We start from the raw sequence: 56,707 nt of genomic DNA, 5'->3' as shown, positions 1-56,707 counted from the left end.
CCACCTGCTTGTGGGCGGCGAAGTGGATCACCGAGTCCGCGCCGGAGCTGGTGAGGTGGAAGGCGATCTTGTCGACCGCGTCCGGGGCGGTGATGTCCTGGTGGACGAGGTCCGCGCCGGCGACGCGCTCGGCGACGCCGGTGGAGAGATCGTCGACGACCACCACCTCTTCGCCCTTCTCCAGCAGGAGCCGCACCACGTGCGACCCGATGTATCCGGCACCACCGCTCACGAGAGTCGTCATGGCCCAGAGCCTACTCGGTGCCGCCGCCGATGCGGTCAGCTCAGCTCCAGGACGAGGACAGCGGCTTGCCCTCGGCGTAGCCGCTCGCGCTCTGCAGGCCGATCACGGCGCGCTCGCGGAACTCCTCGAGGCTGCGGGCGCCCGCGTAGGTCGCCGAGGAGCGCACACCGGCGGTGATCTCGTCCAGGACGTCCTCGACGCTCCCGCCGGTCTCCGGGAGGTACATCCGGGAGGTGGAGATGCCCTCCTCGAACAGGGCCTTGCGGGCGCGGGTGAAGGCGTCCTCGGCCGCGGTGCGGGAGGAGACGGCACGCTTGGAGGCCATCCCGAAGCTCTCCTTGTACCGCCGCCCGTGCTCGTCCACGTGCAGGTCGCCGGGCGATTCGAAGGTGCCCGCGAACCAGGACCCGATCATCACGTTGGAGGCGCCGGCGGCGAGCGCGAGCGCCACGTCCCGCGGGTGGCGCACCCCGCCGTCGGCCCAGATCCGGCCCCCGAGCTCGCGGGCGGCCTGCGCGCACTCCAGCACGGCGGAGAACTGGGGCCGCCCCACCCCCGTCATCATCCGCGTCGTGCACATGGCGCCGGGGCCGACGCCGACCTTGACGATGTCGGCGCCGGCCTCGAGCAGCTCGCGGGTGCCCTCGGCGGTGACGACGTTGCCGGCCACCAGGCGCACGGCCGTGCCCTCCCGGGGCCCGATCACGCCGCGGGCGGCGCGCAGGGCCTCGAGCATGCGGTCCTGGTGCCCGTGCGCGGTGTCCAGCACGATCACGTCGGCCCCGGCGGCCACGAGCGCGCGGGTGCGGTCGGAGGCCTCGGCGTTGATGCCGACGGCCACGGCGATCCGGAGGCGGCCCTCGGCATCGAGCGCGGGCCGGTAGATGGTCGAGCGGAGCACGCCGCGGGAGGTGAGGACGCCGCGCAGGGTCCCGTCCCCCTCGAGCACGAGGGCGGCGTCATCGTGGGTGGCGGCGATGCGCGCGTGCAGCTGCGCCGGGTCGGAGCCCGCCTCCTCGGGGCTCAGCCGCAGCACATCGGTGCTCACGACCTCGCCCACGGGGGTGAAGGCGTCGCGACCGTCGAGCTGCTGCGGGGACACGGTCCCGAGCACCGCGCCGTCCTCGTCGGTGACCACGACGATTCCGTGCGGCCGCTTGGGCAGCAGGGCCCGCGCCTGGCCGATGGTCCCGCGCGCGGTGAGCGTCAGCGGGTGGTCCAGCAGGACGTCCCGGCTCTTGACGGTGCGGACGATCTCGTCCACGCGCTCGGGGTCGAGGTCCTGCGGGAGCACGGCGAGCCCTCCGCGGCGCGCCATCACCTCGGCCATGCGCCGGCCGGAGACGGCCGTCATGTTCGCCGCCACCAGCGGGATGGTGGTGCCGGTCCCGTCGTCGGAGGCGAGGTCCACGTCGAAGCGCGAGGCCACCGCCGATCGCGACGGCAGGAAGAAGCAGTCGTCATAGGTGAGGTCCGTGGTGGGCGTGTGGATCAGGCGCATGCTCCCTACGATACGGAGCCCGCACCGCAGCACGGGGCGTCGGCGGTCGCGGTTCACCGAGGGCGCAGGTCCTGCGGAGGTGCGGGGGCTAGAGTGGCCCGGTCCTCGTGTCCGCCTCGCGCGGCCCGGCGGACGGCAGGCCGCCGCGGGGCCCCTCGCGGCAGCGGCCTGCCGGCCACCGGGTACGGGATCGTCGGGGGATCTGCACGAACCGCACACAGGACGATGAGCTTCCTTTTGCCGGCCACTTCCTAGGATGTCCCCATGACGGAGCACAACTCCGGTCGCGGGCGCCGACGCGCGTCCGGCGCCCGGCAACGCAGGGCGCCGCGTCCCGCACCGGCGACACCGCCGGTCCCCCCGGACCAGACGCGCGCCGCGCGCGACGCCGCGTTCGGCACCGCCCGCCGCACGTGGATGGACCAGAAGCCGGACGCCTCGCCGTCCGAGCCTCCTCGGCCCCCCGCCGACGAGGGCCGCGCGCCGGCCCCTGCCCCGGGATCCTCTGCCCCGCAGTCGTCCGCCCCGGGATCCTCCGTCCCGGGGTCGCCGGCCGCGCCGGCGGGCCCGGAGACCGTGCCGCTGCCCCCGGTGCCCGACGAGCAGCCCGCATCCCGCGCGGATGCCGCCGGAGCCTCGTCGCGCCGCGCCTCCCAGACCGCCCCGCAGATCGTCCCCGGGCGCCCCTCCGAGGCCGCCGCCTCTCCGGCCTCCCCCTCGGCGGCTAAGCCGTCCCCCGTCGTGCCCACCGCCGGCGCCGCCGCCATGAGCACGCGCCGCGCCTTCCCCGCCGCCGCGGGCAGCGGCGCCGCGGCCCGGTCGGGTCAGGACGACGACGCTCCCACCCGCCCGACCCCGGTCGTCCCCGAGGCATCCGCGACCGCCGGGCGGCCCGAGGCCTCGGACGCGGCCGCGGACACCGCCCCGCGGCCCCGCGGTCGACGGGCCCGCGAGCTCTCGCCGGAGGAGCGCGACGCATGGGCCGTGCCTCCGCCGGACCTCGCCGCCTCCGCGAGCACGCCGGAAGCTGCCGCGCCGGCCCCCGCATCGCCCGAGCCCTCGGAGTCCGTGCCCTCCTCGCCCGTGCATGAGGGGTCCGTGCCCGCGGCCTCCGTGCCCGCGGCCTCCGCGCCCCGGGCCGCGACCGGCGAAGCCGACGACGCGCAGCCCCCGGCGCAGGGCGGGCCCGCGGTCGCCGCGGCGGCCGCTGCGGCGCCGGCACCGACGTCGGCCGCTGCGGCATCGGCCTCCGGGGCGCCGGCGACCGGTGCTGCGGCATCGGCCTCCGAGGAGCCGTCGGGCGGCCGGCTGCGCGTGCCCGCCCTGTGGACCCTGCTCTCGGCCGTCGTGCCGGGCGCCGGCCTGATCCCGACGCGGCTGCGACGGGTCGGCATCCTGCTCACGGCCGTGTTCGTCGTCGCCGCGGTCGCGCTCGGCGCCTGGCTGCTGCTGGCCGATCCCACCCGTGCCCTGCTCTCGCTCGCCACGGACCGCACCTTCGTGGTGGCGCTGATGGTGGTCTCGGGCCTGGTCGGGGTGGTCTGGGTTCTCCAGATCATCGCCACCAACCTCGCGCACACGACGCGTCAGGGGCTCACCGGCGCCAAGCGCGGCATCTCCCTCGTGCTGGCCCTGGTGATGGTCATCGCGGTCGCCCTCCCCTTCGGCCGCGGGGTCCAGTCCCTGTGGGCCGCGCAGGGCCTGCTGGGCAACCAGACCGTCTTCGGCGGGGCGACGGAGGACTCCCTGGACCAGCCCGATCCCTGGGCCGGCCGGGGCCGCGTGAACATCATGCTGCTGGGCCAGGACGCCGGCGCGGACCGCACCGGCACGCGTCCGGACACGATCATGGTCGCCTCGATCGACACGGCCACCGGCCGCACGGCCCTGTTCTCGATCCCTCGCAACCTGCAGTACGTGGAGTTCCCGGAGGGATCCGCCGCGGCGGAGGAGTTCCCCGACGGCTTCGACTACTTCGGGCGCAACGAGAACCTCATCAACGCCGTGTGGACCTGGGCGGAGGACCGCCCGGACCTCTACCCCGGGGACCCGTCCCCCGGCCTGACCGCCACCACGCAGGCCGTCTCGGAGACCCTGGGCCTGGACATCGACTACTACGCGATGGTCAACCTGCAGGGCTTCGAGGACCTCGTCGACGCGATCGGCGGTGTCAAGATGGAGGTCGAGCGCCGCATCCCCATCGGCGGCGGCACCAACCAGTCCACCGGACGCAAGTACCCCATCAGCGGCTACATCGAGCCGGGCTGGCAGGAGCTGGACGGCTACACGGCGCTGTGGTACGCCCGCTCCCGCGAGGGCTCGGACGACTTCAACCGCATGTGCCGCCAGCAGCGGATCGTCCGCGTGGTGACCGAGGAGGCCGATCCCGCGACCCTGGCCCTGTCGGTGCCGGGGCTGGTCACCGCCACCGAGCGGAACATCGAGACGAACATCCCCTCGACGCAGCTGAGCGCCTTCGTCGACCTGGGCATGCGGATCAAGAAGGCCGGGTTCACCTCGTACCCCATCACCACCGAGGTCACGAACCCCGGACGGCCGGACTACGACTACATCGAGCAGTGGGTGCAGGCGTCGATCGAGGACTCCATGTCGCAGGTCGCTCCGGAGTCGGTGCGCGGCGAGGACCCCTCCGCCGAGCCGACCGCCCCGGCGGAGCCCTCGGCCCCGGCCGGCTCCTCCACGGCGACCGCGACCCCGACCGAGGAGCCCAGCGCCGAGGAGACCACCGAGGAGCAGACCACCACGCCGGAGGACGCGGAGACCTCGCAGGAGGCCACCGAGGAGCCGGTCATCGTGGCCGATCCCCTGAAGTCCTGCATGCCCGGCCAGGCGGAGGGCACGGGCTGAGCGACGGCTCCCGGCCCTCCGCCGGGGTCACACCAGCTGCAGCAGGGCGTTCTCGATCAGCTCCGGCATCGCGGGATGGATCCAGTACTGGGTGGCGGCGATGTCGCGGGGGCGCTGCCCCGTGCTCATCGCCTGCGTGATCAGCTGGATGAGGCTCGTCGCCTCGGGGCCGATGATGTGCGCGCCCAGGAACAGCTCGCTGTCCGCGTCCACGATGATCTTCGCGAAGCCCGTGGTGTCCTCCATCGCCCAGCCGTAGGCGATCGAGGCGTACTCCTGCACGGCCACGCGCACCGTGCGGCCGGAGGCGCGGGCCTCCTTCTCGGTCATGCCGACGGCTGCGACCTGCGGGCTGGAGAACACGCCGTAGGCGACGGGCATCTCGTCCGAGCGGCGCAGCGCCTCGGGATGGCGCAGGTTGTGGCGCACGATGCGCAGCTCGTGGTTGGCCACATGCTTGAGCTGGTGGGGGCTGGAGACGTCCCCGAGCGCCCAGGCGCCGGGCAGCACCTCGCCGCCGGCGAGCACCCGCTGGTACGCATCGACCTCGATGCGGCCGTCCCCGCTCACGTCGATGCCGGCGGCCGCCGCGTCCACCAGGTCGGCGTTGGGGGTGCGGCCCGTGGCGACGAGCAGCTCCTCGGCGCGGATCGTCGCGGCGGCGCCGCCGCGCTCCCCGTGCAGGCGCACGCCGTCGTCGTCGCGCTCGACGCGGGTGGCATGGAACCCGGTGACCACGTGCATCCTCGCGGAGAGCACCTCGGTCAGGCGGGCGGAGACGTCGTCGTCGGCCCGGCGCAGCAGCCGGTCGCCGCGGGCGATGATCGTGACCTCGACGCCGAAGGAGGCGAGCACGTGCGCGAGCTCGGCGGCGATGACGCCGGAGCCGAGGATCGCGATCGAGGCCGGCAGCTCGTCGATCCGCATGATGGTGTCCGAGGTCAGCGGCCGGGCCTCGGCCAGCCCGGCGATCGGCGGCATGGCGGGACGGGACCCGGCGCCGATCACCACGGTGCCGGCGCTGATCTCCTCGGTGCCGCCGTCGGCGAGCTCGACCCGCAGGTGGTGCAGGCCCTCGGACGCCGGTCGGGTGAAGCGGGCGGTGCCGCGCAGCAGGGTGAGGTTCGCGTTGTCCTCGTGGTGGGCGCGGTAGTCCTCGCCTCCGGCGCTGATCGGGTCGATGCGCCCGAAGATGCGGTCGCGCACGTCCCGCCAGCGGACGGCGTCGAGGGTCTCGTCCACGCCGAAGCGGCTGGAGCGGGCGGGGGCGGAGGCCAGGTTCGCGGTGTGCACGAACATCTTGGTGGGGATGCACCCGAGGTTCAGGCAGGTCCCCCCGAACCGGTGCTCGGGGCCGACGCCGCGGTCGATCTGGACGATCGTGGTCTCGGAGAGGTCCGGACCGGGCAGCGAGTTCGCGGAGCCGGATCCGATCAGGGCGATGTCGTAGTGGGTCACCGCCCCAGGCTAGTCGGGCAGAAGTCCGCGCGGTCGGTCACATCGACGGGCATCGGCACGTCATGATGGTGACCGGGGGCCGTGCGCAGGGCCGGGCCCGACGTTTCCGTGCAGGAGGACCGATGTCCGATCCGTCGACCGATACCCGTCCGATCTCCGCCGACGCCCACGACATGATCCGTGTGGAGGGCGCGCGGGAGAACAACCTGCGGGAGGTGAGCGTCGCGATCCCCAAGCGCCGGCTCACGGTGTTCACCGGTGTGTCCGGCTCCGGGAAGAGCTCCCTCGTGTTCGGGACCATCGCGGCGGAGTCGCGACGCCTGATCGACGAGACCTACTCGACCTTCGTGCAGGGCTTCATGCCCTCGCTCCCCCGGCCCGACGTGGACCGGCTCGAGGGGATCACGACCGCGATCCTCGTGGACCAGGAGCGGCTGGGCGCGAACGTGCGCTCGACCGTCGGCACGGTGACCGATGCCAACGCGATGCTGCGCCACCTTTTCAGCCGGATCGGCGACCCCTACGTCGGCCCGCCGACGGCCTTCGCCTTCAACGTGCCCACCTCGATCGCGTCCGGTGTCATGAGCACCCGGCGGGCCGGCGGCGAGGTCGAGAAGAAGAAGGTCCGGGAGCAGGTCTACCTCGGCGGGATGTGCCCGGAGTGCGAAGGGCGCGGCACCGTCTCCGACCTGGACCTGTCCGTGATCGTGGACGAGTCGAAGTCCCTGAACGAGGGCGCGATCCTTGTGCCCGGCTACAAGGCCGACGGCTGGATGGTCCGCGGCTTCTCCGAGTCCGGCATGCTCGACGGCGACAAGCCGATCCGCGACTACACCGAGACCGAGCGCCACGACTTCCTGCACCGCGAGAAGGGGAAGATCAAGGCGCTGGGGATGAACATGACCTACCAGGGCCTGATCCCCAAGCTGCGCGAGTCGATGTTCTCCAAGGACCCCGCCTCCCTGCAGCCGCACGTGCGCCGCTTCGTGGAGTCCGCCGCCGTGTTCACGGCCTGCCCGGCCTGCGAGGGGACCCGCCTCACGGAGGCGGCGCGGTCCTCCCTCATCCGCGGCGCGAGCATCGCGGACGTGTGCCGCATGCAGATCACCGACGCCGCCGAGTGGGCCCGCGGCATCGAGGACCCCTCCGTCGCCCCGCTGGTGCGCAGTCTGCTGCACCTGTTCGACAAGTTCGTGGAAATCGGCCTGGGCTACCTCTCCCTGGAGCGCCCCTCGGGGACCCTCTCGGGAGGCGAGTCGCAGCGCGCGAAGATGATCCGCCACCTGGGCTCCGCCCTGACCGACGTCACCTATGTGTTCGACGAGCCGACCATCGGCCTGCACCCCCACGACATCCAGCGCATGAACCGCCTGCTGCTGGAGCTACGGGACAAGGGCAACACCGTGCTGGTGGTCGAGCACAAGCCGGAGACCATCGCGATCGCCGACCACGTCGTCGACCTGGGCCCGCGGGCCGGTTCCGAGGGCGGCACCGTCTGCTACGAGGGCAGCTTCGACGGGCTGCGCTCGAGCGACACCCTCACCGGGCGCCACCTCGAGGACCGGGTCCGGCCCAAGGACGAGGTCCGCACCGCCCGCGGAGCCCTCGAGATCCGCGGGGCCCACCAGAACAACCTCCAGGACGTGGACGTCGATGTGCCCACGGGCGTGCTGACCGTCGTCACGGGCGTCGCCGGCTCCGGAAAGAGCTCCCTGATCCACGGGCATCTCGCGGGCCGCGAGGACGTGGTCGTCGTCGACCAGAGCGCGATCACCGGGTCCCGCCGCTCCAATCCCGCGACCTACACCGGGATCCTCGAGCCGATCCGCAAGGCCTTCGCCAAGAAGAACGACGTCGCCCCGGGGCTGTTCAGCGCCAACTCCACGGGCGCCTGCCCCACCTGCAAGGGCAACGGCCGCATCTTCACCGAGCTCGGCTTCATGGAGACGGTCGAGACCCCCTGCGAAGACTGCGGCGGGCTGCGGTTCATGGCCGAGGTCCTCGAGTACCGCCTGGGCGGCCTGAACATCGCCGAGGTGCTGGACCTGTCGGTCAGCACGGCCACGGAGGTCTTCGGCTCCGGGGAGGCGAGGATCCCGGCCGTGAAGAAGGTCCTCGGCCATCTCGAGGACGTGGGCCTGGGATACCTGCGCCTGGGCCAGCCGCTGAACACCCTCTCCGGCGGCGAGCGCCAGCGGCTCAAGCTCGCCATCCGGATGGGCGAGAAGGGCGCGGTGCTGGTCCTGGACGAGCCCACCACCGGCCTGCACCTGGCCGATGTCCGCCAGCTCCTGGGCCTGTTGGACCGCCTGGTCGACGGGGGCCGGACGGTGATCGTCATCGAGCACCACCAGGCGGTGATGGCCCACGCCGACTGGATCATCGACCTGGGGCCGGGCGCCGGTCAGGACGGCGGCCGCGTGATCTTCGAGGGCACGCCGGCGCAGATCATCGCCCAGCGCGCGGGGCTGACCGGGGAGCACCTCGCCCGGTACGTCGGGGACTGAGCCCTCACTGCAGGCCGCGGCGCAGCAGCGCCTCCAGCGCCGCGACGGCGTCCGGATCGCCGGTCACGTCGACCGACTCCGCGCCGCCGGCCAGCGCCTCGAGGGCGAGGCCGCGCCCCCAGGTCCACAGGTACAGCGCCACGGGGCTCCCGGTCGCCTCGGCGCGGGGCAGCTCGCGCAGCGCGGTGCCGGGGGCGAGGTCCTGGTCGGGGGCTCGGCGGGCGACGACGATGTCCTCCTCGTCCTCCCCGGTCGCCGCGGCGCGGCTGAGCTCGACGAAGGTCTCGGGGCCGCCCTGCGGTCGCAGCACCAGCAGGGCGACGGGGACGACGGTGCGCTGCATGGACGTCCACTGGTGGTCCGCCTCCCACATCACGTCCGCGCAGTGGGCGATCCCGTCCACGGCGATCTCCTCGCCGGGCTCCGTCACCGCCTGCCCGCAGGTCAGCTCGGCATCGACGCGGTGCATCGTCGCCTCGTGGAGCTGCATGCGCCGGGTGAAGCCGAGCGTCTGGTCCGAGGACAGCCAGCTCCACGCCGGCTCCTCGTCCGCGCGCGTCCCGAGCTGGGCGAGCAGGGCCGCGGTCGCCTCGGCGCGGGCGGCGGCCAGGGCCTCGGGGTCCTTCGGCGGCGGCTCGAGCGAGCTCTCGAGCGCTTCGATCTGAGCATCGGTGGAGGCGCGGGATGCGAGCACCTCCGCCCAGAAGCCGTGGACCTGCGTCACGTGGGCCAGCAGCTCCGCCGCGTCCCAGCCGGGGCAGGTCGGGACGGCGGCGGCGGGGTCGGCACGGACGAGGAGGTCGGCGAGGCGCTGCGACTCCTGGCCGATGAGCGTGGTGGCATCCATCCCCCGAGGATTCCACCGCGTGATCCAGCACACAAGGGAATACGCGCCGACGGGATCGAACCGCCCCCTGCGCCACCGATCGACCGCGACCACGGAGGCGGCCCCCCGGGTGCGCCCGCCCGGCCAGCCGTGCGCGACGGCCTCGCGCCCCCAGGTGCCGGGCGGAGGAAACGAGAGCGACGCCTAGCGGTCTCGCGCATTCCGATTCGGGACCATCGGCCACACCACGAGCACAGCGCAGGCCAGCGGTCCAGCAAGGAGAGTCGCCAGGAACCAGCGCCAGCCCGAACGTCCGCGCGACTGAGCCAGGCCACCCGAGAGAATCGCGATACTGACCCAGACCAGCAGGAACAACCCCACAAAGCCGTCGCCGTTCATTCTTCTCCTTCGACATGACAGCTGGGAGACAGAGAACGCGCCGGTGGATGTCGTGAGCACAGCCTCGGCGTGAGTACTGCCACCGGATATTTCCGCTCCGAGCACCGTGGACGCCTCATCCGCCTGCAGTGTAGCGATCCTGCCTTTCGGCGCGGTCGAGTGTTCGTGCTCGTCGAGGGAGCGGTCATCGCGAGCAGCGGCGCCGGTACGCTGAGGGCAGCGCCCCCTTGGGCGCGGCGGCCGGGACGACCCGGCCGGGCACGGCATGCAGGGACGACCCTGCGGAACAGGACCCCACGGTCATGCCCGCTCCCGCCGCCGCGCTGCGCCCCCTCCTCACCCCGGCCGTCCTCCTCCGCCTCGTGCTGGGCTGGGGAGCCGTCGCCGCCCTGTCCTCCCCCGCCCTCGCCGCTCTGTCCTCCCTGCCCGCCTCGGCCCTCGCCGCTCTGCTCGCCGGGATCATCGCCGTGATCGTGCTGTGCGCCTTCGGCGTCGTCCAGCAGGCGGAGCACCTGGCCCACCGGCTCGGCGACCCCTACGGCTCCCTCGTGCTGACGCTGTCCATCGTGCTCATCGAGGTGGTGCTCATCGTCGCGGTGATGCTGGGACCGGGCGAGCACGCCACCATCGCCCGGGACTCCGTCACGGCCGTGGCGATGATCATCATGAACCTGGTGATCGGCCTCTGCCTGGTGGCGGGCGGCATCCGCCACGGCGCTCTGGCGCATCGCCGCGCCGGGACCTCCGCCTATCTCGCGATGATCCTCGTGCTGGGCGCCCTGGGGCTCGCCGCCCCCACGGTCCTGGGCACCGCCGGGTCCCTCGGAACCGGCCAGGGGATCGCCGTCCTCGTCCTCACCGCCGGGGCCTACGCCGTCTTCCTGGCCCGGCAGATGGGCCCGCAGGCCGGAGACTTCCGGGAGGCGACCGGGTCCGGTTCCGCCGCCTCCGCCCCGGGGCCCGACCCCGGGGCCGGGAGCGGCGTCGGCGCGGTGCTGCGCGAGCATCGCGGCGAGGTCCTGGGCCGCCTGGCCCTGCTGGTGGCCGCCGTGCTGCCCATCGTCCTGCTCTCCCATGACATGGCGGCGATGCTCGAGGACGGTCTGACCCGGCTGGGGGCTCGCCCGGCGCTGGCCGGGCTGGTCATCGCGATGATCGTGTTCCTGCCCGAGTCGATCACCGCCGTCCGGGCGGCGCTGGCCGGGCAGATGCAGCGGGCGGTGAACCTGTGCCACGGCGCGCTGGTCTCGACGGTCGGCCTGACCGTCCCGGCGGTCCTCGGGATCGGGATGCTCACCGGGCAGCGGGTCGTGCTCGGCGAGAGCGCGGCGAACCTGATGCTGCTGGGCATCACGCTCATGCTGAGCGCGATCACCTTCTCCTCGCGGACGGTCGGCGCGATCCACGGCACGGCCCACCTGGCCGTGTTCGCCCTGTACGTGCTGGCGCTGACCACGGGCTGACCCGCGACGGTCCGCCGGAGCACCGCCGCGCCGGTCCGCGCGCCCCGGGAGGGGAGCACGGACCGGCGCGGCGGCGGAAGGGTCGGGCCGGGAGGGCCAGACCGGGAGGGTCGGACCGGGAGGGTCAGACCGCGAGGGTCAGGCCGGGACGCGCTCGGCGGAGTCCTCGCGGGCCTCGGCGCGCGCCGCCTCCTGCTCCTCCTGGATGGCCGAGAAGGAGGTGCGGCGCGTCGCGTCGTAGCGCGCGCGATCCAGGATCTTCTCGCGCTTCGCGACGATGACCGGCACCAGCGACTGCCCCGTGACGTTCAGAGCGGTGCGGCCCATGTCCAGGATCGGGTCGATCGCCAGCAGCAGGCCCACGCCCTCCAGCGGCAGGCCCAGGGTGGACAGGGTCAGGGTGAGCATGACGGTCGCGCCGGTCATGCCGGCGGTCGCCGCGGAGCCGAGCACCGAGACCAGCACGATCAGCAGGTAGTCGGTGATCCCCAGTTGCACGCCGTAGAAGTTCGCCACGAAGATCGCGGCGAGCGCCGGGTAGATCGCGGCGCAGCCGTCCATCTTGGTGGTCGCGCCCAGCGGCACGGCGAAGGAGGCGTAGTGGCGCGGCACGCCCATGCGCTCGGTGACGGTCTGCGTCATCGGCATGGTCCCCAGGGAGCTGCGCGAGACGAACCCCAGGGAGGTCGCCGGCCACACGCCGCGGAAGAAGGAGCCGATGCTCAGGCCGTTGGCCTTCAGCAGGACCGGGTAGACCACGAGCAGCACCAGCAGCATGCCGATGTAGACATCGGCCACGAACACGCCGAGCTGCCCGATGGCGTCCCAGCCGTAGCTGGCCACGGCGTTGCCCAGCAGGCCGACGGTGCCGATCGGCGCGAGGCGGATGACCCACCACAGCAGCTTCTGCACGATCTCCAGCGCGGAGGAGGTGAAGCGCAGGAACGGCTCGGCCTTCTCGCCGATGGACAGCACGGCGATGCCGACGGCGATGGAGATGACGAGGATCTGCAGGGCGTTGAAGCTCAGGGAGACGGAGCCGTCATCGCCCGCGCTCCCGGTGATCCCGAGGAAGTTCGCGGGCACGAGGCCGGTGAGGAAGTCGAGCCAGCCGCCCTGGGTCGAGGATGCCTGGGCCGCGGAGGCGTCCACGCCGGTGCGGTGCCCGGGCCCGGTCACGGCGCCCAGGCCGATGCCGATGACCACCGCGATCAGGGAGGTGATCGCGAACCACAGCAGCGTCTTCCAGGCCAGGCGCGCCGCATTGGTGACCTGGCGCAGGTTGGCGATGGAGGTGACGATCGCGAGGAAGATCAGCGGCGGCACGAGCGCCTTCAGCAGCGTCACGAAGGTTCCGCCGATGGTCTGCAGCGTGGTGGTCAGCCAGTTGGGGCCGTCGCCGCCGTCCTCGCCGGCGCCCGGGACGGGGCCGATGCTCGCGGCGACGAGGCCCAGGGCCACGCCGAGCGCGAGCCCGATGAGGACCTGCCATCCGAAGGGGATGCGCGCGAGGGCGCGCAGGGGGTTGCGGGAGGGCGCCGGAGCGGCCGGCGCGGACGAGGAGGTGTTCACGGGCCGCGACGCTACTCCGGGGTCACGATCTCTTTCAACAGTTTGGCCTGTGGGTCACATAAGCCCAGCTTCGCGCGCCGCGCGGATGGCCAGCGCGGGGACCCCGCAGAGCCCGGGGCCATGCCCCGCGCCGCTCGGGCAAATCCTGAGGACGTGATCCTTCCGATGGCCCGCGGGAGCTCCTGCGGCCCACGCGGCCGCGTCGGTGCCGATAGGCTGAGGCGCGCTCCGGCGCGAGGACTCCGGTCCGGGCGAGACCAAGGGATTCGATCGGCGCGCGCAGCGGCCGATCGGGCGTGCTCAGGTCTCGCACCCGGGCCGAGGACGTCCGCGGAAGCGGACGGACATCTCTGGACCACGGCGGGCCGAGGCGATCGGCCCGCCGTGTCCGCGTCCGGCGCGCGCGCTCCCCGCCGGGCCGCTCCCGGGCCGCGCCGCTCACGGGTAGGCGACGAAGTCCAGCTCCTCGAAGCGGGCGACCTCGCTCTGCCACCGCTCGGCGACGAATCCCCGATGGTCCGGGTGCGCGTCGTACGCCGCGTAGGCCTCCTCATCGGCGAAGCTCATCGCGAACTGGAACCGGACGTCGCTCTTGGGGCTGACCTGGCGCGAGACGGTGAAGTCCGTGACGCCCGGGATCGCGCGCAGCAGCTCCGGCCCGCGGGTGAGGAAGTCCTGCTCCTCCGGGGATCCCGGGGCGTGGACGAGGGTGAAGGCGACGGTGTGACGGATCATGCCCGCACCGTATCGGGGTGCGCCGGAGCGGACGGGATCGGACCGGCCGCCGGACCGGCGGGGCCCGCGCACTATCCTGGCCATCCCGACCCGGAGGTCCCGATGAGCAGCCTGCACGCCCTTCTGTCCCGCCACGTCGCACAGGGCACCATGCCCGGGGTCGTCGCGTCCTACGGCACGGACCTCGACCCCCTCGTCCTCGGCGCCACGGGCCCCGACGGCCCCGCCCTCACCGCGGACGCGATCTTCCGGATCCAGTCGATGACCAAGGCGATCACCGCCGTCGCGACCCTGCGGCTGGTCCAGGAGGGCGTGCTCGACCTCGACGAGCCGGTCGCCTCCTGGCTGCCGCAGCTGGCCGCGCCGCGGGTGCTCCGTGCGCCCGACGCCCCGCTCGAGGACACCGAGCCGCTGCGTCGCCCGATCACCGTCCGGCACCTGCTGACCTGCACCTCCGGCGTGGGGATGATGACCACCGACTCCCCGCTGAAGCGCGCGATGATCTCCGCGCAGGTCGAGGCCGGCGCCGAGCCGGTGGCCCTCGACGCCGGCGCATGGCTGGACGCCCTGGCCTCCCTGCCGCTCGCCTTCCAGCCCGGGGAGGGCTGGCGCTACCACCACTCCTTCGGCCTGCTCGGGATCCTGCTGGGACGCGCGGGCGGAGGGAGCACCGCCCAGGTCCTGCGGCGGACGGTCCTCTCCCCCGCCGGCATGGTCGACACCGGCTTCAGCGTCCCGCCCGAGCAGGTGCATCGGCTGCTGCCGGCGTGGCGCCGCACCCCCGCGGGCTTCGAGCAGACGGAGCCGGCGGCGGCCGGGTTCTCCGCGGCACCGGCCCCCTTCGACGTGAGCCACAGCGAGCTCGTCTCGACCCTCGCGGACGTCCACGCCTTCCTGCGCGCCCTGCTCGACGGCCGCCTGATCGACCCCGATCTCCTCGCGGAGATGCGCCGCGACCAGATCGATGCGGGCATCAAGCGCGAGGACAGCTTCTTCCCCGGCTTCTGGGAGTCCGGCGGATGGGGCTTCGGGGTCGGCGTCACCACGGCCGGCCCCCACCGCGGGCGCTTCGGCTGGTCCGGCGGCCTGGGCACGGACTTCTTCGTCGACCCCGACGGCACCTGCTGCCTCCTCATGATGCAGGTCGAGATGGACGAGCCGGTCTTCGGCCTGCTCGGAGAGCTGCAGGAGGTCGACGCCCCCTGAGCTCTCCCATCCGCCGGGTCTAGCATCGCCGCGTGGACATCTCCGCCGCCCGCGAGGGCATCTCCCGCCTGGACGCCCTGGGGCCGCGGCTGACCGGGAGCCCGGCCCACGAGGCGCTGATCGACGACATCGTCGCGCGGCTGCGGGAGCTGGACCTGCCCGTGCACACGGACGAGCACCGCTTCACCCGCTGGGACCCGCCGAGCGCCTCCGACATCGTCCTCGAGATCGAGGCCGAGGCCGGTGCCGATGCCGGCGCCCCCGCCCGGACCGGTCCCGCACCCGCCCGACGGATCCCCGTCTCCGCGCCCCTGCACTACTCCGGCACCACGCCGGAAGGCGGCGTCCGCGGGCCGCTGCGCCATCTGGGAGGCCTGCTGCCGCGCTGGTCACGGGCCCGAGACGGGATAGCGGTGCTCGAGGTCGACAACCGTTCCTGGCCGATGGGCGAGGTCGTCCACGTCTGGGAGGGCTCCGAGCCGTGGCCCCGCGCCGAGCATCCGCTGCTGCCGGCGACCCTGCATGCCCTCGGCCTGGGCGCGGCCCGCCGCGCCGGGGTGCGCGCCGTGGTCCTCGCCTGGCGCGGCATCCGCGCCTCCGGCGCTCGGGACCAGGTCCTCCCGTTCACCCTCCCGTACCAGGACCTGCCGGCGGTCTTCGTCGCCGGAGCGGCCGCCGATGCCGTCGTCTCCGCAGCGCGCGAGCGCCGCCGCGCGCATCTGTCGCTGCCCGCCGCCCTGCACCCGGACACCCCCACCCGCACCGTGTGGTCGGCGGTCGAGGGCTCCGAGCGTCCGCAGGAGACGATCCTGCTGGTCACCCACACCGACGGCCCCAACAGCGTGGAGGAGAACGGGCATCTGGCCCTGCTGGAGATCGCCGCATCCCTGCAGCGAACCCGACCCCGGCGCACCGTGGTGCTCGTCTTCACGACCGGCCACCTGCGCATCCCCGCCCTCACCGAGCACGGCCAGGCGACCACCCGGTGGCTGGCCGACCATCCCCGCTGGTGGAGGGGCGGGCACGGCAATCGCCGGGCCGTGGCCGGGCTCGCGATCGAGCATCTGGGAGCCCGATCGATGCGGGAGGACGGGGACGAGCTCTCCCCCACGGGGGCATCGGAGCCCGAGCTCCTGTATGCGACCACCCCGCAGCTGGCGGCGCTCGCCCGCAGGACCTGGCAGGGCGCGACGGACCGCCCCGTGCGCATCTCCCGCCCCGGGGCCCTGATCCACTTCGGCGAGGGCGAGCCGCTGTTCGAGGAGCGCATCCCCGCCGTCAGCCTCGTCACCGCGCCCCCGTACCTGCTCTCCGCGCGGGTCGAGGACTGCGTCGACCACGAGCTCCTGCTCCGGCAGGTCGCCAGCAGCGAGCGCCTGCTGCGGGCGCTGGATGCCCTGGACGTCGCGGAGATCGGCGAGGTCGACCGGCCCGGAGCGCCCGCGAAGGCCGTCAGCGCGCTGCGGGTGGTGGCGGGAACCCTGGGGCGCTGACCGCCCGCGGCCCCGGCGGCCGCGGACCGCCACCGACCGGCCCCGCGGGAACGTGAGCTGGAGCACGCCGCGGTGGACACACGTTGCTGCTGAGATAAGGCAACCCTAATCTGTTTTCGTGAGCACTGACACGCAGAATTCGCAGGCCCCGGCGGCCATGGCGCCCCTGAGCGTGGCGACGCGACCGGGCGCCGCTGCCGCCGGACCGGATGCTGTCGCCGGACCGGCCGCGCCGCTGCTGCGCGCGGAGTCCGTGACCCTCTCCTACGACGGCGTCCCCGCGGTGCACGAGGTGAGCACGCATCTCCACCCGGGCCGGATCACCGTGCTCATGGGCCCCAATGGCTCCGGGAAGTCCACGCTGCTGCGCGCCCTGGCCGGGCTGCACCCGACGCAGAGCGGGCACCTGGCCCTGGGCGATCGTCCGCTGGCGGCCCATCGGCCCCGGGAGCTGGCCCAGCGCCTGGCGCTGCTGGCCCAGCAGCGGCCGGTCCCCTCCGGATTCACCGTCCGCGACGTCGTCGAGTTCGGGCGGCATCCGCACCGCTCCCGCCTCACCGGCCACGACCCCGCCGGCCGCGAGGTCGTCGAGTCCGCGCTCGAGGCCACCACCCTCACGGATCTCGCCGACCGGACCGTGGAGACCCTCTCCGGCGGGCAGCTGCAGCGGGTCTGGCTGGCCTCGTGCCTGGCGCAGGACCCGGAGGTGATGCTGCTGGACGAGCCCACCAACCACCTGGACCTGCGCCATCAGGTCGAGCTGCTGCGCCTGGTGCGCCGGCTCGCCCGGGAGCGCGGCCTCGCCGTCGGCCTGGTCCTGCACGATCTGCAGCACGCCGCGGCGCTCGCCGACGAGGTGATCCTCCTGGAGGAGGGCCGCGTCGTCGCGGCGGGCCCGCCGGCCGCGGTGATGACCTCCGCGCGCCTCACCCGGACCTACCAGGTCCCGGTGCAGGCCGTGACGGACCCCCGCTCCGGCACCGTGCGCATCGAGACCCTCACGCTGCTCGACGAGGTCGAGGACCTGCCCGCCCTGTCGCTCTGACCGTCCGCCCCGGGCCGCCCGCGGCCCCGGCGATCACCGCGCGCCGCGATCCCGCGCACCGCGCATCCCACCCCCTCCCGGAGGAACACCATGACCGCTCCCCGCTTCTCCCGCCGCCTCGCCCTGTCCGGCGCGGGCCTCGGCCTCGCCGGCCTGGGCCTGGCCGCCTGCGGCACCACCGACCCGGCGACCGACGCCACCACCGGCCCCGCCTCCGGCTCGGGGGCGGACCAGGCCTCCGGCGACGCCGCCACCGTCACGGTGACCAGCGGCGACGGCATCGAGGTCGAGGTGCCGGCGAACCCCACCGGCGTCGCGGGCCTGGAGTGGAGCGTCCTGGAGGACATCATCGCCGTCGGCGGCCCGCTCACGGGCGCCACCGACATCGAGGGCTACGCCGCCTGGGGCACGAGCACGGCCCCGATCCCCGCCGGCGTCACGGAGCTCGGCACCCGCCGCGAGCCCAGCATCGAGACCATCGCGACCCTGGCCCCCGACGTCATCATCGGCACCGACAGCTCGATCCCCGAGACGGCGCTCGACCAGGTGCAGCAGATCGCGCCCGTGCTCACGATCCAGGCCCCCGTCGGCGACCGGCCGATCGAGATCATGCAGGAGAACCACCGCACCGTCGGCCTCGCCGTCGGCCGTCCCGACCAGGCCGAGGAGAACCTCCAGGCCTACGAGGCGCGCCTGGCCGAGGCGAAGGAGCAGCTCGCCGGCGTCACCGGCAGCTTCGTGTTCGTCAACGCCTCCGAGAACGCCGGCCAGATCCTCTTCCGCATGCACGGCACCCGCTCCCTCGCCGGGGCGGTGGCCGACGCCGCGGGCCTGACCAACGGCTTCACCGACCCCGGCGACGACGCCTGGGGCCTGGGCAGCTGGGACCTCGAGGCGATGGTCGCGAACCTCCCCGACGACGCCACCATCCTCAGCTGGACCGACCCGGCCGATGACCAGGTCGCCGCCTCCCTCACCGGCCAGAGCGCCTGGGAGTCGATCCCCGCCGTCGCCGAGGGCCGCCTGCACAACATCACCCAGATGTGGCCCTACGGCGGCCCCATCGCGATGATCCGCTGGCTCGACCTGCTCGTCGAGACGCTGGCATGACCCTCGCCCCGCAGCACGCCGCGACCCGGCCGGCGGGCGGGACCGGAGCCGCGACGGCGCCCGGCCCCGCCCGCCGCGCGCGGCGCTGGGGCGCCTACGGACTGCTGATGCTGGGGCTCGTCGCCGCCCTGGCCGTGCTGGGGGTGCTGAACATCGCCCAGGGCACCTCCGGCATGACCCCCGGGGAGGTGATCAGCGCCCTCCTCGGACGCGGCGACGAGCAGACGCGGGCCCTCGTGCTCACCACCCGGGTGCCGCGGCTGCTGGCCGGGGCCGCGCTCGGCGCCGCCCTGGGCCTGTCCGGCGCGGCGCTGCAGACCCTCACCCGCAATCCGCTGGCCTCCCCGGACACCCTCGCCGTCAACGCGGGCGCCTTCTTCGCGCTCACCCTCGCCGCGGTGCTCGGGATCGGCATCGGCGGGATCACCGGATCCCTGCTCGCCTTCGCCGGAGGGCTCGCCGCGGCCGGGGCCACCATGCTCCTGACCCGCGGCGGATCCGATCCGGTGCGCCTCGTGCTGGGCGGCAGCGTGCTGGCCATGGCCATCGGGTCGCTCACCTCGATGCTGATCCTGCTGAACACCGAGTCCACCGAAGGGCTGTACAGCTGGGGCTCGGGCTCCCTCGCGCAGATCAGCTCGGCCCCGCTGCTGCAGGCCTCGCCGCTGCTGGTGATCGGGGCCGCGGGCCTGTTCGCCCTGTCGCGGCGGCTGGACGTCCTGGCCCTGGGCGAGGACACCGCCCGCTCGCTCGGCGTGCCGGTGGCGCGGGTTCGCGTGCTCACCGTGTGCTGCGCGGTGGCCCTCGCGGCGGGCGCCGTGTCCGTGGTGGGGCCGCTCGGCTTCGTCGGCCTCGCCGCCCCCGCGGTGGTGCGGCTGCTGGGCGTGAAGGTCCAGGCCCTGCGCCGCAGCGCCGCCCTCATGGCCGCGGCCGCCCTGGCCGGGGCCGTCGTCTCCCTCGGCGCGGACGTCGCCCTGCGCTCGGTGCTCGGCGCGCTCGGCGCGCTCGACGTCCCCACCGGCGTCGCGACCAGCCTGCTGGGTGCCGCGGTGATGATCGTGATCGCCTTCCTCCTGGGCGACCGCCGGGGCGCGGGCCATGGCCGGGCCTCGACCCTCTCCTCCGCCGCCGGCCTGCGCGCCCGGCTCGCCTGGTGGCGCCACCCCTACACGATCGTCGCGGCGCTCGCCCTGCTGATGGGGGCGCTGGTCGCCGGGCTGCTGCTGGGGGATGCGACGGTGCTCCTGGGCGACGTGGCCAACTGGCTGCGCGGCGCCGCGAGCGTCCGTCTGGAGATCGTGCTGTCCACCCGATGGCCGCGGGTGGCGGTGGCGGCGGTCGCCGGCGCCTCCCTCGCCCTGTCCGGGGCGCTGGTCCAGGCGGTCACCCGCAACCCGCTCGCGGACCCCGGCCTGCTCGGCGTCAGCGCGGGAGCCGGCACCGGGGCGATCGTCTCCCTGCTCGTGCTGCCGGGCGTCGGGTTCTCCGGCATCATCGCCGGCGCGCTGATCGGCGGGGGGATCGCCGCGGCCCTCACCCTGGGCCTGGGGCTGACCGGCGGGCGGGACGACACCACCCGCCTGGTCCTGGTCGGGCTCGGGGTCGGCACCGCCGCCCTGGCCCTCACCACCATGATCGTGGCCGGCACCGACCCCTACAACCAGGCGAAGGCCCTGACCTGGCTGGCCGGCTCCACCTACGGCGCGACGCCGGTCCACGCCCTCGTCGGCGCGGCCGTGCTGGTGGCGGCGTTCGCGCTCGCCCAGCACCTGGCGCGCAGCCTCGACCTCGCCCAGCTCGACGAGACCACCCCGGTGGTGCTCGGGGTGCGGATGGGCGGCCTGCGCTGGACGATCCTGGGGGTCTCGGTGATCCTTGCCGCCTCCGCCACCGCGATCGTCGGGGTGATCGCCTTCGTGGGCCTCGTCGCCCCGCACGCCGCCCGGATGCTCACCGGCCCCCGGCACCGGTTCCTGCTGCTGCTCACCGTCCTGCTCGGCGCGACGCTGGTGGTGGTCGCCGATGTGCTGGGCCGCTCCCTCATCGCACCCGGGCAGCTGCCCGCCGGGACGACGACCGCCGTCCTCGGGGCGCCGTACTTCCTGTACCTGCTCGCCCGCACCGGTCGTCTCCGCCGCGGCTGACGGCACCCGCCGCCGGGCTCGCGGTCATCGACCCGGCGGAGCTGCTGAGCCGCTGAGCCGCGGATCCGCCGGTCAGCGGCGCCCGCGCCGCAGGTCCCCGGGCTCCGGGTCATGGCCCGGCTCCAGCAGCACGCCGCCGGTGCCCTCCGCCGCGAGCTCGTCCTCCGGGTTGTACAGGGCGCAGGCCTTCAGACTCAGGCACCCGCAGCCGATGCACCCGTCCAGCCGGTCCCGCAGCCGTTCGAGACGGTCGATCTGCTCATCCAGCCGCGGCCGCCACGCTCGGCTGAGCCGGTGCCAGTCCCGCTTCGTCGGGGTGCGGCCCTCGGGGAGGGAGGCGAGCGCCTCCCCGATCTCCTCGAGGCTGAGCCCGACGTTCTGGGCCGCGCGGATGAAGGCGACCCGGCGCAGGGTGGCCTGCTCGTAGCGGCGCTGGTTTCCGCTGGTGCGGTGGGAGCCGATGAGGCCGCGCTCCTCGTAGTAGCGCAGCGCCGAGGTCGCCACGCCCGCGCGCTCGGCGAGCTGGCCGATGGTCAGGTCGTGCACGGTGGTCATCGCGGGTCCTCCCCCGGGTCGTCCCGCGCCGCCCGCCCGCCGTGGTGCGGGCGTGACGTCATGCGGTCTTGACTTCATGCGAGCTTGAGGTTCCAGGGTAGAGGGCATGACATCTCCCCAGATCCTCGGCGCGCCGCCGGTCACCCGCGAGCGCATCACGGCCCTCATGTCCCGCCTCACCGGCGACGAGAAGCACACCGTCGCCGCGACCTCCACCCTCGACGTCCTCCAGGTGCTCTACGGGAGGATCCTGCGCATCTCCCCCGCCGCCGTCGAGGATCCCGACCGCGACCGCTTCTACCTCAGCAAGGGCCATGGACCGATGGCCTTCTTCGCCGTCCTCGCCGCCCACGGCTTCTTCCCCGAGGAGCTGCTGGACACCTTCACCGACTTCGACTCGCCGCTGGGCCTGCACCCCGACCGCCTGCTCGTCGCCGGTGTCGAGATCTCCAGCGGCTCCCTGGGCCACGGGCTGCCCCTCGCCGTCGGCGCGGCGCACGCCCTGCGCATCCGCCGGAGCCCCGCGCGGGTGATCGTGCTGGTGGGCGACGCGGAGCTCGACGAGGGCTCGTGCACGGAGGCGATCGAGTACGCCGGCGGCATCGGCCTGGACGCCCTCACCCTCGTGGTGGTGGACAACGCCTCGTCCTCCTACGCCGTGCGGGGGCGCATCGAGCAGCGCCTGCGCGCGCACGGATGGGACGCCCTGCGCGTCGACGGCCGCGACCACGCCCGGCTCGAGGAGGCGCTGTCGCGCCGCGTCCCCGGCAGGCCGAACGCCGTCATCGCCCAGGTCGAGGACAAGGCGGAGGCCGCCCGATGAGCACCACCGCCACCGCCCCCGCCGCCCTCTCCCCGCGGGCCCGCTTCGGCCGCACCGCCACCGACCTGCTCGCGGAGCGGGAGGACCTCGCCGTGGTGATCGCCGAGATCTCCGCCCAGCACCTCGAGGACGCCGCCCGGGCGCACCCCGAGCGGGTCATCAACGTCGGGATCCGCGAGCAGCTGCTGGTGGGCACCGGCGCCGGGCTCGCCCTGAACGGCATCCGGCCCCTCATCCACACCTTCGCCCCGTTCCTCGTCGAGCGGGCCTTCGAGCAGATCACCCTCGATCTCGCCCACCAGGGCGTCGGCGGGGTGCTGGTCGGCTCCGGCGGGTCCTTCGACATGTCCGGCGAGGGACGCACGCACCAGGGCCCGGCCGATGTCGCGCTCGCCGCGACGGTGCCCGGCATGGTGATCCACGCCCCCGCGACCTCCGACGAGGTCGAGGCGACCCTCCGCGCCGCCGCGGCCGACACCGGCCTGCACTACGTGCGCGTCTCCGACCGGGCGCAGCGCACGCAGATCCCGGCCGACGGCGCGATGCACGTCCTGCGCACGGGCAGCGCCGAGCGGGGCAGCGCCCGGCGGCCGCCGCTCACGCTGATCGCCCTGGGCACGGTGCGCGACGCGGCCCTCGAGGCAGCCCGCGCGCTGGATGCGACCCTGCTGTCCTCGACCACGGCGCTGCCGCTGGACGGCGCCGCCCTGCGCGCGCACGCCGGGGCCGAGGTCGTCGTCATCGAGCCATGGCTCGCGGGAACCTCCCTGGCCGCGGTCGCCGCCGAGCTCGACGATGCGCCGCGCCGCTTCCTGGGCATCGGCACCTCCCGCACGGAGCTGCGCCGCTACGGGACGCCCGCCCAGCACGAGGTCGCGCACGGCCTCGATGCCGCAGGGCTGGTGCGGCGCATCCGGGAATGGTCTCGCCCGACCGATTCCCCGCACCGCTGACGCGCGCGGCGAGCGCACGCTCCCCCTCCCCCTGCAGAGTTCTCCACATTCTCGGAGGAAAGGCACGAAACGCTCGACCTGCAGCCGTGCCCGCGATAGAATGGAGCACATCAGGGGAGGCGGTCACAGATTCCGTGCAGCATCGACGATGCATCGATGCCGCGCATATCTGCACGGAGTTTCTGACGTTTTCGCCTCCCTCGTTCTTCAGCATTGTTCTGGGCCGCTGCTCCCGACGCAGGGTCCGCGATCCGCAGGAGGTGACCGTGCCGTCGCCAGCAGTCCCCGACCCCGAGGGCGGCACCGCTCCTGCCCAGCAGGCACTCCCTCTGGGCGGGGCGGTCCCGGCGGATCCCGTCTCCCCGCGCGTCCTCGCGCTCCAGCAGAGGACGGCCCGGCGCGCCCAGGAGCACGCGGATCTCCAGCGGGACCTCCTGCGCTTCCACATCGCGCCTTCCGGGCGGCCCGCGCGGGAGGTCCGGGACGAACAGGCCGCCGCGGATCTCGCCTGCGCCGCGGCGCTGCGCTGCGACGTCCGCCGAGCCCGGGCGCTCATCGCGGGGGCGGTGACCGCCACGCAGCTGCCCGGGGTGTTCGCGCTGCTCGACGCGGCCGCCATCCCGGCGCCCTGGTTCGACCGGGTCCTTCGGCACGCCGCGTCGCTGGATCCGCGCCGGCTCGGCGAGCTCGACCGGGCCCTCGCCGCCCTGCCCCTGCGGGACATGTCCTACGGCGCCTTCCGGCGCCGGCTGCGGCTGCTGGTCACCCGGCTGACGGAGGAGGATCGCCCCCGGTCCTCGCGCCGCACGGGCCGCGTCGCCTGGCGCGAGCCGGATCTCGTCGACGGCACCATGACGCTCGAGGTCACCGGCCCGCTGGACCGCATGACGGAGTTCGGCGCACGGATCAACGCCGCGGCCCGGGCCGTGCAGGACCAGCAGCGCCGCGCCCTGCGCGACGGCGAGGCGCAGATCCCCTTCGACGTGGAGGACGAGGTCCAGGAGACGGGCATACCCCTCAGCCTGGGCGAGCTGCGCTACGAGATCCTCACCCGCTCCGTCCTGGACACCGGCACCGCTCCCGTCCCGGCGACGGAATGCCGGATCAACCTCACCGTCCCTGCTCTGACGCTCATGGGCCGGTCGAACGAGCCTGGCCTCCTCGACGGGGACACCCCGATCCCGGCGACCATGGCCCGGGGGCTCGCGGCACGCAGCACCGACTGGCACCGTGTGCTGGTGGACCCGGCGACCGGCGCCTACCTCCCCGGGGCATCGCAGCGCTACCGGCCCACCCCGGAGATGATCGAGCAGGTGCGGATGACCACGCCCGTCTGCGCCGCCCCGGGGTGCCTGCGTCCGTCGCGGGGACGCAGCGAGGTCGACCATATCGAAGAATTCGATCACGACGATCCCAGGCGCGGCGGGCCCACGGATCCCGAGAATCTCCATTCCCTGTGCGTCGCCCATCATCGGATCAAGACCGACGAGCACATCGATCCCGTGAGAATCTCCGAGAACACCACCCGATGGCGGCTCGGCCGTGATCTCACCGTCGACATCCTCGACAACACCGACCTCGTGACGCCGACGCTCCTTCCCGAATATCGCGACCTCATCGCGACGTTCATCCGACGCCCCGCAGCGCCCCGCCCCGCCCGGCTCGGGAACCCGGCGGAAGAGCCCGAGGGCGATCCCCCGCCCTACTGAGCCGACGCGCAGGACCGGCACCACCCCGCGCGCTGCGTCGCCGAGGCCGCGTCGCCGTGACCGAATCGTGACCCGGCGTCCCGGGCGCTGACCGCACTGTGAGAAGACCCTGCCGTGCGCCGCAGGCTCGGGGTATGCCCAGCCCGAGCACGAGCTCCCTCCCCGGGACGCCGACGCACTGCCCCTACTGCGCCCTGCAGTGCGCGCAGACCCTCACGCCGCGCGACGCGGAGGCCGGTGCCGCCTCCGCGCGAGCAGGGCAGGGCGAGCAGCCGCCGCTCGTGGTCGAGGGGCGCGACTTCCCCACCAACCGGGGAGGCCTGTGCCGCAAGGGATGGACATCGGCCGAGGTCCTCACCGCCCCGGACCGTCTGCTCATGCCGCAGCTGCGCACCCCGGACGGCGGCTTCCGCGAGGCCGGCTGGGACGAGGCGCTCGACCTCGTCGCCGCCGGGATCCGCACCGCGCAGCAGCGGGACGGCGCCGATGCCGTGGCCGTCTTCGGCGGCGGCGGCCTCACCAACGAGAAGGCGTATGCGCTGGGCAAGTTTACGCGCGTGGTCCTCGGCTCGCGCCTGATCGACTACAACGGCCGCTTCTGCATGTCCGCCGCGGCGACCGCCTCGAACCGCTCCCTGGGCCTGGACCGGGGGCTCGGATTCCCGCTGGCGGACCTCGGCGGCGCCGACGCCGTGCTGCTGCTGGGCTCGAACGTCGCCGCCACCATGCCGCCGTTCGTGCAGCATCTCGAGGGCGTGCGCTCCCGTGGCGGGCTGATGGTGCTGGATCCCCGGGAGTCCGCGACGGCGAAGCTCACCGTCGACGGCGCCGGACTCCATCTCTCCCCCGTCCCCGGGACCGACCTCGTGGTCCTGCTGGCCCTGATCCACGTCGTCCTCGCCGAGGGCCTGCTGGACGCCGACTACGTGGCCGAGCGCACCACGGGCCTGCCCGAGCTGCGCACCGCGACCGCGGCCTGGTGGCCCGAGCGGGCCGAGGCGGTCTGCGGGATCGGCGCCGAACGGATCCGCGAGACCGCCCGGCGGCTCGCGCAGGCCTCCCCCTCCCGCGGCGGCCGCGGCGCCTACATCCTCACCGGCCGCGGCGTGGAGCAGTCCACCCAGGGCACCGCCACCGTCACCGCCGCGATCGACCTGGCGCTGCTGCTGGGGCTCATCGGCCGCGAGGGCTCCGGCTACGGGCCGATCACCGGCCAGGGCAACGGCCAGGGCGGTCGCGAGCACGGCCTCAAGGCCGACCAGCTCCCCGGCTACCGGCTGATCTCCGACCCGGCCGCCCGCGCCCATGTCGCCGGCGTGTGGGGCGTGGACCCCGACTCCCTGCCGGGCCCGGGCGTTCCCGCCGTGCAGCTGCTGGACATGCTGGGCCGGCCCGGCGGCCCCTCGACCCTGCTAGTCGCCGGCGCGAACGTGGTGGTCTCCGCCCCGAACGCCGGCGCCGTCCGCGAACGCCTGGCGTCGCTGGACCTGCTGGTCGTGCTGGACACCGTGCCCTCGGAGACGGCCCTGTGCGCCGACGTGATCCTCCCCGTCGTCCAATGGGCGGAGGAGGAGGGCACCATGACCAACCTCGAGGGCCGCGTGATCCGGCGCCGGCAGGCCCGGCCCGCCCCCGGGCAGGCCCGCAGCGAGCTGTGGATCCTCCGCGAGCTCGCCGCCCGCCTCGGCGACGCCTCCGGCTTCCCCACCGATCCCGCGGCCGTCTTCGACGAGCTGGCCCGCGCCTCCGCCGGCGGCCGCGCCGACTACTCCGGCATCAGCCATGCGCGCCTGGACGCCGAGGGGTCGATCCAGTGGCCCTGCCCCGGCCCGGAGCATCCCGGCACGCCGCGGGTGTTCCTCGACGGCTTCCCTACGCCCGACGGCCGCGCCCGGCTGATCCCCGTGGAGCATCGGGCGCCCGATGACGACGTGCGCGAGCAGGCCCCGCTGCACCTGATCACCGGGCGGCTGCTGGAGCAGTACCAGTCCGGCGCCCAGACCCGCCGCGTCCCCTCGCTGCTCGCGGCCCGCCCCGGCTCCTTCGTGGAGATGCACCCGCTGCTGGCGGACCGCCTCGGCGTCGAGGACGGCGAGGTGGTGCTGCTGCGCACCCGCCGCGGAGAGACCCGCGCCCCCGCCCGGATCAGCGAGGACATCCGCCCCGACACCGTGTTCATGCCCTTCCACTACGCCGGCGAGGGCAGCGCGAACCTCCTGACCAATGACGCCACGGACCCGCTCTCCGGCATGCCCGAGTTCAAGATGACGGCGGTCGAGGTGCTGCCCGTCCGTTCCCTCGAGAGGAGCCCCGCATGAGGATCGTCGTGATCGGCCACGGCATGGTCGGTTCCCGCTTCGCCGCGGATCTGGCCCGGGAGGACCCCTCCGCCGAGATCACCGTGCTCGGCCACGAGGACCACGACCCGTACAACCGGGTGCAGCTGTCCTCGGTGGTCGCCGGCAAGGCCGATGCCTCCTCCCTCGCCCTCGAGCAGGCCGACTCCCCGCAGGTGCGGGTGCTGCGCGGCGTGCGCGCCGTGGCCATCGACCGGGAGCGGCGCGAGGTGGCCGACGCCCGCGGGGACCGGCACCCCTACGACCGGCTGGTGCTCGCCACCGGCTCGGCCGCGCGGATCCCCGACATCCCCGGCGTGCGCATCGACCCCGATCCCGCGTACGACGGGCTGATCTCCGGGGTGAGCCCGCTGAAGGACCTGGACGACGCCCGCCGCATCATCGAAGCCGCCGGGCCCGGGCGCCGCGCCGTCGTCCTCGGAGCGGGCGTGCTGGGGCTTGAGGTGGCGACCGGGCTGGCGGCCCGCGGCATGCGCGTCACCCTGGTCCATCATCGCGAACGGCTCATGGAGCGCCAGCTGGACCCCGACGCCTCCGACATCACCCGCGGCGCCCTGGAGCGGCTGGGCATCGTCGTGGCGACCGGGGTGGACGCCACGGGCATCACGGCCCGCGACAGCCGCCTGACCGGGGTGAGGCTGTCCGACGGCAGCATGCATCCGGCGGAGCTGTTGGTCCTGTGCACCGGGACGGTCCCCGCCGTCGCCCTCGCCGCCGCGGCCGGCCTGGACTGCGAGCACGGGATCGTCGTCGGCGAGGACCAGGCCACCCCGAAGGATCCCGCGATCTTCGCGATCGGCGACTGCGCCCAGCCGCCGGAGGGCGCCAGCGGCCTCGTCGCCCAGGGCTGGGACCAGGCCCGCCGGCTCGTCCAGGCCTGGTCGCTGGCGCTCGCGACCGGCGCCGCCCCCGTGCCCGCCGGGCCCCGGGGCGGGGACCTGGTGCGGGTCAAGGCGGTGGGCCTCGCGCTGGTGACGATGGGCCGCATCGACCGCGCCGGGCCCTCGGGCCATGCCCCGCGCTCGGTGCGCCTCAGCGATCCGGCCGGGGGCCGCTTCACCGAGGTCGTCGTCCAGGACGGGCGCCTGGTCGCCGCGACCGTGATCGGCGACGACGAGGCGGCCGCCTCCCTCAGCGCCGCCTTCACCCGGGCCACCCCGGTGCCGCGGGACCCGGTGCACCTGCTGGCCCGCCCCCTGGCCGTGCAGGGCGCGGCCGGGGCCGCCCGGCCCGTCACCGAGATGGACGACGAGGAGATCGTCTGCCAGTGCAACGGCGTCTCCAAGGGCACCATCTGCCAGGCCGTCCACGCCGGCAGCACGAACGCGGGCGCCGTCTCGAAGGCGACCCGCGCCGGCACCGGCTGCGGGACCTGCCGGCTCCAGATCGAGGAGCTGTGCACGGCCACGAAGGCCGCCGCGGCGGCCGGGGCGGCGCCCGACGGTCCCTCCCGCGAGGCCGCCCCCGTCCAGCCGCCGCCGGCGATGGCCGCGGCGCGGGCCGAGGCGGCCGTCCCGGAGCCCGAGCTCGTCTGATCGCCGGGGCCGACCCGCGCGGTGCGGCCTCGGCGCCGCGGATCAGCCCTTCTGGGAGCGCTCGGAGATCTGCAGGTCCAGCGGGAAGTCCACGGGGCTGCCCGGGAAGAGCAGGCGCCCCGCGGCGGCCGCCGCCTCACGGATCGCCTCCGCCGCGGCCTCGGCCTGCTCCCGCGGCGCGTGGACGATGACCTCGTCGTGCAGGAAGAACGCCAGGTGGGCGCGGCCACCCAGGGCCGGGCCGGAGCCTGCCGCGACCGGCTCCACCGCCTCCAGGCGCGCCAGGCGCAGCCGCAGGTCCGCGAGCCAGGCCAGCGCCCACTCCGCCGCGGTGCCCTGGACGACGAAGTTCCGGGTGAACCGGCCCCGGTCACGGGCCGCGCGGCGGGCGCGCTCCCCGTCGCGCGGATCGGCATCGGCCTGATGCGCCCGCTGCTGGGAGGCGATCCAGGCGGGATCCGGCTCCGGGGAGGAGCGCCCCAGCCAGGTCGAGACGCCGCCGCCCCGCTCCCCCGTCCGCGCCGCCTCGTCGACCAGCCCCATCGCGTCGGGGAAGGTCGAGCGCAGCCGCGGCACGATCCGGCCGCTGTCCCCCGTGGTCCCGCCGTAGAGGGCGCCCAGCACCCCGACCTTCGCCTCCTGCCGGGTGGCGACGACGCCGCTGGCGACGATCCCGGCGTACAGGTCGGTGCCGGCGGCCGCGGCGGCCATCGCCCTGTCCCCGGCCATCGCGGCCAGGACGCGCGGCTCCAGCTGGGCGACGTCGGCGTTGACGAGCACCCAGCCGGGATCGGCGCGCAGCGCCGGACGCAGCTGCCGCGGGATCTGGAGGGCGCCGCCGCCGTTGCTGGCCCATCGGCCCGTGACCACCCCGCCGGGGATGTAGAGCGGCCGGTACCGGCCCTCGTGGACCCATTCGTCGATCCAGGTCCAGCCGTTGGCGGTGAGCAGGCGCGAGAGCTTCTTGTAGCGCAGCAGCGGCTCGATCGCCGGATGCTCGTGCGCGGTCAGCTCCCACTGGGAGGTGGACTCCACGTCGATGCCGGCCCGGTGCAGGGCGCGCAGCAGCTTCGGGGGCGAGTCGAGGCTGACCAGGGGGTCGCCGAGGGCGGCACGCACCTCCGCGGCGGCCTCCGCCATCCGCGCCGGGGTCTGCCCCGGGGAGGGGCGCGGGCCCAGCGCCTCGCGCAGGATCCGGTCGTGCTCGTCCACGTCCCAGGGGATGCCGGCGGCATGCAGCTCGGCGGCGACCAGCGCCCCGGCCGATTCCGCGGCCGCCAGCAGCCGCAGCCGTCCCGGATCGGCGGAGCCGTCGATCGCGGAGCGCTGGCGGCCGAGCTCGGCGAGCGCCGCCTCGAGGTCATGGGGCACCGACCCCTGGGTGGCGGCGGTGCGGTCCAGGTCGAACAGGGTCGCCTCGCCCGAGCGGGCCTCGGCCGGGACCGGCGGTCCCGTCTCCCAGGCGCGCGCCGCGCGGATCGGGCCGTGATCGGCCACCAGCAGGGAGTGCTGGAGGATCGTGTGGACCAGCCGCAGGTCGTGGCAGCGGCCGGCGCGCACGCCGCGGCGCAGCACCGCGTCGTACCAGGCCGGGGTGTCGCTCCACACCCAGCGCGGCCCGCCGCGGGCCTCGCGGTCGGCGATCAGCTGCGGCAGCTGCTCGAGGTCCACGACGACGCGCGAGAGCTCCCCGCCCTGCGCATCGAGATCCACCACCGCCGTGCGGCCGTCGGCGCCGCGACCCACCACGCTCCAGGCAGGCGGCATCGCCGCTGGTCGGGGCGGGCTGGACGCGGTCATGGGTCAACGCTACTGCCCCGGGACCGGCACCTCTGCCCGGCCGCGGCGCCCCCGTGCTCTCCCGGCACGGTCCGCGGACGGCCGATGTCCTCGAAAGCGCTACGGTGGCGGGCATGGATGCGCCCCGACCCGAGCTGCTGGTGAAGATCTGCGGGCTGCGCGATGCCGCCATGGCGCGGCACGCGGTGGCCTGCGGGGCCGATGCGATCGGCGTGGTGATGGCTCCGAGGAGCCCCCGCCACGTCACCCGGGAGCAGGCGACGGAGATCGCCCGCGCGGCCCACGAGGCCTCGGCGTCCGTCGACGTGGTGCTCGTCGTCGCGACCATGCCGGCCCGCGAGGCCGCCGCGGAGGCCCGCGCCATCGGGGCCGACGTCCTCCAGCTGCACGGCTCCTACACCGCGGAGGACTTCGCCGCCGCCCGGGAGGTGCTGCCCCGGCTGTGGCGGGCGACGTCCCTGGCCCGGAACCCGGAGCTGCGCCCCGGCGAGGTCGGCGAGGAGCGCCTGCTGGTCGACGGCGCGGACCCGGGATCCGGGCGCACCTGGCAGCTCGATCCGGCCGATGCGCGGCGCCTGGGCACGGACTGGATCCTCGCTGGCGGCCTGGACCCCGACAACGTCGCCCGCGCGGTCGCGCAGGGGCAGTTCGGCGGCGTGGACGTCTCCAGCGGCGTCGAGTCCGCCCCCGGGGTGAAGGACCCCGACCGCATCGCCCGGTTCCTCGCCGCCGCCCGCTGCGCCGGGGCCTGAGCGCGGACCGCCGCAGCCGGCGAGAGACAGGTCTCCTCCCCTGCGGCGCGCGGCGTCGACCGTCCCCGCCCTGACCGAGGATGGTTCCTCCGCCGCCGAGCATGAGGAGCACGATGACCAGGGCCAGAGGACGCAGCACCCGCCGGAACGCCTCTCCCCGCCGGGCCGGCGGCATCGGCGTCGGGGCGCTCGCGCTCCTCCTGCTGGTGGCGTGGGTGATGATCGGCCCGGATCCCGAGGCGGAGCTGCCGCTGGGTCCCTCCGCCCCGACGCGGACGGAGTCGGCGGCCCCCGCCTCCCCAGGCGCGACCGATCCGTCGACCGCCGCCGGCCAGCTGGCAGCGCTCGAGGTCAAGGGCCGCGCCCCGAAGACCGGCTACGACCGGGACCTGTTCGGCTGGCGGGACGACACCGACCACAACGGCTGCGACACCCGCAACGACGTGCTGCGCCGCGACCTCACGGACGTCGAGCTCAAGCCCGGCACCGACGGCTGCGTGGTGCTCGCCGGGACGCTCGAGGACTCCGCGTACAGCGGGCAGGACGTCGCCTTCGACCGCGAGAAGGACAACTCCCTGGACATCGACCATGTCGTGGCGCTCTCCGACGCCTGGCAGAGCGGCGCCTCCGGCTGGGACGAGGACACCCTGCGCGCCTTCGCCAACGATCCCCGCAACCTGCTGGCCGTGGAGGACTCCCTGAACCGGTCCAAGGGCGACGGCGACGCCGCGACCTGGCTGCCGCCGGACTCGTCCCAGCGCTGCGACTACGTGGCCCGGCAGGTCGCGGTGAAGAGCGACTACGGCCTGTGGGTCAAGCCCGCCGAGAAGGACGCGATGCAGCGCGTCCTGGCCACCTGCGAAGGATTCCCGGCGTTCACCGACGATGCGGCCTGGCCCGCACCCCGGCCCGCGACGACCTGACCTGCGTCGGCCGCGGGGCGCCTCACAGGTCGAAGGGGTGCGGCACCCGGGTCAGCGGCGCCAGCCCCCGCCGGCCGGCCTCGGAGAGCAGACGGTCCCCCTGCCCGTCGAACGGCGCCGCCCGCCGGCGCAGACGGCGCTCGCTCCATGCCGCGGCGGCGAGCGCGGCCTCCGCGGACTCCTGGTCGAGCAGACCGGCGGCACGCGCATCGGCGAAGTCGTCGAGGTCCTCGACCCCGACCACCCCGGACCGCAGCAGGAAGGGGTCCAGCTCCCAGTCCTGGAAGCGCAGGACATCGCCCTCCCGCCGCGTCCACGAGCAGACGTCGACGGCGATGTGCAGGTCGCGCTGCGGCACGCGCCAGCTGGCGAGCCAGTGCTGCTCGAGCGGCGGGACGAGGACCAGGGAGTCGAGACCCGGGGAGTCGCCGCCCTCCACCTCCACCTGCTGATCGGTGGTGCCGTCGCTCGCGCGGAACGCGGAGCCCGCCGGGGTGAACAGCCACATCCCGTGCGCGTCCTCCGCGACGAGGTACGCCTGCCAGCAGCCGCGCGAGCCGCCGAGCTTCTCCTTGCACAGGGTCAGCACCCGGGGCGCAGGGTCATCGGCCGGCGGAATGTCGGGCATGGGGGCTCCTCGTCGTCGCGGATCATCCTCGTCGCGGCAGACGGCGGGGCCTGCCCTCGTCCATCCTGCGCGTTCCGGCTTCCCACCGCCAGGGACCGCCGCGCTAGGGTGGACGACGACAGCGCCTAGGGTTCCGGGGTCGTCCCGTCTGGTCCGAGCGGCGCCACGGCCCGTCTCCGTGGGCGGGCCGTCATCTGAACGGACAAAAGCCTGGAGGAACCCGATCGCCGCGCCCCGCGACGGTCCGGAGGTTCCTCATGTCTGCTCTCGCGTTCGTCCTCGTCCTCACCGCCGCGCTCTCGCACGCGACCTGGAACGTCCTCGCCCACGGGGCGAGCCGGTCCGGGACGCCGTTCCTGTGGTGGGGCGCCCTGGCCAGCACCGTCCTCTGGGCAGGGGCCATCCCCGCGACCGGCGGCCTGGGCACCGGGACCCTCGGAGCCTTCGCCCTGGGCGTGCTCGTCTCCGGGGCGCTGCACGTGGCGTACATGGTGGTGCTCCAGCACGGATACCGGGTCGGGAACCTCTCGACGGTGTACGCGACCGCTCGCGGCAGCGGGCCGTTCCTGTCGGTGATCGCCTCGATGATCCTGTTCGCCGAACGACCCTCCCCGATCGCTCTGCTCGGGGTCGCCGTCGTGATCGCCGGGATCGTCGGCATCGGCCTCATCGACCGGCCCGGCGGGCCGGGGGCGGGCCTGCCGGCGAGCTCGCAGCGCCGACGGGTCGACCCCGGGGTGGCGTTCGGGTTGCTCACCGGCGTCGCCATCGCGACCTACACGATCTGGGACGCGCACAGCGTGCGGGCCTTCGGCCTCTCCCCCGTCGCGTTCATGGTCGGGACGACCGCGGTGCAGGTCCCCGCCTACGCCCTGGCCCTTCGCGGCCGATGGTCCGAGACCCTCGCCCTGGGCCGCGCCCAGTGGCCGCGCATCCTCGCCTTCGGGGTGCTCTCCCCGCTGTCGTACATCCTCGTGCTGGAGGCGGTGCAGATCGCGCCGGTCGCGCTGGTCGCCCCGCTGCGCGAGGTCAGCGTGGTGCTGGTGAGCCTGTTCGGGGCGCTCGTCCTGCACGAGGGCAGACCGCGCCGGCGGATCGCCGCAGCAGCGGTGGTGCTGGTCGGCATCGTGCTGCTGGCCGCCTGAGCCGGTCGGGGCATGCGCCGGTGAGGAGCGCTCGGCGACCGAATCGTCCTCGACATCGGCCGTCCGGCCCGGGACCCTCGATCCATGTCGATCCTCGTCACCATCACCGGGCCCATCGCCGCCGGCAAGAGCACCGTCGCCGCGCACCTCGCCGCGCTGCTGTCCGCGCAGGGCAGGACCGCGGTGATCGCCGATGTCGACGACGTCGCGGAGATGGTCGCCGAGCCCGGCGCAGGCGCCACGGGCCTGTGGCCGGCCGCGCATGCTGCGCACGGGGCGATGGTCGCGCAGTGGCTGCGCTCGGAGGTCGACGTGGTGATCGCCATCGGCCCGTTCCACACGGAGCAGGAGCAGCACGCCCTGCATCGCGGCGTTCCCGCGGGGACATCGGTGCTGCGCGTGCTACTCGACGCCGACGTCGCCACCACCTGGGAGCGCGCCACGGCCGATGAGACGCGGGGGCTCTCGCGGGAGCACGGCTTCCATCACCATGCCCACGCCCTGTTCCGCGAGCGCCTCGCGGGGATCCCCGCCGACCTGGTCCTGGACTCGACGCGCATCAGCGTCGAGGAGGCCGCGCGCACGATCCGCTCCCGGATGCCCGAGGCACCCTGATCCCCTTGCTGCGGGGCCGTTGCAGGACTGTGACCAGGCGTGACCGAACGGTGACCGCCCCGAGGCTTCTTTCGGGGGACGGCACCGGAGAAAAGCCTCAAAATGTCGATACGACACGAAACAGGCCGCAGGGCGAGGGTGCCCGCGGATGACGTGCGTCCACGACATCAGGGGGAAGAACTATGGCGCGCCATCTTCGCGTGAACGGCAGGACGACGAAGGTCGGCCTCATCTCGGGGGCCGCCTGCTGCGGGTGCGGCGGGCTCGCCGTCGTGCTGCTGTCCGTCCTCGGAGTGCTCGGATCGATCGTCGCGCCGGCGCCGGTGGACCTGGACACCCCCGAGCCCTCCGCGGCGGTCGCCACGGCCGATGCCTCCACGCCCACGGAGGACGCGACGCCCGAGGTCACGCCGTCCCCGTCGCCGACGCCCGACACCTCCACCTCCCTCGGCGTCCTGACGACCCTCACCGTCCAGGCCCGCGGGGACGCGTCCGGCTACGACCGCGACCTGTTCGGCTGGCGGGAGGACACGGACCGCAACGGATGCGACACCCGCAACGACATCCTCCGGCGCGACCTGAGCGACATCGTCCTGAAGCGGGGCACCCAGGGCTGCGTCGTGCTCACCGGCACGCTGAGCCCCTCGCCCTACAGCGGCGAGGAGATCGGCTTCGACCGCGAGGCCGGGAGCACCGTGGACATCGACCATGTCGTCTCGCTCTCCGATGCCTGGCAGACGGGCGCCTCCGGCTGGGACGAGGCGACCCGCCACGCGTTCGCGAACGATCCGGTGAACCTCCTGGCCGTCGAGAGCTCGCTGAACCAGCAGAAGGGCGACGGGGACGCCGCGACCTGGCTGCCGCCGAACACGGACTTCCGCTGCGAGTACGTCTCGCGGCAGGTGGCGGTGAAGGCCGCCTACGGGCTCTGGGTCAAGCCCGCCGAGAAGGAGGCCATCGAACGCGTGCTCTCCGACTGCACCGGGCAGGCCGCCTTCGCCGCCGATGTGATGTGGCCGGTGCTCGGGGCGGGCGACGGCGCCCGCGAGGAGCCCGAGCCGACGCCGGAGCCGACGAAGCCCCCCACGACCCGCGCCCCGGCGCCCGATCCCGAGCCGACGTCGAAGCCCACGGCGACGCCGAAGCCCGAGCGGAAGCCCGACCCGGAGCCGGAGCCCACGCGCGAGCCCGAACCCGAGCCCACGACGCCCGAGGAGCGCGAGGACGACGGCGGCAGCGCCTACTACAAGAACTGCACGGCCGCGAGGGAGGCCGGCGCCGCACCCCTGTATCGCGGCGATCCGGGCTATCGCCCCGCGCTGGACCGCGACGACGACGGCGTGGCCTGCGAGAACTGATCCGAGCCCGACCGCCCGGTCACCTCCTCGGCGCCACGGACCCCTTCACAGGCGGGGGATCTCCCCCATACTGGGGACATGAGCAGCTTCAGAAGACGCGTGCTGATCACGGGAGCGACCGGCGGGGTCGGCTCCCACCTCGCCCAGGCGCTGGAGGACGAGTACGACCTCGTCCTGCACGGCCGCCACCCCGAGAACGCGCCGCCGGGGCACGAGCTGAAGATCGCCGACCTCGACGACTACGACGAGGTCGCCGCGATGATGGACGGGATCGACACCGTCGTGCACATGGCCGGCGCCGCCTCCCCGGAATCCAGCTGGGAGCTGGTGCTGGAGGCGAACATCATCGGCCTGCGCAACGTGCTCGAGGCCGCCCGGCAGGCCGGGGTGCGACGGGTCGTGCTCGCCTCCTCCAACCACGCCATGGGGATGTACGACCGGAACGAGGAGTGGCCCGTCTACCCCCACCAGATCCCGCGCGGCGACTCGCTGTACGGCGTCTCGAAGATCTTCGGCGAGGCGCTGGGCCGCTTCTACCACGACGAGCACGGGCTGGACGTGATCGCCCTGCGCATCGGCTGGGTCACCGAGGACCCGCTCGAGGCCGAGGAGGACATCCTGCGCGCCATGTGGCTGAGCCCCGCCGACTGCACCCGGGTGGTGCGCCGCGCCATCGAGGCGGAGGTGCGATTCGGGCTGTACTACGCGATCTCCGACAACCCCAACCGCCGCTGGTCGATGACCAACACGATGCTCGAGCTGGGGTATCGGCCCCAGGATTCGTGGACCGCGCTGCCCGGAGCACAGGAGCAGGTCGTCGAGGGCGGCGAGGACGTCCGGCACGACTGGCCCCGCGGGTCCTGACCGGGCGTCGACCGGGCCCGCGCCGCGTCGCAGCGGGCCCCGGCATCCCGGTCAGCGGACGATGAGGCTGATGATCGCTCCGCTGAGGATGACCGCGATCCCGGAGATCAGATGGGCGGCCCCGAGGGTGGTGCCGATGATCGCGGCGACCCGTCGACGGTTCGGCAGGAGCAGACCGATCACGCCCAGCACCGTCGCGACGACGGCGACGACCCCGGACGGCAGCGGCAGGATCCACGCGACCTGCGCGATGGACAGGTCGAGCTCCTGCAGGATCAGCGGGAGCGCCTGAGACACGCCGGTGGTGGCGATGGAGACCAGGAGCAGGACGACGCCCGTGATCAGGGAGGCCGTTCCGACGGGGTTGGCCTGCGGCGCGACGGCGGGGGTGGTCGGTTCCACGATGGTCTCCTCGGATCGAGCTCCATGGATGGTCGCCCGCGGCGGCGGGACGGGACGTGCCGACCGGGCTCTCGGCCCCGGCACGGGTCCATCATGCCTTCCCGCTCGCGATGCCGGACCGCAGAGGCGATCCCGGACGGAAAAGACGGTGACCCGGAGCATCGCCCCATGCCACACTCGCGCCATGACCGCTCCTGCACACCGTTCCGCCATCCTGGCCCTGGCCGCCCGCCACGATCTGGACCTCGACCCGGAGGATCTGCGGGTCATCGAGGCAGGCCTCGACTTCCGCGTCGCCATCGGCCGCGCCGCGGACGGGCAGTGCTGGGTGCTGCGCATGCCGCGGCGCCCCGACGTCCTGGACCGCGCCGAGGTCGAAGGGCGCCTCCTGGAGCTGGTGGCCCCGCGGCTGTCGATCGCGGTCCCGGACTGGAGGATCCGCTCGGCGGAGCTCATCGCCTACCCGCTGCTGCCGGGTGAGCCCGGATTGACGCTGGCCGAGGACGGCACCCCGCAGTGGCACGTGGACGTCTCCTCGACCACCTATTCGGCGATGCTCGGCCAGGTCATCGCCGAGCTGCACGCGATCGACATCGAGGAGGCGCGGGCCACCGGCGTCGAGGTGCGCAGCCCGCAGGAGTCCCGCCAGCAGTGGCGGGACGACATCGCACGGGTCGCGGACGCCTTCGAGGTGTCCCCGGCCCTGCTGGAGCGGTGGCGGGCCTGGGTCGACGAGGACAGCTACTGGCCCGGGCACAGCGTCCTCACCCACGGCGAGATCTACCCCGCGCACACCCTGGTCGACGGCGAGCGCCTGACCGCCGTGCTCGACTGGACGACCGCCGGCGTCGGCGACCCCGCCCGGGACCTGACGTTCCAGCAGGCCGGCACGCCGCCGCAGGCGTTCGCGACGCTGCTCGAGCATTACGAGGCCGGAGGCGGCCGCACCTGGCCCCGGCTCGCCGAGCACTGCGCGGAGATGTTCGCGGCCAGCCCCATCGCCTACGGGGTGTTCGTCCTCGAGACCGGCGACGAGACGCATCGTGCCGCAGCGGAAGCGGGGCTCAACCCTCCTGCCCCGTGACGGTTAGGCAGATGCGCCTCCCCGGTGCGCGGCACGGAGGATCGCGACGACCTCGGCATCCTCGACCTGCGTGAAATCGACATAGTGCCGGCCGACGGCCATGAAGTCCCGGGGCTCGGCGCAGCAGATCGTCGCGTCCGCCTCGTCGAAGGATGCGGCGGTGCCCGGCGGAGCGACGGGCACCGCCAGCACGATGCGCGCGGCGCCGCGCTCCCGCGCGATCCTGCAGGCGGCCCGGGCGGTGGCGCCCGTCGCGAATCCGTCGTCGACGACGATCGCCGTCCGGCCGACGAGGTCGATGCCCGCGCGCCCCTCCCGGAACCGGGCCGTCCGCCGCGAGACCTCGGCGCGTTCCCGCTCCGCGCATCGGGCCACCTCGTCCGGCGGCACCCCGGCGGAGGCGATCACGTCCTCGTTGAGGACCATCGCCCCGCCCTCCCCGACGGCCCCCATCGCGAGCTCGGGATATCCGGGAACGCCCAGCTTGCGCACGACGAGCACATCCAGCGGAGCCCCGAGGATGCGGGTGGCCTCCTCCGCCACAGGGACCCCGCCCCGCGGCAGGCCGAGCACGACGGGATGCACGTGCTCCCCCTGCGCGAGCAGCCTGCCCAGCGCCTCGCCCGCCTCGCGCCTGTCCTGGAACCTCATCGTCCACCGCCTCCCGCAGGATGTCCTCAGGCGTACTCCTACGGGCAGTGGTCGTCAACGGGCGTCGGCACTCGGGAACGAGCGATCGAACTCGACCAGTGCCGATCGTTCCCGCGCCTGGAGTCCAGCGTTGACGAAGCGGAGCGCGAGGGTGCTGAGCCTCGAGGGCATTTCAAGTGCGCAGAACCTTGCTGCGCTGCGGATCTCGTCCCGGGCCAGCACGAGATCCTCGTCGGTCTGCCTGCCAGGGCGCGTCGAGCAGACGCCAGCTAGGAGGCAGAGATATCCAGAGCACTCACAGCTGATCCCTGAACTCGGCGGAATCCAACCACCTCTGAACTTCCCACAGCGTCCCGAAAACTCGATCTGCGCCACCGGTCTGGAGTTCGAGAGCAGCATGGTTGCCGGTGGTCACCCCGATCGCAACGACGTCGGCCGTTCGTGCCGCCTCCATGTCCAAGGGGTGGTCGCCGATGTATGCAGATGCGTTCTCCTGGCGCAGCGGCGGAGCCTTCTCCGCACCCGTCACCGATCCGATTACCCGGGATACCTCCAGTCGACACGCATTCAAGCAGGCTGTGGCGATCTCTACTCGTCGCGATGTGACCACGACGGCAGCGGCACCGATCCGGTCCATGTATGCCAACAGATCCTGCGCCCCGGGCATGGGCTCCATCAGTGCCACACCCTCCGCGACCAGCACCGCACGGAACTGCTGAACTGCCTCCTCGACACGATCGCGCGGAACCCACTGCGCCAGCTCGTCCCTGAGGGGCGGGCCGAGGCGACCAAGAACGGCCTCGACGTCGATCTCCACACCCAAACGGGAATTGACGGATTCGAGGGCGAACCCCGTGGCCCGTCGCGTATCGATCAGCGTCAGATCAAGATCGATCCCGATGACACGTTCCCTGCTCACCACGCACTCTCCTCGACTGGACGCGTCTCCCTCGCAGCGGATGCGATACGAACTACAGGAGTACGGCACTGCCTCACCGATGGATGACGCAGATGATGGACGCCATCGCTGTGGAGCCGACCCGTCCGCGCGTCGGCGCATGCAGGGAGACCAGCGCATCATCGCGGCGAAGCAACGCATCGCAGGACAGCCGTCACCCCGCATCCGGCACAGCACGCGCACCCACATTGCTGGAAGCTGCCGCCGTTGCCCTGTCCAGGGCGATGCTCAGATCCACGAGCGGGTCTGCGACCAGGGTGGGCCCCGTGGGGCTCGAACCCACGACCCGCGGATTAAAAGTCCGATGCTCTACCGACTGAGCTAGAGGCCCTCGCGCCCTCTCGGGCCGGTCCATCGTAGCGGCCCGGCCCGGCGCCGGACGCATCGTCCGTGCTCGTCCGCCGATCGGTCGGGGGTTCTCAGGCCTTGCGCTTCAGCGCGAAGTGCAGCACCAGGCCGACGACCACGAGCAGCGCGCCGAAGGCGCCGCCGAACACGGCGGCGAGGATGCCGCCGACGCCCGCGAAGATCCCGCCGATGGAGACGGGCGGGCCCACCATGACGGTCGCGCCGCAGGAGATCTGGTACTCGCCGGCAGCCCCGGCGCGGAAGTTCTCGAAGGAGCTCCAGCTGGTTCCGTCGTAGGTGATGGTGCTGCTCTGGATGCCGCCGTCCTGGGGCGGTGCACCGGTGGGGTCCAGGACGGTGCACTCCGGGGTCGGCTGTCCGGCCTCGGCGTACAGCGAACGGGCCTCCCCCTCCTCGAGGGTGATCACTCCCTGTCCGCCCGAGAGGATCTCGTTCTTCGCGGTGTCGTCGGCGATCCCCCCGAAGCCGATCACGGCGAGGATGACGCCCGCGGCGATGCTCCCCAGCAGGATCACCGCCCCGATGATGAGGACGATCATCCCCGCTCTGCTGCGCCGGGCCGGCTGGGGCGCGGAGGCATGCCCGCCACCGGGCTGCGGGTACGGAAGAGCGGTCACGATGATCTCCTTCGTGCGTCTGCCACGCGGCCGATCCCATCGGCCCGCGTGCTGGTCCCGTTCGTCATCGTATCCCCGGCCGGCCCGTGGCGCAGGGAGCAGGCGCGTCCGGCCGATGTCGAGGCCGGTCCCGGGGATGTCCGCGACGGTCCGTAGACTGCCGCGCATGCCCGAACCCCTGGTCCTCGCCGCCGACGTCGAGACCGAGCTCGTCGAGCGCCGTTCCCGCTTCCTCACCCGGCTGCACCGCGTCGCGGACGTCGAGGAGGCCGAGGCCCGGATCCGCACCGCACGGGCCGAGCATCCGGGAGCCCGCCACCACTGCACCGCCCTGGTCCTGGCGGGCACGGAGGATCACGCCCCCGTCCACCGGTCCAGCGACGACGGCGAGCCCTCCGGCACCGCCGGCATGCCGATGCTGCAGTCGCTGCTGCATGCCGGCCTTGAGGACACCCTGGCGATCGTGATCCGCTACTTCGGGGGCGTGAAGCTCGGCGCCGGCGGCCTGCTGCGCGCCTACACCGCCGGCGTCGAGCAGGCGGTGGCCGCCGCCGTGCTGCATCGGCGCACGGTCATGTGGGAGATGCGCCTGGAGGCGCCCTTCTCCGAGGCCGGCATCGCCGAGAACGCGGTGCGGCACTGGGCCGAGGGGCGCGCCGCCCGCGCCCTGGCGACGGAGTACACCGCGCGCTGCGCCGTGCTGCGCGTCCTCGTGGACCCGTCCCTCGCCGAGGATCTCGCGCAGGACGTCGCCGCGTGGTCCCAGGGCCGGCTGCGACCGGAGCGCGCCGGGGCCCGCACGGTGGAGGTCGATCACCTCTCGGACCGCCGGACGATGTGACTTCCGGGACACCGCGGGAAAGTGCCCAGGTCGCAGGTGAACGGAAGGTGAACTGCCTCGTCGTGGCCTTGCGGAGGCCCGTTCCGGCGGTCACTCTGGCGATATGACAGGAGAACTCGTCATCCTGCTGCTGCTGATCGTCACGGCTGTCGCCTTCGACTTCACCAACGGCTTCCATGACACCGGCAACGCGATGGCGACGTCGATCGCCACCGGAGCGCTCAAGCCCAAGACGGCGGTCACGCTCTCGGCGATCCTCAACCTCATCGGCGGATTCCTCTCCGTCGAGGTCGCGGTCACCGTGACCACCTCCGTGCTCAGGATCCAGGACTCCGACACCGGCGCCCTGCTGGCGGGGCTGGACGCGCAGACGGCCATGTTCATCATCTTCGCGGGCCTGGTCGGCGGCATCCTCTGGAACCTCGCCACCTGGCTGTTCGGCCTCCCGTCCTCCTCCTCCCACGCCCTGTTCGGCGGCCTGCTCGGCGCGGGCCTGGCGGCGCTGGGCACCTCCGGGATCAACTGGAGCGGGCTCGCCGCGAAGGTCGTCATCCCGGGCCTCCTGTCCCCGTTCATCGCCCTGGTGATCGCCGCGATCGGCGTGTGGCTCGTCTTCCGGGTCACCCGCCGGGTGCGCGAGGCCCGCCGCGAGAAGGGCTTCCGCGCCGGTCAGATCGCCACCGCCTCCCTCGTCTCCCTCGCCCACGGCACCGGCGACGCGCAGAAGACGATGGGCGTGATCGCCCTGGGGATGATCGCCCACGGCTCCCTCACCTCGCAGGAGATCCTCGAGGACGGCCTGCCCGTGTGGATCATCGTCGTCTGCGCCGGCGCGATCGCGCTGGGCACCTACCTCGGCGGCTGGCGGATCATCCGCACCCTCGGCAAGGGCCTGGTCGAGCTCGACTCCCCGCAGGGCATGGCCGCCGAGGCCTCCTCGGCAGCGATCATCCTCACCTCCAGCCACCTGGGCATGGCGCTGTCGACCACCCACGTGGCCACCGGCTCGATCATCGGCTCGGGCGTGGGCCGTCCCGGCGCCCGGGTCCGCTGGGGCGTGGCCGGGCGCATGGTCGTCGGCTGGCTGATGACGCTCCCTGCCGCCGCGATCGTCGGCGCGGTGACGTACTTCGTGGGCAGCCTCATCGGCGGCGTCGCCGGCGCGGTCGTCATCTTCGCGATCCTCGTGGCCGCCGCGGCGCTGATCTACCGCCGCTCGCAGCGCCAGAAGGTCGACGCCGACAACGTCAACGACGAGTGGGAGGCCGGCCAGGCCGGGGCCGATGCTCCCGCCGAGACCGTCCCCGCCCCGGCCGCACAGGGAGTCTGATCCATGGACATCGACCTCTCCTCCATCTTCTCCTCGAGCCTGAACGTCCTGCTGACGGGCCTCGTCCTGGGCGCTGGGCTGCCGCTGCTGTTCTCGGTCGGGATCGTCCTGGCCGATCGCGGCGCCGGCGGCGAGCTCGCCGACGGCTCCGTCGCCGCACCGAACCCGGCCGCGAAGCACGGCGCCCGGGCGATCTTCGTGCTGGTCGCGCTGATCGTCCTGTACGGGCTGCTGTTCATCACCCGCAAGAGCATCAGCCACTACCTGGGCATCGACCTGCCCCTGGGCTGAGGTGCCTCGACCATGAGCAACCCTCTGAACCGGGTCCTGGACTGGCTGCGCGCCGGGTACCCCGACGGTGTCCCGCCGACGGACGTCTCCCCCCTCCTGGCCCTGCTGAGCCGCACCCTGCGGCCGGAGGAGCTCGACGAGATCGTCGCCGCCGTCATCCGCGAGAACCCGCAGGGGGACATCGACGCCCGCGACGTCCACGGCGCGATCGAGCACCTCACCGACACCCCCGCGACGCCGGCCTCGGTCCGCGCGGTCGCGGCGAGGCTGGCCGCCGTCGGCTGGCCGCTGAGCGAGGCGCCCGACGACGACCAGCTGCGCGAGATCCAGCGGACCCCCGCCCCCGACCTGCCTGCCTCCGAGCACCAGAACCTCGCCCAGCGGATCCTCGCCTGGCTGACCGAGGGCTATCCCGAGGGCATCCCGCCGACCGACCGCCTGCCGCTGATGGCGCTCCTGCGGCGACGGCTGACCGACGAGGAGGTCGAGCAGATCGCCCGGCGCCTGGTCGACGACGCCCGGTCCCCGGAGATCGACGCGGCCGATGCCGGCGCCCTGATCACCCGCTACACCCGGGAGCTGCCCGCCGAGTCCGATCTGACGCGCCTGGCCTCGCACCTGGCGGCGAAGGGCTGGCCGCTGCGCAGCAGCAGGCGGGACTGAGGTGAAGGTCCTCCTCGCCCCGAGCAACGTGGCCGACCAGTCCACGGCGATCGCCGCCGGGCTGACGGCCCGCGGGCACGAGGCGCAGATCTGGAACTACGGCCCCAGCCCCAACGGCTTCCGCGTGGACCGGCAGCTGGACCCCGTCACCGCCGCCGACTACTTCGCGATCCTGAACGAGACCCTCGCCGAGGGCTTCGACGTGTACCACCTCCACACGGCCCGCTCCCTGATGCCCGCCCGCGACGGCCTCCCGCAGATGTGGGACCTGCCGATGCTGCGCGCGCTGGGCAAGCGGATCGTCGTCTCCTTCCACGGCTCGGACGTGCGCAAGGCCAGCCACCACCTCGACGACGACCCGTGGAGCTTCTACCGCTTCGCCGACATCCCCTGCGACGAGGAGAAGATCGACGCGCGCCTGGCGCTGATCCGCACCTACGCGCACGCCATGACGGTCTCCTCGGTGCTGGACCAGGTCTACGTCCCCGAGGCCACCTACCTGCCCAAGAGCCTGGACCTGGACGCGTACACGCCCACGCCGCTGCCCGGGGGCGAGCGGCCCGTCATCCTCCACGCCACCCGCCGCCGCGCCACCAAGGGCACCGACATCATCGAGGCCCAGCTCGCGCAGCTGGCCGATCGCTTCGACATCGAGGTGCGGATCCTCGAGGGCGCGAGCCACGACGAGCTCCTGCGGGAGATGGCCCGCGCCGACATCGTCATCGAGAAGCTGCTGGGCGGGGACGCCGGGGTGCTGTCGCTGGAGGCGATGGCGCTGGGCCGTGTCGCCGTGGCCCGGATCCGGCCCGAGGTCCGCGAGCGCCACCCCGACATGCCCGTGGTCAGCGCCGACCCGGACACCTTCGCGGAGGTCATGGCCGGCCTGCTCGCCGATCCGGAGGAGCGGGCCCGCCGCGGCGCGGCCGGCCGCCGCTACGTCGAGGCGGAGCACTCCGCGCCGGTCACGGCGCGCCTCCTCGAGGAGATCTACACCCGCCCCGTCCCGCGCGGCACCCGCCCCCACCCCGACTGGGCCTCCGATCCCTCCCCGCGGCGCCTCGAGCAGGCCCACGCCCGCATCGCCCGGCTCGAGGAGACCGTCGCCCGGCTGCGGTAGCGCCGGCCCTAGGCGGCCGCGCCGGGCACCCCCTCACGGCAGGAGACCGTCGAGGTGGCTGTGCCCGGACAGGAGGAGGGCGATGCGGCCCGGCACCGCGGCGCGGACCTCCGGATCCGGGTGGTGGACGAGCAGCGCGAGCGCCTCGTGCATGTCATAGACGTCCAGCCGTGCGCGCAGGTGCTCGGCGGCGAACAGCTCCGGGTAGGCGCTGTGCAGCCAGGCCGGGACCTCGGCGAGGGAGCCCGCCTCCAGCACGGGCCCTCCGGGGGCGGCCGGATACTCCGCGGATCTCGCGCACCAGCGCAGGAGGGTGTCGAGCTCGACGTCCGCCGGCTGCGCCGAGGCCTCCGCGAAGTCGATGAGGCCGGTGACCCTCCCCCGGTCGACCATCACGTTGGAGCCGTGGAGATCGCCGTGGACGAGGCACGGCACGTCCTCGGCGAACAGCCCGAGCCGCTCCCGGACCCATGCGTCGGCGTCGGAGAGCAGGCGGGAGTCCTGGCCGGGACGACGCCGGGCCGTCTCGATCAGCGGGAGCAGGCCGCGGAGCACCGGCGGATGGAACGCGGGCCAGGGACCGCCGGCGAGCGCATCGGCGAGCCAGGGCGGGCGGAGTCCGGCGGGCACGGGGATGCGATGGAGCGCGCGCAGCGCGGACCCGAGGCTCTCGATCATCGCCCGGCGCTCAGCCCGGCCCGCGCCGGGCCAGGCCTCCTGCAGGGTCCGCCCGGGCAGGCGCGCGGAGACGTACCAGGGACCGTCGGGCCCGACCCCGTGCGCGAGGTGGCGCGCATGGGGAACTGCGCTGCCGCGGAGCAGTCCGGCCACCGCGGCCTCGTGCGCGTACGCGTCGCGGAAGCGGCCGTCGCCCCGCCGCACGACGTGCTCCTCGCCGACCCATGCCCGGCTGGTCCAGCCGGCCTTCGCCCGGAACCGCCCTGCCTGCGGGATCCCGGCGGCGCGCAGGATCCTCCGCAGCACCGGGTCATCGGCCGGCTGATCGACGGGAGAGGAGGGCAGGTCGCGCATGCGTCGAGCCTCGCACACCCCGGACCTGCACGGACGCCCGCGGCGGCTCGGACCCGGGTATCGTTCGAGGGGACCTCCGCCCGGCGCAGGCGCGCCTGCCGGATCCGTCTCCGCCGCGGGGCCGCCGTCCCCGCGCCGCGGAGCGCCGCCATCCTGCACCGCCGACCCCCGGGAGACCCATGTCCACGATCCGCTGGACCGAGGACGATCAGCCGCGCGCCGCGCTGTGGCACTCGGAGTCCGATGCCCCCGCCCCCACGCGCATCGCGGTCGTCGGCGACGACATCACCGCCGATGCGGCGCTGAAGCTCGCGCGGGCCGGGACCACCCTGCTGTGGCGCGGCGACTACCACAACGGCCGTCAGCTGCTCAGCGCCATGACCCGCCGCCTGGACCGGCAGCGCACGGCCCGGCGCCCGGACTCCCCCAGCTTCCTCGAGCACCGTCGCACCCGTGCCGAGCGGGCCCGCCTGCAGGGCCGGCTCGTCGTCGAGCTCGAGGCCGACCACTCCCTGGCCCTGCGCAGGGCTCCCGATGTGCGGGCCGCCTGCCGCGCGGCCTACGGCCCGCCGCAGGGGCCGATGTGCGTGGCGCTCAGCGAGCTCGCCGGGGTCCTCGGCGCCCACCAGTGGCAGATCAAGGGCGTGCCGATCGCGGCGCTCGGCTCGCGCATCCACCCCCGCTACGGCGTGTTCTCTCCCGTGCGCGGGGAGTACATCGACCTGGTGGCCGCCGCCCCGCTGCCGCGGCCGCTGCCGGCGACCGCCTTCGACCTCGGCACCGGCACGGGCGTGCTCGCGGCGATCCTGTCCCGCCGCGGGATCCCGGAGGTCCTCGGCACCGACATCAACGACCGCGCCGTGGACTGCGCCCGCGAGAACATGCGCCGCCTGGGCCTGCAGGCCGGGGTGCGGATCCTCGAGGCGGACCTCTACCCGGAGGGCCGCGCCGACCTCATCGTCTGCAACCCGCCGTGGCTGCCCGCGGCGGCGACCTCGCGGCTCGAGCTGGGCATCTACGATCCGGGCTCGGACATGCTGCACCGCTTCCTCGACGGCCTCCCGGCGCATCTCGCGCCGGGCGGCGAGGGCTGGCTGGTCATCTCCGACCTGGCCGAGCATCTGGGCCTGCGCACGCGCGAGGAGCTGCTGGAGCGGATCGACGCCGCCGGCCTGCAGATCCTGGACCGGCACGACACGGCGCCGCGGCATCCGCGCGCCGCCGACGCGGAGGACGCCCTCCACGCGGCGCGCAGCCGCGAGGTCACCTCGCTGTGGCGCCTGGCGCCGAGGTGACCTCGCGGAGGGCGATCATCGGCTGAGGCTCAGAAGTCCCAGTCGTCGTCGCTGGTGTCCACGGCCTTGCCCATCACGTAGCTCGAGCCCGAGCCGGAGAAGAAGTCGTGGTTCTCGTCGGCGTTCGGGGACAGCGACGCCAGGATCGCCGGGTTCACCTCGGTGATCTCGGAGGGGAACATCGGCTCGTAGCCCAGGTTCATCAGCGCCTTGTTGGCGTTGTAGCGCAGGAAGGTCTTCACGTCCTCGGTCCAGCCGACCGGGTCGTAGAGATCCTCGGTGTACTCCTCCTCGTTCTCGTAGAGCTCGAAGAGCAGGGACATCGTGTAGTCCTTGAGCTCCTGGCGGCGCGCCTCGGAGGCCTTCTCCACAGCCTTCTGGAACTTGTAGCCGATGTAGTAGCCGTGCACGGCCTCGTCGCGGATGATCAGGCGGATGATGTCCGCCGTGTTCGTCAGCTCGCCGTGGCTGGAGTAGTGCATCGGCAGGTAGAAGCCGGAGTAGAACAGGAACGACTCCAGCAGCGTCGAGGCGACCTTGCGCTTCTCCGGGTCGTCGCCCTGGTAGTAGCCCATGACGATCTTCGCCTTCTTCTGCAGCGACTCGTTGTGCTCGCTCCAGCGGAAGGCGTCGTCGATCTGCTTCGTGTCCGACAGCGTCGAGAAGATCTGCGAGTAGGACTTGGCGTGCACCGACTCCATGAACGCGATGTTGGTGTACACCGCCTCCTCGTGCGGGGTGAGCGCGTCGGGGATCAGGGAGACCGCGCCGACGGTGCCCTGGACGGTGTCCAGCAGCGTCAGGCCGGTGAACACCCGCATGGTGAGCTGCTGCTCCTGCTCGGACAGCCGGTTCCAGGACTGGATGTCGTTGGACAGCGGCACCTTCTCCGGGAGCCAGAAGTTGCCCGTCAGGCGGTCCCAGACCTCGAGGTCCTTGGGGTCGGGGATCCGGTTCCAGTTGATGGCCTGGACGGATGTCTTCAGGTGATCGTTCACCACTACCTCGCACTCGCTGGGGTTCGCTGGGATCCTCCTCAGTCTAGGTCTGCCGAGGGGGCCAGACCCGCCGCACGGACGTGAGCTATCACCGCCGTGTCGGGCCAGCCCGACGGGAATACACCGGGTGGCAGGATGGGGCCGGTGCCGCCGCGTCCGGAGACTGGAGCCATGACCACGATGCCCGCCCTGATCTCCTCCCCCGTCCCGGCCCCGCGCCGCGGCGTCCTGGCCCGCGCGGCCTCGACCATCGGCCGCTCCCTGGGCTACACGCTCCTCTCCCTCGTCCTCGCGATCCCCGCCTTCGCCCTGGTCATCTCGCTGCTGTCGCTCGGCGTCGGGACGGCGATCCTGTGGATCGGGCTGCCGATCCTGGTGCTCGCCGTGCTGGTGGCCCGCGGGTTCGCCGCCGCCGGGCGCCGCCTGATCACCTCGGTCCTCGGCCGGCCCCTGCCGGTCCCCGCCCCGAAGCTCCCGCCCGAGGGCGCCGGGCGGGTGCGGCGGATGCTGACCCCGCTGTCGGACCCGCAGCGCTGGCTGGACGTGCTGTGGGTGCTCGTGCAGTTCGTGCTGGTCCTGGTCACCTTCCCGGTGATGGTCGCCTGGACCATCGGCGCGATCGGCACGCTCGGCGGCCCTCTCGCCACCCTGGTCCTGCGACGCGTGCTGCCCGAGGACCAGGTCGACGGCCTCGGCTCGCTGCTGGGCCTCTCCGGCCAGAGCGCCCTCGTCGCCGATCTCGCCCTGCAGGCCGGGGCCGGGCTCGTCTTCCTGCTCACCCTGTACCCGGTCGCGCTGCTGGTGAGGACCCTGCACGCCGAGGTGGGCCGGGCCCTGCTCAGCTCCCGCTTCGAGGAGCAGCAGCAGCTGGTCCAGGTGCAGGCCTCCCGCGCCGCCGCCCGCACCGCCGAGTCCGAGTCCCTGCGCCGCCTCGAGCGGGATCTGCACGACGGTCCGCAGCAGGGTCTCGTGCGCGCCGGCATGGACCTCGCGCGGGCCGAGCGCCTGGCCGCCGAGGATCCCGAGCGGGCCCGCGAGATCGTCCGCGAGACCCGCGAGCTGCTCGGCGGGACCCTCGACGAGGTGCGCCGGCTCTCCCGCGGCATCGCCCCGCCCGTGCTGGTGGACCGCGGTCTGCGCGCGGCCCTCGCCGAGCTCGCCGGCACCTCTCCCGTCCCCGCGACGGTCCGCGTCGAGGCCGATCAGCTGCCTGCGCATGTCGAGACGGGCATCTACTACGTCGTCTCCGAGTCCCTGGCCAACGCCGCCAAGCACTCCCGCGCCGGGTCCGTCGAGGTCTCCGTGGCCCGCCTCCAGGACACGGTGCGGGTCCGGGTGCAGGACGACGGCATCGGCGGCGCCCGGGTGCAGGCCGGCCACGGCCTCGCGGGGCTCGCCGGGCGCGTCGCCTCCCTCGAGGGGATCCTCGAGGTCTCCTCCCCCGCCGGGCAGGGCACGCGGATCGAGGCGGTGATCCCGTGCGGGTCGTGATCGCGGACGATTCGGCGCTGCTGCGCGAAGGGCTGCGCCTGCTGCTGGAGGACTCCGGCCACCAGGTGGTCGCCGCCGCGTCCGACGGGCCCGAGCTGGTCGCCGCCGCCCTGGCCCAGCGGCCGGACCTGATCATCGCGGACATCCGCATGCCGCCCAGCCACAGCGACGAGGGGCTGCGCAGCGCCCAGGAGATCCGCGGCCGCTGGCCGGAGGCGCCGATCCTGCTGCTGAGCCAGTACGTGGTCGTCGCCTATGCCGCCGAGCTGATCTCCTCGGGGACCCGTGCCACGGGCTACCTGCTCAAGGACCGCGTCAGCGACATCGGCCCCTTCCTCGAGGGCATCGAGCGGGTCGCGGCGGGCGGCGTCGTGATGGACCCGGAGGTCGTCGGGCAGGTGCTCGCCGCCCGGCGCCGCTCCCCGCTGGAGGATCTCACCCCGCGCGAGCGGGAGGTCCTCGAGCTGATGGGCGAGGGTCTGACCAACGCCGGCATCGCCGAGCGCCTGGTGGTCACCGAGGGCGCGGTCGAGAAGCATACCCAGCGGCTCTTCGCGAAGCTGGGCCTGGCGGCCGATGCGAGCGTCCACCGCCGGGTGACCGCCGTGCTCACCCTGCTCGGGGGCTGAGGCGGCTCCCCGCCGGATCCGCGCGGGGCGTGCCGGCGCGGGACGTGCAGAAGGGGCGTGCAGAAAAGGGCGTGCAGAAGAGGGCCGCTCCGAGCCGGCGACAGGGCGATGACCATGTCGGCGGCTCGGAGCGGCCCTGTCGCGCACCGTCCGGGGACGGCGGCCCGCGCAGCGGTCGATCCGCGTCAGCGGCCGGGGGCCGTGGTAGCCGCCTCGGGGACGGCGGGCGCCGCGACGCGGGCGGCCGGGGCCGCGTCGGAGAAGACCAGGTCGGTCGCGGTGTCCTTCTCGGTGTCGGCGATGCGCACGGCGTCCTCGATCCGCAGCAGGTCGCGGCCGCGGGTCTCGGGCACCAGGAAGGTCGCGGCGGTGGTCATGGTGGCGAGGGTCGCCATGTAGATCGCCAGCACGATCCAGTTGCCGTCGGTCCACACCAGCAGGGCGGCGCCGAGGACGCCCACCAGGCCGCCGGCGAGGACGGCGGAGATCTCCCGAGCCATCGCCACGCCCAGGTAGCGGTGCCGGTTGCCGAACAGCTCCGGCAGCATCGCGCACTGCGGACCGAGCATCGAGGCCACGGCGATGCCGATGCCCACGGCGATCACGGCGACGGCGACGATCTCGTCGCCCTGGGAGAGCAGGTACCAGGCCGGGAAGGCGTAGGCGAGCATGAACACGGCGCCGAAGCGGTACACGAGCACTCGCCCGAAGCGGTCCGAGAGCGCCCCGCACAGCGGCACGGAGAACACGCCGATCAGGCTGCCGATGGTCACGCCCCAGGTCACGATGCCGCGATCCATCCCGATCGCCGCGGAGGTCACGAAGGCCAGGGCGAGCGACTGGAACATGTACGACCCGCCGTTCTCCGCCATGCGCAGCCCGATGCCGACCACGACCCCGGCGCGGCCGCGGGTGAAGATCTCGCGCAGCGGCCGTTCGGCGATCTGCTCCTGCTTCTCCAGCTGCACGAAGGACGGGGTCTCGCGCAGCCGCGCCCGGATGAACAGCGCGATGAGGATCAGCAGGATCGAGGCGAGGAACGGGATGCGCCAGCCCCAGGCCATGAACGCGTCCTCCGGCATGAGGTTCAGCAGGAAGAACACCACGCCGGCCAGCAGCGTGCCGGCCTGGATGCCGATGAACGGCAGGGCGGAGAAGAAGCCGCGGCGGCGGACCGGCGCGTACTCGGCCATGAGGACCGTGGCGCCCGCCTGCTCCGCTCCGGCGCCGAAGCCCTGGGCCAGGCGCATCACGATCAGCAGGATCGGGGCCAGGATCCCGGCGGTCTCGTAGGTGGGCAGGACGCCGATGAGGGTGGAGGCGCCGCCCATCAGGAGGATCGTCGCCACCAGCACCCAGCGCCGGCCGATCCGGTCGCCGATGGTCCCGAAGAAGAGACCGCCGAAGGGGCGGGCGACGAAGCCGACGCCGTAGATGCCGAAGGCCGCGACCGTGGCCATGGCGGGGTTGTCGGCCGAGAAGAACAGCTTGTCGAACACCAGCGCGGTCATCAGGCCGTACATGGCGAAGTCGAAGTACTCCAGGGCGCTGCCGACGCTCGCCGAGAGCGTGGCACGGCGCAGGTTCGCGGCGTACTCGGCCTCGCTCATGGGCGAGGCGTTCTGGGGTGGTGCACTGCTCTGCGATGAGCTCACGACATCTCCTTCGATGCGTCCGATGGCGGGGACTCCTCGAGGGGAGCACCTCGTCCGTGGTGACGCGCCCCAACGTACCAGGTTCTGAACGATGTGCAACCCGTTGGACAGATTCTCTGCCGCGCAGTCCCGCCGGCACCTTCCGTACGGCACCCATCACCCGGCACCTTCCGGGCGGCACCCATCACCCGGCATCGGCCGCACGAGAGCCGATCGCCCGGCATCGGCCGCACGAGAGCCGATCGCCCGGCAATGACCGACCGAGCACCGATCACCCCTCGGGCCGCATCGCACCGAGGGCGCCGCGGGCGGCTCCCGGGGTGGCGCGTGCACGGATGGCTGCCTGAGAGCCTCGAGCCAGGCGATTGCCTGGCTCGAGGCTCTCAGGCCGCCGCTCGTGCACGGCCCGAGCGCCGACCGCGGCGCGTCATCGACCCTGCCGGCCAGGGGATCCACCCCACCCACGGCGGCCGCGGCGCCATCACGCGTCCCGCGGCGGCGGCGGCGGGGACGACCAGGAGCGCCCGGGCGCAGGGCCCGGGCGCGTCGGCAGGAGGGGAGGTCAGGCGACCGCGATGCGGCGCGGCACCACCAGGCGCGGCGCCGTCAAGCGCGGCACCATCGGGCGCGGCACCTTCGGGCGCGGCGCCATCTGGCGCGGCGCCGTCGGAGGCGGGATCAGGCCGGGGCGCCGGGACGCCGGGCCAGCGGGTTGGACAGGCGCGAGGCCGCGCCGGTCATCGCCTCGCCCAGGCGGGCGACGGTCTCGTCATCGGCCTCGGTGCCGGGCACGGCGACGCCGATCGCCATCAGGGGGTCGCCCGGCTGCCAGGGCTCCAGCGGGACGGCGATGCCGCAGATCCCTTCGAAGGACTCCCCCCGGTCGATGGCGTAGCCGCGGGCACGGGCCCCGGCGATCTTCTCCCGCACCGCGGGGGCGGAGCTGACGGAGCGGCCCGTGAGCGGGGTGAAGGCCTCCTGCTCGAGCAGCTCGTCGACCTGGGCGTCGGCCATGGCCATGAGCATGGCGTTGCCGACCGCGCAGTAGATCAGCGGCAGGCGCGAGCCCAGCGGGGTCCCCAGGCGGTTCGGTCGCCCCTCGTGCCGGGCCAGGTAGATCGCGTCGGGCACGTCGAGGGTGGCGATCTGGACCACCTGGCGGGACAGCAGCGGATCGTCCTCGACCACCTCGAAGAACTCGCGCACCTGGTTGAACTGGGAGGCGAAGGCCCCGCCGAGCTCGGCGGTGCGCATCCCCAGGCGGTACCCGCTGCCGACCCGGTGGATCATCCGCTCGCGCTCGAGCGCCGCGCAGATGTTCGAGGCGGAGGACTTCGCGATGCCGACGGTGCGGGCGATGTCCGACAGGGTCTGGGGAGCCCCTCCCGCCGCCTCGAGCGCCTCGAGGATGCGCAGGGCGCGGCTGACGGCGGGCGAGGGGTCACGGGATTCGTTCATGGGTCAGTAGAACTCCACGGTGTCGACGACGTTGCGCAGCGGCTCCTCGTCGAGGAAGCGGCGCAGGTTGTCGATGAACAGCCGGACGATCCGCTCCTCCTCCCGCGAGGACAGCGCGGCGGTGTGCGGGCTGAGCAGGACCCTGGGATGATCCCACAGCTCGCTGGCCGAGGGCAGGGGCTCGACGGCGGTCACGTCCAGCGCCGCGAAGCCGATGCGCTCCTCCTCCAGGGCCCGCAGCAGGGCGTCCTCGTCGACCACGCTCCCGCGCCCGACGTTGACCAGGACGGTCCCGGGCCGGACGGCGCCGAGGACCTCGTCGCCGATGAGGCCCTCGGTGGCGGCGGTGCCGGGCAGGGTCAGCACGAGGGCGTCGACGTCGGCGGCGGCCCGGGCGAGCTGGTCGATCGGGACGAGCTCGTCCACGTGCGGGACGGGGTTCCCGCTGCGCGTGGTGCCCAGGACGTGCGCGCCGAGGGCGGAGAACTTCTCGGCGCAGGCGGCGCCGATCCCGCCGAGGCCGACGATCAGCACGCGCATCTCGTCGATCTGGCGCATCTCCCAGCGGTCGCTCCAGACGTGGGCGCGCTGCTGCTCCAGCAGCCGCGGAAGGCTCTTGGCGCCGGCCATCACCCCGAACACGGCGAACTCCGCGAGCGGGGACCCGTGCACCCCGGCGGTGGTCGTCACCGCGACGCGCGCGAGCTCCTCGGCGTCCAGGCCCGCGGCGCGCAGCTGGGCGCCGCCGCCGGCGGCCATCGCCTGCACCCAGCGCAGGCGCGAGTTCGCGCGCACGGTGCGGGCGAGCTGGGCGGGCTCGACATCCGGGAGGCTGAACAGGATGTCGGCGGAGTCGACCATGGCGGTGTAGGCGCGCTCCTGGTCGGGAGTGCGCGCATGCTCCGGGTCTCCGGCCCAGTCGGCCGGTCCGCGGCGCGGACGGTACAGGTTGTGGTCGCGGACGACCTCCGCCCGGGGCTCCGCCTCCTCGATCATGCGGCAGAGCGGCTCGGGGAGGTCCACGGCGATGACGACCCGCGCCAGAGCCGTCCGCGGCGGATCGCGATGGTCGATGACGCTGGCGCTGGGGTGGGACATGGGAGCTCCTCTGCTCGGATCCATCGGCCGCACCGACGAGGCGGCCGGACGTCGTCCGACCAGCCTACCCGAAGTTCAACATGTTGTTTGTGGTTCGACACTTTGAATGACGCCGGTCGGGGACGCGCGGAGCCCCGCGCTCCGCGGCGCCGGCGCGCAGACGGCCGGAGCCCGCCGCGCTCCCCGGCTCGGGGGGTGCGCGACGGGCTCCGGGGACTGCGCCCGCAGGGCGGAGCGGTCAGTGGTCGGAGGCCGCCTCGGCGCCGGCGCCGGTGAAGGCGCGCACCTCCATCTCCGCCGCCTTCTCCTCGTGGTCGGGCTCCGGCGCGGTGAGCAGGGTGCCGATGATCCCGAGCGCGAAGCCGATCGGGATCGAGACGATCCCGGGGTTGGACAGGGGGAACAGGTCGAAGTCCAGGGTCGGGAACATCGACTTCTCGTGGCCCGAGACCGCCGGGGACAGCACGATGAGGATCAGGCAGGAGGCGAGCCCGCCCAGCATCGAGAACAGCGCGCCGCCGGTGTTGAACCGCCGCCAGAACAGCGAGTAGAGGATCGTGGGCAGGTTGGCGCTGGCGGCGACCGCGAAGGCGAGCGCCACGAGGAAGGCCACGTTCTGGCCCAGCGCGACGATGCCGCCGATGATCGCCAGCACCCCGATCACGACCACCGTGGCCCGGGCGACCTTGACCTCCTCATCGGGCTGCACGGTCCCGTTCTTGATCACCGAGGCGTAGATGTCGTGGGCGAAACTCGTCGCGGCGGTGATCGCGAGGCCCGCGACCACCGCGAGGATCGTCGCGAAGGCGATCGCCGAGACGATGGCCATGAGGACCGGACCGCCGATCACCAGGGCGAGCAGCGGCGCCGCCGCGTTCTCCCCGCCCGGGGTGGTCGGATCCTGCAGGACCTCGGGCCCGACGAGCGCCGCCGCCCCGTAGCCCAGGACCAGGGTGAGCACGTAGAAGCTGCCGATGATCCAGATCGCCCAGACCACCGAGCGCCGCGCCTCCTTGCCGGTGGGCACCGTGTAGAAGCGCATGAGCACGTGCGGGAGCCCGGCGGTGCCCAGCACCAGCGCGAGGCCCAGGGAGAGGAAGTCGATCGGGTTGGGGTACTTCAGCCCCGGCGAGAGCACGGCCTCGCCGTGGGGCGAGAGGGCCACGGCGTCGTCCAGGATCGCGGAGAAGTCGAATCCGTACCTCCCCAGCACGATCAGGGCCAGGATGCCCACGCCGATCACCAGCAGCACCGCCTTGATGATCTGCACCCAGGTGGTGCCCTTCATCCCGCCGACGATCACGTAGACGATCATGAGCACGCCGACCACGGCGACCGTCGCGGCGGTGGCCACCCCGCCCTCGAGGCCCAGCAGCAGGGCGACCAGCCCGCCGGCGCCGGACATCTGCGCGATGAGGTAGAAGAAGCACACGGCGAGGGTGGTCAGCGAGGCCGCCATGCGCACGGGGCGCTGGTTCAGGCGGAAGGAGAGCACGTCGGCCATCGTGAACTTGCCGGTGTTGCGCAGCAGCTCGGCGACCAGCAGCAGGGCCACCAGCCAGGCCACGAGGAAGCCGATGGAGTACAGGAAGCCGTCGTAGCCGGCCACGGCGATGGCGCCGCAGATCCCCAGGAAGCTCGCGGCGCTGAGGTAGTCGCCGGCGATCGCGATGCCGTTCTGGGGGCCGGTGAAGGAGCGGTTGCCCGCATAGAACTCGGCCGCGCTGGCCTTCTGCCGGGAGACGCGGAAGACGATGAAGAGGGTGACCGCCACGAACAGCGCGAACACGATCATGTTGATGACGGGGTTGATCTGGTCGATCATCGCCGGCCCTCCTGCGTCTCGTCGAGGATCTCGCCGGTCTCCATCTCGTGGCGGATGGCCTCGGCATGCGGGTCGTAGCGCTTGTCCGCCCAGGAGCGGTACAGCATCGTGATCACGAACGTGGTGACCACCTGCCCCAGCCCCATCAGCAGGCCGACGTTGATGCTCCCGAGGACGGGGATCGCGTAGAGGCCGGGGGCGAAGCCCGCGAGGATCACGTAGAGCAGGTACCACAACAGGAACAGGGCGGTCATGGGGACGATGAACGAGAGGAAGGACCGCCGCAGTCGCTGGAAGTCCTCCGATCGCTGGACG

48 protein-coding genes and 1 tRNA gene (2 of these 49 only partly in view) are annotated in these 56,707 nt (G+C 73.6%); 28 read left to right on the top strand and 21 right to left on the bottom strand.

Annotated features, from left to right (window positions below; genetic code table 11):
* Window positions 1–244 carry the 5' portion of a UDP-glucose 4-epimerase GalE gene (gene galE / locus ABD234_RS04835; RefSeq protein ID WP_344354370.1) on the bottom strand. The gene continues 737 nt to the left of window position 1, outside the view, so 244 of the gene's 981 nt are visible here — the first part of the coding sequence; the start codon lies at window positions 242–244; its stop codon lies beyond the left edge, outside the window.
* 40 nt (window positions 245–284) lie between these two features.
* Complete coding sequence (locus ABD234_RS04830) at window positions 285–1,745, bottom strand: GuaB1 family IMP dehydrogenase-related protein (RefSeq protein WP_344354369.1); 1,461 nt, start codon at window positions 1,743–1,745, stop codon at window positions 285–287.
* A 576-nt stretch (window positions 1,746–2,321) separates the two neighbouring features.
* On the opposite strand from ABD234_RS04830, the gene ABD234_RS04825 reads away from it, so the two are divergent.
* Window positions 2,322–4,613 (top strand): LCP family protein, encoded by a 2,292-nt coding sequence (locus ABD234_RS04825; RefSeq protein ID WP_344354368.1) that lies wholly within the window; start codon window positions 2,322–2,324, stop codon window positions 4,611–4,613.
* A gap of 27 nt (window positions 4,614–4,640) precedes the next feature.
* Here ABD234_RS04825 and ABD234_RS04820 read toward each other — a convergent pair whose 3' ends face one another.
* Window positions 4,641–6,071, bottom strand: a complete 1,431-nt coding sequence (locus ABD234_RS04820) for a mycothione reductase (RefSeq protein WP_038372348.1) — start codon at window positions 6,069–6,071, stop codon at window positions 4,641–4,643.
* Between the two features lie 122 nt (window positions 6,072–6,193).
* Here ABD234_RS04820 and ABD234_RS04815 point away from each other — a divergent pair, with 122 nt between their 5' ends.
* Entirely contained in the window at window positions 6,194–8,578 is a 2,385-nt protein-coding gene (locus ABD234_RS04815; RefSeq protein ID WP_344354367.1) for an ATP-binding cassette domain-containing protein, read from the top strand.
* 4 nt (window positions 8,579–8,582) lie between these two features.
* On the opposite strand, the gene ABD234_RS04810 is transcribed toward ABD234_RS04815, so the two are convergent.
* Window positions 8,583–9,425: a maleylpyruvate isomerase N-terminal domain-containing protein gene (locus ABD234_RS04810; RefSeq protein WP_344354366.1), complete on the bottom strand. Its 843-nt coding sequence runs from the start codon at window positions 9,423–9,425 to the stop codon at window positions 8,583–8,585.
* A 680-nt stretch (window positions 9,426–10,105) separates the two neighbouring features.
* Here ABD234_RS04810 and ABD234_RS04805 point away from each other — a divergent pair.
* Entirely contained in the window at window positions 10,106–11,266 is a 1,161-nt protein-coding gene (locus ABD234_RS04805) for a calcium:cation antiporter (RefSeq protein ID WP_344354365.1), read from the top strand.
* 138 nt (window positions 11,267–11,404) lie between these two features.
* Here the strand turns inward: ABD234_RS04805 and ABD234_RS04800 are convergent, their stop codons facing one another.
* Both ABD234_RS04800 and ABD234_RS04795 read right to left on the bottom strand, forming a co-directional pair.
* A complete protein-coding gene (locus tag ABD234_RS04800; protein WP_344354363.1) occupies window positions 11,405–12,838 on the bottom strand; it encodes a dicarboxylate/amino acid:cation symporter in 1,434 nt (477 codons plus the stop codon).
* Between the two features lie 438 nt (window positions 12,839–13,276).
* Complete coding sequence (locus ABD234_RS04795) at window positions 13,277–13,573, bottom strand: Dabb family protein (protein WP_344354362.1); 297 nt, start codon at window positions 13,571–13,573, stop codon at window positions 13,277–13,279.
* Window positions 13,574–13,675: 102 nt separating this feature from the next.
* Between ABD234_RS04795 and ABD234_RS04790 the strand changes: the two genes are divergently transcribed.
* From ABD234_RS04790 to ABD234_RS04770, 5 genes are all read left to right on the top strand, one after another.
* Window positions 13,676–14,779 carry a serine hydrolase domain-containing protein gene (locus ABD234_RS04790; RefSeq protein WP_038372341.1) on the top strand — a complete coding sequence of 368 codons (1,104 nt, stop codon included), beginning with the start codon at window positions 13,676–13,678 and terminating at the stop codon, window positions 14,777–14,779.
* 32 nt (window positions 14,780–14,811) lie between these two features.
* On the top strand, window positions 14,812–16,272 hold the full coding sequence (locus ABD234_RS04785) for a hypothetical protein (protein ID WP_344354360.1): 1,461 nt from the start codon (window positions 14,812–14,814) through the stop codon (window positions 16,270–16,272).
* A 118-nt stretch (window positions 16,273–16,390) separates the two neighbouring features.
* Window positions 16,391–17,317, top strand: coding sequence for an ABC transporter ATP-binding protein (locus ABD234_RS04780; protein ID WP_344354358.1), 927 nt, complete (start codon window positions 16,391–16,393; stop codon window positions 17,315–17,317).
* Between the two features lie 90 nt (window positions 17,318–17,407).
* Window positions 17,408–18,427, top strand: a complete 1,020-nt coding sequence (locus ABD234_RS04775; protein ID WP_344354356.1) for an ABC transporter substrate-binding protein — start codon at window positions 17,408–17,410, stop codon at window positions 18,425–18,427.
* On the top strand, window positions 18,424–20,571 hold the full coding sequence (locus ABD234_RS04770; protein ID WP_344354355.1) for an iron ABC transporter permease: 2,148 nt from the start codon (window positions 18,424–18,426) through the stop codon (window positions 20,569–20,571). Before ABD234_RS04775 ends, ABD234_RS04770 begins: the two co-directional genes overlap by 4 nt.
* 72 nt (window positions 20,572–20,643) lie before the next feature.
* On the opposite strand, the gene soxR is transcribed toward ABD234_RS04770, so the two are convergent.
* Window positions 20,644–21,126, bottom strand: a complete 483-nt coding sequence (gene soxR, locus ABD234_RS04765; RefSeq protein WP_198025402.1) for a redox-sensitive transcriptional activator SoxR — start codon at window positions 21,124–21,126, stop codon at window positions 20,644–20,646.
* A 106-nt stretch (window positions 21,127–21,232) separates the two neighbouring features.
* Between soxR and ABD234_RS04760 the strand changes: the two genes are divergently transcribed.
* The 5 genes from ABD234_RS04760 to ABD234_RS04740 all read left to right on the top strand — a co-directional run bounded on the left by ABD234_RS04760 (window position 21,233) and on the right by ABD234_RS04740 (window position 28,503).
* Entirely contained in the window at window positions 21,233–21,949 is a 717-nt protein-coding gene (locus ABD234_RS04760; protein WP_344354354.1) for a 1-deoxy-D-xylulose-5-phosphate synthase N-terminal domain-containing protein, read from the top strand.
* A complete protein-coding gene (locus tag ABD234_RS04755) occupies window positions 21,946–22,902 on the top strand; it encodes a transketolase family protein (RefSeq protein WP_344354353.1) in 957 nt (318 codons plus the stop codon). The genes ABD234_RS04760 and ABD234_RS04755 overlap by 4 nt, the downstream gene beginning before the upstream one ends.
* A 266-nt stretch (window positions 22,903–23,168) precedes the next feature.
* The gene (locus tag ABD234_RS04750; protein ID WP_344354351.1) at window positions 23,169–24,611 is read left to right on the top strand and encodes an HNH endonuclease signature motif containing protein; all 1,443 of its coding nucleotides are present in this window, start codon (window positions 23,169–23,171) and stop codon (window positions 24,609–24,611) included.
* Window positions 24,612–24,745: 134 nt separating this feature from the next.
* A complete protein-coding gene (locus ABD234_RS04745; protein WP_344354349.1) occupies window positions 24,746–26,929 on the top strand; it encodes a molybdopterin oxidoreductase family protein in 2,184 nt (727 codons plus the stop codon).
* On the top strand, window positions 26,926–28,503 hold the full coding sequence (locus tag ABD234_RS04740; protein ID WP_344354347.1) for an FAD-dependent oxidoreductase: 1,578 nt from the start codon (window positions 26,926–26,928) through the stop codon (window positions 28,501–28,503). The genes ABD234_RS04745 and ABD234_RS04740 overlap by 4 nt, the downstream gene beginning before the upstream one ends.
* 42 nt (window positions 28,504–28,545) lie before the next feature.
* Here the strand turns inward: ABD234_RS04740 and ABD234_RS04735 are convergent, their stop codons facing one another.
* Entirely contained in the window at window positions 28,546–30,303 is a 1,758-nt protein-coding gene (locus ABD234_RS04735) for a bifunctional 3'-5' exonuclease/DNA polymerase (protein WP_344354345.1), read from the bottom strand.
* A gap of 113 nt (window positions 30,304–30,416) precedes the next feature.
* Between ABD234_RS04735 and ABD234_RS04730 the strand changes: the two genes are divergently transcribed.
* Window positions 30,417–31,055, top strand: a complete 639-nt coding sequence (locus ABD234_RS04730) for a phosphoribosylanthranilate isomerase (protein ID WP_344354344.1) — start codon at window positions 30,417–30,419, stop codon at window positions 31,053–31,055.
* Window positions 31,056–31,168: 113 nt separating this feature from the next.
* Complete coding sequence (locus ABD234_RS04725) at window positions 31,169–31,978, top strand: HNH endonuclease family protein (RefSeq protein WP_344354342.1); 810 nt, start codon at window positions 31,169–31,171, stop codon at window positions 31,976–31,978.
* Between the two features lie 22 nt (window positions 31,979–32,000).
* On the opposite strand, the gene ABD234_RS04720 is transcribed toward ABD234_RS04725, so the two are convergent.
* Window positions 32,001–32,606, bottom strand: coding sequence for a DUF402 domain-containing protein (locus ABD234_RS04720; protein ID WP_344354340.1), 606 nt, complete (start codon window positions 32,604–32,606; stop codon window positions 32,001–32,003).
* A 257-nt stretch (window positions 32,607–32,863) separates the two neighbouring features.
* Here ABD234_RS04720 and ABD234_RS04715 point away from each other — a divergent pair, with 257 nt between their 5' ends.
* The 4 genes from ABD234_RS04715 to ABD234_RS04700 all read left to right on the top strand — a co-directional run bounded on the left by ABD234_RS04715 (window position 32,864) and on the right by ABD234_RS04700 (window position 36,588).
* Window positions 32,864–33,751 (top strand): EamA family transporter, encoded by an 888-nt coding sequence (locus ABD234_RS04715; RefSeq protein WP_344354338.1) that lies wholly within the window; start codon window positions 32,864–32,866, stop codon window positions 33,749–33,751.
* Between the two features lie 84 nt (window positions 33,752–33,835).
* Entirely contained in the window at window positions 33,836–34,366 is a 531-nt protein-coding gene (locus ABD234_RS04710; RefSeq protein ID WP_344354337.1) for an adenylyl-sulfate kinase, read from the top strand.
* Between the two features lie 200 nt (window positions 34,367–34,566).
* Complete coding sequence (locus ABD234_RS04705; protein WP_344354336.1) at window positions 34,567–35,724, top strand: GmrSD restriction endonuclease domain-containing protein; 1,158 nt, start codon at window positions 34,567–34,569, stop codon at window positions 35,722–35,724.
* A gap of 78 nt (window positions 35,725–35,802) precedes the next feature.
* Window positions 35,803–36,588 carry an NAD-dependent epimerase/dehydratase family protein gene (locus tag ABD234_RS04700; protein ID WP_344354335.1) on the top strand — a complete coding sequence of 262 codons (786 nt, stop codon included), beginning with the start codon at window positions 35,803–35,805 and terminating at the stop codon, window positions 36,586–36,588.
* Between the two features lie 51 nt (window positions 36,589–36,639).
* Here the strand turns inward: ABD234_RS04700 and ABD234_RS04695 are convergent, their stop codons facing one another.
* Window positions 36,640–36,990 (bottom strand): hypothetical protein, encoded by a 351-nt coding sequence (locus ABD234_RS04695; RefSeq protein ID WP_344354333.1) that lies wholly within the window; start codon window positions 36,988–36,990, stop codon window positions 36,640–36,642.
* A 184-nt stretch (window positions 36,991–37,174) separates the two neighbouring features.
* On the opposite strand from ABD234_RS04695, the gene ABD234_RS04690 reads away from it, so the two are divergent.
* Window positions 37,175–38,074 carry a macrolide 2'-phosphotransferase gene (locus tag ABD234_RS04690; protein ID WP_344354331.1) on the top strand — a complete coding sequence of 300 codons (900 nt, stop codon included), beginning with the start codon at window positions 37,175–37,177 and terminating at the stop codon, window positions 38,072–38,074.
* A gap of 3 nt (window positions 38,075–38,077) precedes the next feature.
* Here the strand turns inward: ABD234_RS04690 and ABD234_RS04685 are convergent, their stop codons facing one another.
* The 4 genes from ABD234_RS04685 to ABD234_RS04670 form a co-directional block, all read right to left on the bottom strand.
* Window positions 38,078–38,725, bottom strand: a complete 648-nt coding sequence (locus tag ABD234_RS04685; protein WP_344354329.1) for a phosphoribosyltransferase — start codon at window positions 38,723–38,725, stop codon at window positions 38,078–38,080.
* A gap of 295 nt (window positions 38,726–39,020) precedes the next feature.
* Complete coding sequence (locus tag ABD234_RS04680; RefSeq protein ID WP_051486808.1) at window positions 39,021–39,647, bottom strand: HAD family hydrolase; 627 nt, start codon at window positions 39,645–39,647, stop codon at window positions 39,021–39,023.
* A gap of 294 nt (window positions 39,648–39,941) precedes the next feature.
* Window positions 39,942–40,014 (bottom strand) — tRNA-Lys (locus ABD234_RS04675).
* A gap of 88 nt (window positions 40,015–40,102) precedes the next feature.
* A complete protein-coding gene (locus ABD234_RS04670; protein WP_156954116.1) occupies window positions 40,103–40,669 on the bottom strand; it encodes a hypothetical protein in 567 nt (188 codons plus the stop codon).
* A 166-nt stretch (window positions 40,670–40,835) separates the two neighbouring features.
* On the opposite strand from ABD234_RS04670, the gene ABD234_RS04665 reads away from it, so the two are divergent.
* The 5 genes from ABD234_RS04665 (at window position 40,836) to ABD234_RS04645 (ending at window position 44,911) form a co-directional block, all read left to right on the top strand.
* The gene (locus ABD234_RS04665) at window positions 40,836–41,510 is read left to right on the top strand and encodes an IMPACT family protein (RefSeq protein ID WP_038372329.1); all 675 of its coding nucleotides are present in this window, start codon (window positions 40,836–40,838) and stop codon (window positions 41,508–41,510) included.
* A gap of 103 nt (window positions 41,511–41,613) precedes the next feature.
* Complete coding sequence (locus ABD234_RS04660; protein ID WP_038372327.1) at window positions 41,614–42,840, top strand: inorganic phosphate transporter; 1,227 nt, start codon at window positions 41,614–41,616, stop codon at window positions 42,838–42,840.
* Window positions 42,841–42,843: 3 nt separating this feature from the next.
* The gene (locus ABD234_RS04655) at window positions 42,844–43,131 is read left to right on the top strand and encodes a hypothetical protein (RefSeq protein WP_051486806.1); all 288 of its coding nucleotides are present in this window, start codon (window positions 42,844–42,846) and stop codon (window positions 43,129–43,131) included.
* A 12-nt stretch (window positions 43,132–43,143) separates the two neighbouring features.
* On the top strand, window positions 43,144–43,794 hold the full coding sequence (locus tag ABD234_RS04650; protein ID WP_051486805.1) for a DUF3349 domain-containing protein: 651 nt from the start codon (window positions 43,144–43,146) through the stop codon (window positions 43,792–43,794).
* 1 nt (window position 43,795) lies between these two features.
* Window positions 43,796–44,911: a glycosyltransferase family protein gene (locus ABD234_RS04645; RefSeq protein ID WP_344354325.1), complete on the top strand. Its 1,116-nt coding sequence runs from the start codon at window positions 43,796–43,798 to the stop codon at window positions 44,909–44,911.
* Window positions 44,912–44,944: 33 nt separating this feature from the next.
* Here the strand turns inward: ABD234_RS04645 and ABD234_RS04640 are convergent, their stop codons facing one another.
* On the bottom strand, window positions 44,945–45,943 hold the full coding sequence (locus ABD234_RS04640) for a phosphotransferase family protein (RefSeq protein WP_344354323.1): 999 nt from the start codon (window positions 45,941–45,943) through the stop codon (window positions 44,945–44,947).
* Between the two features lie 179 nt (window positions 45,944–46,122).
* Between ABD234_RS04640 and ABD234_RS04635 the strand changes: the two genes are divergently transcribed.
* Entirely contained in the window at window positions 46,123–47,238 is a 1,116-nt protein-coding gene (locus tag ABD234_RS04635) for a methyltransferase (RefSeq protein ID WP_344354322.1), read from the top strand.
* Between the two features lie 29 nt (window positions 47,239–47,267).
* Here the strand turns inward: ABD234_RS04635 and nrdF are convergent, their stop codons facing one another.
* Entirely contained in the window at window positions 47,268–48,236 is a 969-nt protein-coding gene (gene nrdF, locus ABD234_RS04630; protein WP_038372547.1) for a class 1b ribonucleoside-diphosphate reductase subunit beta, read from the bottom strand.
* Window positions 48,237–48,407: 171 nt separating this feature from the next.
* Between nrdF and ABD234_RS04625 the strand changes: the two genes are divergently transcribed.
* The gene (locus ABD234_RS04625; RefSeq protein ID WP_344354320.1) at window positions 48,408–49,727 is read left to right on the top strand and encodes a sensor histidine kinase; all 1,320 of its coding nucleotides are present in this window, start codon (window positions 48,408–48,410) and stop codon (window positions 49,725–49,727) included.
* Window positions 49,715–50,356, top strand: coding sequence for a response regulator (locus tag ABD234_RS04620; protein ID WP_344354319.1), 642 nt, complete (start codon window positions 49,715–49,717; stop codon window positions 50,354–50,356). Before ABD234_RS04625 ends, ABD234_RS04620 begins: the two co-directional genes overlap by 13 nt.
* A 185-nt stretch (window positions 50,357–50,541) precedes the next feature.
* On the opposite strand, the gene ABD234_RS04615 is transcribed toward ABD234_RS04620, so the two are convergent.
* From ABD234_RS04615 to ABD234_RS04595, 5 genes are all read right to left on the bottom strand, one after another.
* A complete protein-coding gene (locus tag ABD234_RS04615; RefSeq protein ID WP_084148436.1) occupies window positions 50,542–51,966 on the bottom strand; it encodes an MFS transporter in 1,425 nt (474 codons plus the stop codon).
* Window positions 51,967–52,689: 723 nt separating this feature from the next.
* The gene (locus ABD234_RS04610) at window positions 52,690–53,469 is read right to left on the bottom strand and encodes an IclR family transcriptional regulator (RefSeq protein ID WP_038372321.1); all 780 of its coding nucleotides are present in this window, start codon (window positions 53,467–53,469) and stop codon (window positions 52,690–52,692) included.
* 3 nt (window positions 53,470–53,472) lie between these two features.
* Entirely contained in the window at window positions 53,473–54,567 is a 1,095-nt protein-coding gene (locus ABD234_RS04605; protein ID WP_344354317.1) for a D-2-hydroxyacid dehydrogenase, read from the bottom strand.
* A gap of 238 nt (window positions 54,568–54,805) precedes the next feature.
* Window positions 54,806–56,392, bottom strand: a complete 1,587-nt coding sequence (locus ABD234_RS04600; RefSeq protein WP_344354315.1) for a solute symporter family protein — start codon at window positions 56,390–56,392, stop codon at window positions 54,806–54,808.
* Window positions 56,389–56,707: the 3' portion of a DUF485 domain-containing protein gene (locus ABD234_RS04595; RefSeq protein ID WP_084148435.1), read on the bottom strand. Its footprint extends 38 nt past the window's final position; 319 of the gene's 357 nt are visible here — the last part of the coding sequence; its start codon lies off the right edge, out of view; its stop codon occupies window positions 56,389–56,391. Before ABD234_RS04595 ends, ABD234_RS04600 begins: the two co-directional genes overlap by 4 nt.

The organism is Brachybacterium phenoliresistens (assembly GCF_039530785.1).
GTDB classification, from domain to species: Bacteria; Actinomycetota; Actinomycetes; order Actinomycetales; family Dermabacteraceae; genus Brachybacterium; species Brachybacterium phenoliresistens.
This window is presented reverse-complemented; position numbering and strand designations above follow the sequence as displayed.

Bases quoted from the DNA above. Each gene is read 5' to 3' on its own strand.
- ABD234_RS04830 (WP_344354369.1), bottom strand. From the start codon at position 1,745: ATGCGCCTGATCCACACGCCCACCACGGACCTCACCTATGACGACTGC.
- ABD234_RS04815 (WP_344354367.1), top strand. From the start codon at position 6,194: ATGTCCGATCCGTCGACCGATACCCGTCCGATCTCCGCCGACGCCCAC.
- ABD234_RS04810 (WP_344354366.1), bottom strand. From the start codon at position 9,425: ATGGATGCCACCACGCTCATCGGCCAGGAGTCGCAGCGCCTCGCCGAC.
- ABD234_RS04805 (WP_344354365.1), top strand. From the start codon at position 10,106: ATGCCCGCTCCCGCCGCCGCGCTGCGCCCCCTCCTCACCCCGGCCGTC.
- ABD234_RS04795 (WP_344354362.1), bottom strand. From the start codon at position 13,573: ATGATCCGTCACACCGTCGCCTTCACCCTCGTCCACGCCCCGGGATCC.
- ABD234_RS04790 (WP_038372341.1), top strand. From the start codon at position 13,676: ATGAGCAGCCTGCACGCCCTTCTGTCCCGCCACGTCGCACAGGGCACC.
- ABD234_RS04775 (WP_344354356.1), top strand. From the start codon at position 17,408: ATGACCGCTCCCCGCTTCTCCCGCCGCCTCGCCCTGTCCGGCGCGGGC.
- ABD234_RS04770 (WP_344354355.1), top strand. From the start codon at position 18,424: ATGACCCTCGCCCCGCAGCACGCCGCGACCCGGCCGGCGGGCGGGACC.
- soxR (WP_198025402.1), bottom strand. From the start codon at position 21,126: ATGACCACCGTGCACGACCTGACCATCGGCCAGCTCGCCGAGCGCGCG.
- ABD234_RS04760 (WP_344354354.1), top strand. From the start codon at position 21,233: ATGACATCTCCCCAGATCCTCGGCGCGCCGCCGGTCACCCGCGAGCGC.
- ABD234_RS04755 (WP_344354353.1), top strand. From the start codon at position 21,946: ATGAGCACCACCGCCACCGCCCCCGCCGCCCTCTCCCCGCGGGCCCGC.
- ABD234_RS04745 (WP_344354349.1), top strand. From the start codon at position 24,746: ATGCCCAGCCCGAGCACGAGCTCCCTCCCCGGGACGCCGACGCACTGC.
- ABD234_RS04740 (WP_344354347.1), top strand. From the start codon at position 26,926: ATGAGGATCGTCGTGATCGGCCACGGCATGGTCGGTTCCCGCTTCGCC.
- ABD234_RS04735 (WP_344354345.1), bottom strand. From the start codon at position 30,303: ATGACCGCGTCCAGCCCGCCCCGACCAGCGGCGATGCCGCCTGCCTGG.
- ABD234_RS04730 (WP_344354344.1), top strand. From the start codon at position 30,417: ATGGATGCGCCCCGACCCGAGCTGCTGGTGAAGATCTGCGGGCTGCGC.
- ABD234_RS04725 (WP_344354342.1), top strand. From the start codon at position 31,169: ATGACCAGGGCCAGAGGACGCAGCACCCGCCGGAACGCCTCTCCCCGC.
- ABD234_RS04720 (WP_344354340.1), bottom strand. From the start codon at position 32,606: ATGCCCGACATTCCGCCGGCCGATGACCCTGCGCCCCGGGTGCTGACC.
- ABD234_RS04715 (WP_344354338.1), top strand. From the start codon at position 32,864: ATGTCTGCTCTCGCGTTCGTCCTCGTCCTCACCGCCGCGCTCTCGCAC.
- ABD234_RS04710 (WP_344354337.1), top strand. From the start codon at position 33,836: ATGTCGATCCTCGTCACCATCACCGGGCCCATCGCCGCCGGCAAGAGC.
- ABD234_RS04700 (WP_344354335.1), top strand. From the start codon at position 35,803: ATGAGCAGCTTCAGAAGACGCGTGCTGATCACGGGAGCGACCGGCGGG.
- ABD234_RS04690 (WP_344354331.1), top strand. From the start codon at position 37,175: ATGACCGCTCCTGCACACCGTTCCGCCATCCTGGCCCTGGCCGCCCGC.
- ABD234_RS04685 (WP_344354329.1), bottom strand. From the start codon at position 38,725: ATGAGGTTCCAGGACAGGCGCGAGGCGGGCGAGGCGCTGGGCAGGCTG.
- ABD234_RS04665 (WP_038372329.1), top strand. From the start codon at position 40,836: ATGCCCGAACCCCTGGTCCTCGCCGCCGACGTCGAGACCGAGCTCGTC.
- ABD234_RS04660 (WP_038372327.1), top strand. From the start codon at position 41,614: ATGACAGGAGAACTCGTCATCCTGCTGCTGCTGATCGTCACGGCTGTC.
- ABD234_RS04655 (WP_051486806.1), top strand. From the start codon at position 42,844: ATGGACATCGACCTCTCCTCCATCTTCTCCTCGAGCCTGAACGTCCTG.
- ABD234_RS04650 (WP_051486805.1), top strand. From the start codon at position 43,144: ATGAGCAACCCTCTGAACCGGGTCCTGGACTGGCTGCGCGCCGGGTAC.
- ABD234_RS04640 (WP_344354323.1), bottom strand. From the start codon at position 45,943: ATGCGCGACCTGCCCTCCTCTCCCGTCGATCAGCCGGCCGATGACCCG.
- ABD234_RS04635 (WP_344354322.1), top strand. From the start codon at position 46,123: ATGTCCACGATCCGCTGGACCGAGGACGATCAGCCGCGCGCCGCGCTG.
- ABD234_RS04625 (WP_344354320.1), top strand. From the start codon at position 48,408: ATGACCACGATGCCCGCCCTGATCTCCTCCCCCGTCCCGGCCCCGCGC.
- ABD234_RS04615 (WP_084148436.1), bottom strand. From the start codon at position 51,966: ATGAGCGAGGCCGAGTACGCCGCGAACCTGCGCCGTGCCACGCTCTCG.
- ABD234_RS04610 (WP_038372321.1), bottom strand. From the start codon at position 53,469: ATGAACGAATCCCGTGACCCCTCGCCCGCCGTCAGCCGCGCCCTGCGC.
- ABD234_RS04605 (WP_344354317.1), bottom strand. From the start codon at position 54,567: ATGTCCCACCCCAGCGCCAGCGTCATCGACCATCGCGATCCGCCGCGG.
- ABD234_RS04600 (WP_344354315.1), bottom strand. From the start codon at position 56,392: ATGATCGACCAGATCAACCCCGTCATCAACATGATCGTGTTCGCGCTG.